This window comes from Burkholderia sp. S171, assembly GCF_009766085.1.
Classification (GTDB): domain Bacteria; phylum Pseudomonadota; class Gammaproteobacteria; order Burkholderiales; family Burkholderiaceae; genus Caballeronia.
Genome location: NZ_LMUF01000030.1, coordinates 541,721 through 598,924 on the forward strand (window position 1 = coordinate 541,721; position 57,204 = coordinate 598,924).

Below are 57,204 nucleotides of genomic sequence, written 5' to 3' on the forward strand. Positions count from 1 at the left end.
CGGTGCCCGCGTACTTCGATGAAGCCCAGCGGCAAGCTACGAAAGACGCCGCGAAACTCGCCGGCTTGAACGTGCTGCGCTTGCTGAACGAACCGACCGCCGCGGCGATTGCGTACGGGCTGGACAATGCATCGGAAGGCTTGTACGCCGTATATGACCTGGGCGGTGGCACCTTCGATCTATCGATTCTCAAGCTCACCAAAGGCGTGTTCGAAGTGCTCGCGGCGGGCGGCGATTCAGCGCTCGGCGGCGACGATTTCGATGCGGTGTTGTATCGGCACGTGCTGGTGAAATCCAAGGTAACGCCTGCAACGCCTGAAGACGTGCGTCTGCTGCTGGACCGCGTGCGAACGGCTAAGGAAGCGCTGTCGGATACATCCGAGGCCACCATTCAGGCCACGTTGTCCGATGGCAAGCAAATCGATTTCACGGTCACCGAAAGCGATTTCGCCACGCTGACTGAAGCGCTGGTCGCCCGCACCTTGACCCCCACGCGCAAAGCCTTGCGCGACGCCAAAGTGGCGCCCGCCGAGATCAAGGGTGTAGTGCTCGTTGGCGGTGCTACCCGCATGCCGGTGATCCGTCGCGCGGTGGAAACCTACTTCGGCCAGCCGCCGTTGACCAATCTCGACCCGGATCAGGTCGTGGCGCTCGGCGCCGCCATCCAGGCGGATTTGCTGGCGGGAAATCGTCGCGGTGAAGGCGATGACTGGCTGCTGCTCGATGTCATTCCGCTGTCGCTCGGTGTTGAGACCATGGGCGGATTGACCGAGAAGATCATCCCGCGCAACTCGACCATTCCGGTCGCGCGCGCGCAGGATTTCACCACCTTCAAAGACGGCCAGACAGCGATGGCAATCCACGTCGTGCAAGGCGAGCGCGAGCTGGTCTCGGACTGCCGTTCGCTCGCACGCTTCGAGTTGCGCGGCATTCCCGCGATGGCCGCCGGCGCTGCGCGCATTCGCGTGACGTATCAGGTGGACGCGGACGGGTTGTTGTCCGTGTTCGCGCGTGAGCAATTGTCGGGCGTAGAGGCGTCGGTAGTGGTGAAGCCATCCTACGGCCTCGCCGATGACGACGTCGCGCGCATGCTGGAAGAAAGCTTCACGACCGCCGAAGTCGACATGCGCGCCCGCGCGTTGCGCGAGGCTCAGGTCGACGCGCAACGTCTGGTGGAAGCATCGCAGGCGGCGCTTGGCGTGGACGGCGAACTGCTGGACGACGCGGAGCGAGTCAACATTGACGCGCTGATCGTCAAGCTCGCGGCGGTCACGGGCGGCGATAGCGTCGATGCCATCGAAACGGCGACGAAGGAACTTGCCGCCGCCACCGATGAATTCGCTGCGCGCCGCATGAACAAGAGCATTCGCCGTGCGCTAGCCGGCCGCAGGCTCGACGAAGTCTGATCGAGTCCGACTAATCGCCGAGCCTCTCACGTACAAAGAAACAAAGAACGGAAAGAAATTCATGCCCCAGATCGTAGTATTACCCCACGTGGAATTGTGTCCTGATGGCGCGGTGATCGACGCGGATACGTCGAAGAGCATTTGCGACAACCTGTTGGACAACGGCATCGAGATTGAACATGCGTGTGAAAAATCGTGCGCGTGCACGACGTGTCACGTGATCATTCGTGAGGGTTTCAACGCGCTTGTGCCGTCGGAGGAAGACGAGGACGATTTGCTCGACAAGGCCTGGGGACTTGAGCCGACGTCGCGGTTATCATGTCAGGCGATGGCGCCGGTTGACGAGGATCTGGTTGTCGAGCTCCCGCGCTACACCATCAATCACGCCAAAGAGAATCACTGAACTTAAATCAGCGACCACGAGACAGGAGCGCTCGCCATGAAGTGGACAGACACGCAGGATATCGCGATGGCACTGACCGACGCGCATCAGAACGTCGATCCGCAATTCGTGCGATTTACGGATTTGCATCGCTGGGTGACGGAGCTGCCGGGGTTCGACGACGACCCTGAGCGCTCCAACGAGAAGATTCTCGAAGCGATCCAGGCGGCGTGGATTGAAGACGCGGACTATTAAATCCGGCTGGTTTTCTTGAGCTAAAACGCTGCGGACAAAGCAAAACGGCGATTCCTTCTGGAATCGCCGTTTTGCTTTCATGGCTTCGTTCGTTAAGCCGAGGCGACGTCGCGTGCCAACGAGTCAGCCTACAGATCAGCCCGCGGCCAGCGTGCCGTTTTCTATCCGCACGCGTTGCCCTTGGCTGAACGGCGGCGGCTGGCGATACGTGAAGTAACGCGTCTTGCCGCTTTCCATCCGCACACGTACCGAATAATCGGTTTCGCTGCGCAGATGTTTTTCGACCGCATTGCCGCCCAGGCCACCGCCGAGCGCGCCGAGGATCGTCATGCCAGTTCGGCCGCCTCCGCGTCCGAACTGATTTCCGATAAGACCGCCTGCGACCGCGCCGCCCACCGCACCAATGCCGGTTCCCTGGCCTTCATGCCGTACGGATGAGATTGCTTCCACCGTGCCGCAAGTCGAGCAGTAGGCCGGTTGAGCGGGCTGCTGCTGTGCGTAGTTGGGTTGTTGTACAGGTTGTTGCTGCGCCACCTGAGGGGCCGGCTGTTGCTGCTGTTGCTGCTGTTGCTGAGCTGCCAGGGCCGCCGCGCGCTGCTGAGCTTGCTGTTGAGCAAGCTGGTCTTGTTGTGCCTGCTGTGCCTGTTGTTGCTGAGCGGCAGTGGGCTCGGCCGGTTGGGTAGCGACCTGTGCGGCTTGGGTTTGATCGGTGGTCGACGAGGTGCTCGACGCTTTCGGGAACAATCCCGTGACCGCTGCCGTGGCAGCAAGGCTTGCAATGATCACCGCGCCAGCGGCAGTTGCCACCAGCGGATGAATCTTCCGCTCGCGCGGCGCGCCAGGGTTCGGTGAATTCGATGTGGTCATGTTGCTGTTATCCATTTTTGGACCTCCGTCTCAAGGCAGAGTGTGGCGTTACCGGGTGTGACACTGCTTGCTCACAGAAGCAGTGTCGAACAATCTGCAGCGTAAGGTTTGTCAATTTGTAACGTTTTCAGGCATCCATCAGAGGCAAGAAACGCACCGGGTTGAACCCGTACTCACTAGCCTTGTTTTACAAGGGTTTTCCAGATTAGAGCCGCGTCGAGCGGTAGCCTTGGGCAGCGGCTTTTACCGAAAGTTACAAAATGAACCGTTCTTCAGAACACAAAAAAGGCGCCGAAGCGCCTTTTTTACAAACTATCCCGATAGTGCGCGAGTCAGTCTTCGCGACGCAGATGCGGGAAGAGAATGACGTCGCGGATGCTCGGGCTATCGGTCAGCAGCATGACCAGCCGGTCGATACCAATCCCGCAACCCCCTGTCGGCGGCATGCCATGTTCCAGTGCGCGAATGTAGTCTGCGTCGTAGAACATGGCTTCTTCGTCGCCGGCATCCTTTTGATCGACTTGTGCCTGGAACCGCGCGGCCTGATCTTCCGGATCGTTCAACTCCGAGAAGCCGTTTGCGATTTCGCGGCCCACGATGAACAACTCGAAGCGTTCCGTGATACCCGGAGCCGTATCGGATGCCCGCGCCAACGGCGAGACTTCGAGCGGATAGTCGACAATAAACGTCGGCTCCCACAATTGCGATTCGGCCGTTTCTTCGAACAACGCGAGCTGCAGCGAGCCCACTCCCGCGTTCAAGAACTGCGGCTGCGATGCATCGACGCCGAACTTCTTCAACTCGGTGCGCAGGAACGCGATATCGGCGAGTTGTTCGTTCGTGTATTGCGGCGCGTATTTCTGGATCGCTTCGCAGATCGTCAACCGATGGAACGGCTTCGACAAATCCAGTTCACGCCCCTGATACACAATGTTCGCGTTACCACGCGCATCGACAGCCGCTTGACGGATTAGCGCTTCGGTGAAGTCCATCATCCAAGTGTAGTCCGTGTATGCGGCGTAAAACTCCATCATCGTGAACTCGGGGTTGTGTCGCGGCGACACCCCTTCGTTCCGGAAATTGCGGTTAATTTCGAACACGCGCTCGAAGCCGCCGACCACCAGCCGCTTCAAATACAGTTCGGGCGCAATGCGCAGGAACATCTGCATGTCGAGCGCGTTGTGATGCGTGACGAACGGCTTCGCGGCGGCGCCACCGGGAATCGGGTGCAGCATCGGCGTTTCCACTTCCATGAAATCCGCCTTCGCCATGAAACTGCGAATCGACGCGAACGCCTTCGTGCGGGCAATAAACGTCTGGCGCGTTTCCGGCGTCACGATCAGGTCGACATAACGCTGGCGATAGCGCATTTCCTGATCGGCGAGGCCGTGGAATTTATCGGGAAGAGGGCGCAGCGCTTTGGTCAGCAGGCGCAGTTCCGTGCATCGCACCGACAATTCGCCCTTGTTCGTGCGGAACAGGACGCCCTTCGTCGCGATGATGTCGCCCAGGTCCCACTTCTTGAACGCGTCGTAGACTTCCTGGCCGACGTCGGCGGGCGTGATGAAGAACTGGATCTGGCCGCTGCCGTCTTGCACCGTCGCAAAACTCGCCTTGCCCATCACGCGTTTCAACATCATCCGGCCCGCGACCGCGACTTGCAGCGGCTCGGCTTCGAGCGCTTCTTTGTCTTTATCGGCGTAGTTGGATTGCAGCGCGGCGGCTTGGTGCGTCGGCCGGAAATCGTTCGGAAACGCGATTCCCTGCTCACGCAGCGCACGCAGTTTGTCGCGACGCTCGGCGAGGATCTGGTTTTCTTCCAGTTCGGGAGCTGCGCCCGGCTGAGTCGGTTCGGTCATGATGTGTTTGGCTTTGAGTGCGATGAATGCGGCTTGGCCGTGGGCCTGATGCTGCGTTTAGCTGTCTGCGTTTCGATGCATCAACGATCACGATTACTTCAACGTTGAAACACAGCACTAAAACACAGGCCACACGGATGGTCGCAAATATTAGCGAGGCAACGCTGCGATGTGTCGCCGCTATATTGCTGCAAATCGTTACTGCAATGGATTGCTGCAGACGAAGGAGAGAGGAGCGGTTGGCGCGGCTTGTTTGACCAATGCCCCGCCAACCCCGCGCCGTTTGCTCGCGGTCTGCTCGCCTGTTACCTATACGCCCTGTTTAAGACTTGCGCCGATGAAGTCGTCAAGGTCGCCGTCCAGCACGGCTTTCGTGTTGCTGATTTCCACGTTCGTGCGCAAATCCTTGATGCGGCTGTTATCCAGCACGTACGAGCGAATCTGGTGACCCCAGCCCACGTCGGTCTTGCTGTTTTCCAGATTGTCTTTCTCAACCTGGCGCTTGCGCATCTCGAACTCGTACAGTTTCGCTTTCAGCATCTGCATGGCTTCGGCGCGGTTACGGTGTTGCGAGCGGTCGTTCTGGCACTGCACGACGATTCCCGTGGGCGCGTGAGTCAGGCGCACGGCCGAATCAGTCTTGTTGATGTGCTGGCCGCCGGCGCCGGATGCGCGATATGTGTCGGTGCGAATGTCAGCCGGATTGATATCGATTTCGATGGAATCGTCGACTTCCGGATACACGAAGATCGATGAAAACGACGTATGGCGTCCGCCTGATGAGTCGAAGGGCGATTTGCGCACGAGGCGGTGAACGCCCGTTTCCGTGCGCAGAAAACCGTAGGCGTATTCGCCTTCGACCTTGATGGTCGCGCTCTTGATACCGGCAACGTCACCATCGGATTCTTCCAGGACTTCGGTCTTGAACCCTTTACGCTCGCAGTACCGCAGGTACTGGCGCATCAGCATTGCCGCCCAGTCGCACGCTTCCGTGCCGCCGGCGCCGGCCTGGATATCGATGAAGCAGTTGTTTGGATCGGCCGGGTTCGAGAACATCCGGCGGAATTCCATGTCTTCAACGCGTTTTTCTAGCGCTGCCGTGTCCGCTTCGCATGCGACGAGCGTGTCTTCGTCGTTTTCTTCGCGGGCCATGTCGAAGAGATCTTGCGTGTCGCGCAGATCGTTATCGAGGTCCGTGATGGTCGTGACGACGTTGTCCAGCAGCTTTTTCTCGCGTCCCAGGGCTTGGGCGTTTTTCGAGTCGTTCCAGACGTTCGGGTCTTCTAGTACCCGATTGACTTCTTCAAGACGCAAGGCCTTGTCGTCGTAGTCAAAGATACCCCCGGAGCTCGCCAGCGCGACGGCGCAGGTCGGCGAGGAGGTTCTCGATTGCGTTTAGACGTTCCGCTTCCATTTGATCGTTTTCAGGTTTTTTGGCTAAGAGGGAAATTATAGCTTAGCGAGAGGCGGGTATTGGCGCGTGGATAAGGGTGAGCGCCCTGACCAGTCCGGCGTCTCTTCACCCAACTGCATGCTCAACAATCATTTGTACCCGCGCGACCCCATTCCAGGTATCGGAAACCAGCCGATACGCCACGACGGTGCGAGTGGGCAGGGTTTCCGTGTGATTAAACCAGATGGCGTTGAACCGTTGCTGCCCGCGCCGCAATTGGAGCTTCAAATGCTTGTCCTTGACCAGCGCCTGGGACGCCACTTCAAACTCCCCGGAAAACACCGGCGCCGGAAAGCCTTGCCCCCACACCGCGCCATCGATCAATTCAACAAACTGCGGCGTGAAATAAGCGTCCTCGAGCTCGCCGTCGGTTTCCACCACCCGTGACAAGGCATCCGACGTCAACCACTCGCGTCCAACGGCTTCGAACGCCGCCGTGAACCGCGGAATATCGGCGGTAACAATCGTCATTCCCGCCGCCATTGCATGGCCGCCGAATTTCACGATCATCCCGGGCTCGCGCTTTGAAATCAGATCGACGGCATCGCGCAGATGGAATCCCGGAATCGAGCGTCCCGATCCCTTCGATAGAACCCCGCTCTCATCGGCATGAGCAAATGTGAACGACGGCCGATGAAACTTCTCCTTCAGCCGCCCCGCGACAATCCCGATCACGCCCTGATGCCACGCCGGATTAAATAGCGTCAACGTGGCGGAATCCGCCGGATCAATACTCGCGAGTTCTTCGAGCGCCTGTTCCTGCATCCCGGCCTCGATTTCCCGCCGTTCGCGATTAATCGAATCCAGTTGTTGCGCCAATTCCCATGCGCGGCCGATGTCATCGGTGATCAGGCATTCAATTCCGAGCGACATATCCGATAACCGTCCCGCCGCATTCAGCCGCGGCCCGAGCGCAAAACCGAGATCGAATCCGGAAGCGACACGAGCGTCGCGCGCCGCCGCGCGAAACAGCGCCGCGATGCCCGGTTGCATCCGTCCCGCGCGAATCCGCTTCAAGCCCTGCGCGACGAGGATCCGGTTGTTCGGATCGAGCTTCACGACGTCCGCGACCGTGCCGAGCGCAACCAGATCGAGCAGGCCGTCCAGACGCGGTTCGGGCGCGTCAGTCGTGAACGCATTCCGGCGACGCAACTCCGCCCGTAAGGCCAGCAGCACGTAGAAAATGACCCCCACTCCCGCGATGCACTTGCTCTCAAACGTACAGCCAGGCTGGTTCGGATTGACGATTGCGCGCGCGGGCGGAAGGTCATCGCCGGGTAGATGGTGATCGGTCACCAGCACGTCGATACCCAACGCATTCGCGGCCTCGACGCCATCCACGCTAGCAATGCCGTTATCGACGGTAATCAGCAGATCCGGCTTCCCGCCCGCGCGGCTCGCGGCCAGCGCGACAATTTCGGGCGTCAGGCCATAGCCGTATTCGAACCGGTTCGGCACCAGGTAATCGATCTGCGCGCCAAACATCCGCAAGCCGCGCACGGCAACGGCGCACGCGGTCGCGCCGTCGCAATCGTAGTCGGCGACGACCAGCATGCGGCGTTTCGCCGCGAGCGCATCGGCGAGAACGGCGGCGGCTTCATCGCAACCTTTGAGTCCGACGGGCGCGTGCAATTTCTTGAGTTCGGTCTCGATCTCTTCCGGTGAACACACGCCACGCGATGCATATAGACGCGCAATAACAGGATGAACGCCATGCCGCACGAGGACGGCGGCGTCGGCGGGAGAGGGCGCGCGGGTGACGATTCGGGTCATGCGGACAGGCCGGTGATGATTCGTTTCATTTATTCGCGTCAGTTATTCGATAAGCAGCGCCGCGATCGGACGCCGCCGCCAGAATTTGCGCAACGCGCCGCGCGTGACGGTCAGCGACACGGAGCCGGTGTCGCTGCACAACGTGAGGCGCAACGTACCGAGCGTGCCATTTTCGAGTGCGGCGAGGGCGGGCGCGAACCAGTCGCGCTCCAGCGTGCCGAGCGCGTCGTTCCAGCGAGGCCAATCCTGCTCGATGAACGGCGCGGAAAACGGATCGAGTTCGACAAGCGCGCGGCCTTCGCTGGTCATTTTTGAAGCCATGAAAGCGGCGAAAGATTCCGGCGGCGCTTGCGGCACGATATTCGCGGCGAGCGCAAGGCCGCGCGTGGCCGGCGCGTTCGACGTTACCTGCGCGAACGGGCTCGTCACGCTGCGAAGCGCGCCTTGCGCGTGCAGCCAGATGGAGTTGATTGCGGGCAGGCCACGCGCTTCGCGTGCTTCGTTGAGCGGGTGTTCGAACCACGCCATCTGAACTTCGTTCTGCAGCTTCATCCACGCACGCGAGCGTTCGCCAGTGCCCGCTTCATGCGGCAACCAGATCTCGATATTGCGCCCGCTCGCTCGCAACGGCGACGCGCCCGCCAGGGTGCCGAGACTCGGCCCGGCGACATACCAGCGTGCCGGTTGCGGCGCCTCAATGGTCAGTCCGAGGTCTTCTATCAGCGGCTTGACGACATCGAATAAGGTGCGGCCTTCTTGATCGTCCATGCCCAGCGTCGCCGGATCGATCAGCACTAGATGATCACGCGCGATCCGCACGTGCACCGGTTCGACGCATGCCCAGATGGTGTCGCCGGGCGTTCCGCCGTCGGCGAGCAACATATAGGGCGCGAGCGGCGCTTCGTCGGCGGCTTGCCCGGGCGCATCGTTCACCACGCCGAACTGCCGTGCGATCCAACGTTCGTGCGGCAGCGTGCGCTGGAAATCCTCGCCGATCACGCGCTCATCGAGCGTCGCGCGGGCGAGCAACCGGTCGAGCGCAGGGCGGTCCAGCTTGTGCAGCGCGGTGGCGGCATCCGCAGCCGATGGCAGCGCGAACGGTAAGAGAAGCTGAAGGTCTGGGAGCTTGGGCGTCGGCATGATGCTGCGCATTGTAGGGCAAAGGCCCCGGCGTTTTCCGGGTGCTTGCCGTTTGCCTCGTGTGCGGTACGTTACCTATGGGTGACAACTATTAAGTCATGCGTGGATAGTTGCCGGGCACGAAAAGTGGGCCTTGGACCGCATCAAAGCTGAGACTGGGCGGTCATGGTGAAGGTGCGCGTGTTGCACGCCGGCGCGGGTTTCAGCGCTTGCGAACCGGTTCGCCGACTCAAGTGCGAACGCCTGTGGGTGAAATCCGGAGTCATGGCGCAGCACGTTTCCCCTCACTGCCCTGGCTTTGACCCATCACGCGCGCGACACCTCACGGGGCTCAACCTTGCGATCTATTTCACTGCGCGTCGGCAATGTTTTCAGGTCATACATGGCCTGGAGATTCAGCCAGAACTCGGGTGTTGAGTCGAAGTAGCGCGCAAGGCGATACGCGGTGTCGGCCGTGATACCGCGCCGTTCCTTCACGATTTCATGTAAACGCGTAGCGGGCACATTCAACGCCAGTGCCAGCGCGTTTACGCTCATTTCGAGCGGGACCAGATAGTCTTCCCGCAACACCTCGCCCGGATGAACCGGACGCATGCCATTCTTGGACATGTGCTTCCCTATTCAGTGATAGTCGATGATTTCGACGTCGACGGGACCCTTCGTCGTCCATTTGAAACAAATGCGCCACTGGCCGTTTATGCGAACGCTGAGCTGACCGCGCCGGTCGCCGGAAAGGGATTCGAGCCGGTTGCCGGGCGGCGACTTCAGGTCACGTATTTCCACCGCGGCGTCCAGTGCCGTGAGCCTTCTGATGGCGACATCGGCGATTGCACCAAACCGTTTCGGCGTTCCGCCCTCGTAAAGCGCTTGCGTGTCCTTACATCGGAACGTCAGTATCATTATGTTCATCGTATTACGTTTAGCGTAATACGTCAATAGTTACGACGATGGTCCGTCGCCGCGGCAGAGGCCGGATTTTTGAAGGCGTATTGCCGTGTGGAAGAGCCAGGCAAGTATGAACTGCGGCGTGGGCGTGCGAAATCGTCCGAATGGCCAGCATGGCGGCTTGAGCCATCGTTTTTCCCTCCGTCGCGCCATCCCGCCTAAAGGAGCGGCTAAGGATTGTGTGGCAAACTTCGCGTTTGATCGCAGACGGATTGGTATGTCCGGCTCGCGCCAGATCAATGCAATAAGGATTGAAAAGGCGTTCTTATTGCCACCCCTGGATAGACAGGATCAGGCTGGAAAATGGCGCAAGGCGCAAGATTTCAGCCGTGCGCCGAATGCGCGATGTAAAGATCGAAGAACATCGAAGAACGTTAGAACGCTGAAAAGGAATCGCTTGAAACTTCCCTACGAATGGCAGATCGGCTGGCGCTATACCCGCGCCGGCAAACGCACCACCGGCAACGGTTTCATCTCGTTTATCGCGCTGGTATCAATGGCGGGTATCGCCCTTGGCGTCGCGGCGCTGATCGTGGTGCTCTCGGTAATGAACGGGTTCCAGAAAGAGGTCCGCGACCGCATGTTGTCCGTGCTCGCACACGTCGAAGTATTCTCGCCGACCGGGTCCATGCCCAACTGGCAACTGACTGCGCAGGAAGCGCGCAAGAATCCGGAAGTGATCGGCGCGGCGCCTTACGTTGACGCCCAGGCGCTACTGACCCGTCAAGGCGCCGTCAGCGGCGTGGCCTTGCGGGGCGTTGAGCCGTCGCTGGAACCCGAAGTGTCGGATATCGGCAAGGAGATGCGGGGCGGCAAGCTCACTGATCTCGTGCCGGGCAGCTTCGGCATTGTGCTGGGCGCGGATCTGGCGACCAATCTTGGCGTGACGACAGGCGACAAGATCACGCTGGTCGCGCCCGAAGGCACGATCACGCCGGCGGGCATGTTGCCGCGGCTCAAGCAGTTCACGGTGGTTGGCGTGTTCGAGTCGGGGCACTACGAATACGACTCCACGCTGGCGCTGATTTCCATCGCCGATGCTCAGGCGCTGTTCCGGCTGCCTGCGCCCACGGGCGTGCGCCTGAAGCTAAAGGACATGCAGCGTGCGCCGGAAGTCGCGCGGCAACTGTCGCGAACGCTCTCCGGCGATCTCTATATTCGCGACTGGACGCAGCAGAACAAGACCTGGTTCTCGGCCGTGCAGATCGAGAAGCGCATGATGTTTATCATCTTGACGCTGATTATTGCGGTGGCGGCGTTCAATCTGGTGTCGTCGCTGGTGATGACCGTGACCGACAAACAAGCTGACATCGCGATCCTGCGGACGCTTGGCGCACAACCCGGATCGATCATGAAGATCTTCGTGATCCAGGGGGTGACGATTGGTTTTATCGGCACGGCGCTTGGCGTGACGCTGGGGTGCCTGATCGCGTGGAGCATTCCGTGGCTCGTGCCCATGATCGAGCATCTGCTGGGCGTGCAGTTCCTGCCGCCATCGGTGTATTTCATCAGCGAATTGCCGTCCGAACTCGTCCCCGCCGACGTCGCGCGGATCGGCCTTATCGCATTCGTATTGTCATCGCTCGCGACGCTCTATCCGAGCTGGCGCGGCGCGAAGGTTCGCCCGGCGGAGGCACTGCGCTATGAGTGATAACAACAGCAACATCGTGCTCGAGGCATCGGCGATTTCGAAGACGTTCGTGCAGGGCGGCTTCAACGTGCAAGTGCTCGACAACGCAGAATTGCAGGTCCGGCGCGGCGAAAAACTGGCGATCGTCGGCGCATCCGGCTCGGGTAAAAGCACGCTGCTGCACGTGCTTGGCGGTCTCGATGAACCCAGCGCAGGCAAGGTCTCACTGCTGGGAAAACCGTTCACCGCGTTGCGTGAACGCGAACGCAACGAACTGCGTAATCGCGCGCTCGGTTTCGTGTATCAGTTCCATCATTTGCTGGCTGAATTTACCGCGCTCGATAACGTTGCGATGCCGCTGCGCATTCGCCGCATGAACGAAGCCGATGCGCGCAAGGAGGCCATGGCCGTGCTCGATCGCGTGGGGATTGGCCATCGGGCTAAACATCGGCCGGGCGAATTGTCGGGCGGCGAGCGTCAGCGCGTGGCGATTGCACGCGCGCTGGTCACGCGCCCGGCATGCGTGCTGGCCGATGAGCCGACCGGCAACCTCGACGGCGCCACAGCGGATACGGTGTTCAACTTGATGCTGGAGTTGTCGCAGACGTTCGAAACGAGCTTCGTGATCGTCACGCATGATCCCGATCTCGCCGCGCGCTGCGACCGTATCATGCGCTTGCGTGACGGCGTGTTGTTCGAGGAGCCGGTCGTTCCTGTTTAATTGCCGCACGATCGCTGGATGATCGCTGAAATGCTGGAGGCGTTGCATGTGGATCGACACGCATTGTCACCTTGATGCATCCGAATTCGATGCCGACCGCGATGCAGTTGCGGCGTCGGCATTGAAAGAGGGCGTCGCGCGGATCGTGATTCCGGGCGTGGAGCGCCAGAATTTCGATCGCGTGCGTGATCTCGCGCATCGCATAGAAGGCGGTGCTTACGCGCTCGGCATTCATCCGTTGTTCACGCCGCGCGCGCAGGACGATGATCTGCGCGTGTTGCGCGAGCAGATTGCCACGAGCATGGGGGACCCGAGATTTGTGGGTATCGGTGAGATCGGGCTGGACTATTTTGTACCCGGTCTCGACGATGCGCGCCAAACCTTCTTCTATTACGAGCAACTCAAGCTCGCACGCGAGTTCGATTTGCCGGTGATCTGCCATGTGCGCAAATCGCAGGACAAAGTGCTCAAGGGCCTGCGCGTGTTCTCCATCAAACTCGGCATTGCGCATGCGTTCAATGGCAGTTTTCAGCAGGCCGAAGCATTTATCTCGCATGGCATGCGCCTGGGTTTTGGCGGCAATCTGACCTTCGAGCGCGCCCGACAAATTCGACGTCTCGCCGCGGAGTTGCCGCTGGACGCGATCGTGCTAGAAACCGATGCGCCCGATATTGCGCCTTCATGGCTCTACAAGCATCGCAATGCGCCGGATCAGGTGGCTGGCATCGCGCGGGTGCTTGCAGAGTTGCGCGGTATTGACGAAGAGACGCTTTCTTTAGGCACAACGGCTAACGCGCACGCCGCGCTGCCGCGGCTCGGCCTTATCTCCGCATAATCAGTTCCTCGTATTCGTTCGATTGCAGGCATTGAAGGGCAGTTCTTTCCTTCGATGCGTCTGCGTTCGCGTCGAGTTTTAGAGGAGCAGGCGTGCGGGGTATCTTGATCGGCTTTGCGCTGGGAATCGCGTGTTTGCAGCAGCAAGCCGTGTTGCCCGGCGCCCTTGTTTTGTGGGCACTTTTGTTCCTGCTCGGGCTTGCTTGCGCGCTCGCGGTTTGTTTCCCGCGATTTCGCACGGCATCGCTGATTGCGGCTGCGCTTGTTATTGGTTTCGGTTATGCCGCCTGGCGCGCAGACATGCGATTGCAGCGCGCTTTGCCCGTTGCGTTCGAGAACCGCAACATCGAGTTGACCGGATTCGTGCGCGGACTGCCAATGCAAGGCGCGGACGGCACACGGTTCCTGTTTGAAGTCGAATCGAACGATGCCGCGTTGACGAATTTTCCGCGTGTCGTACAACTGTCGTGGATGGCGGTGGATGCGTCCAAACGCGGTCCCGCCGCCGCGCCGCCGCCGGCTCTTTGGGCCGGTCAACGGTGGACGCTGGTTGCGCGACTAAAGCGCCCGCATGGCAATGCCAATTTTCGTGGCCGCGATGCTGAAGTGGCGCTGCTCGCTCGAAACATTCGCGCGACCGGCTATGTTTCCGTGCCGGGCGCGGCGCGGCGTTTGCCCACGGACGCGCACGGCTTTGCGCTGACGATCGATCGTTGGCGTGCGCGGTTGCGCGAGCGGGTTTTAGCGGCGCTCGACGGCGCGCCGCATGGAGGAATTGTCGTGGCGCTGGCAACGGGTGCCCAAGACGTGGTCAGCGACGCTGACTGGACCTTGCTGCGGGCGACCGGGACGAGTCATTTAGTGGCGATTTCCGGGCTGCATATTGGCTTTGTCGCGGGGCTCGCGGCGCTATTGAGCGGCGGCTTATGGCGACGCTTGCGCTGGCGCGGATTGCCCGCGCCGCTGATCGTATCGGCGCAAAAAGCGGCAGCAGCTGGTGCGGCGGTATTCGCGGCCTTTTATGCGGCGCTGGCCGGATTCAACGTCCCCGCGCAACGATCGATGTGGATGCTGTGTTTTGTCGCGCTGGCGGTGCTGAGTGGGCGGCGGCCGGCGTCTTCACTCGTTCTCGCGTGGGCACTGGGGCTTGTCCTGCTTACCGATCCATGGGCGGTGACGGCGGCGGGATTCTGGTTGTCGTTCTGTGCGGTGGCGGCCATCCTGTTCGCGATTGCATCGCGCGGACGGCGGGCATCTGTCGGCTTCGCGGAGGAGTTCGCGGTGCCTCAGGCAGATGCTCAGGCAGATGCTCAGGCAGACGCAGATCCCGCCGATGAACCCGGCGTTCGGCCACGTCGCCACATCCGTGACCGGTTCGCGGATGTGATCGGGCGAGTCCAGGTTCGCGCGCTGGCGTGGCTTAGACCTACGGCACGGCGTATTGGCCGCGGGATCGGATCCAGTGCGCGCGTGCAGTACGCCATCACGCTCGGACTCGCGCCGCTTACCGCGTACTGGTTTTTCCAGATTCCACTGCTGGGGCCGCTGGCCAACGCGTTCGCGATTCCCTGGATCAGCTTTCTCGTTACGCCGACCGTGCTGGTGGCGGTCTTGCTCCCCGCACCGCTCGATGGTTTCGCCTACCGCGCGGCGCATAGCATGCTGACCCCCATGTTCGATGCGCTCGCCCACCTGTCGGGATCCGCATGGACGCTCTGGCGTTTGCCGCAGCCGGACGGCTTTGCGCTGACAGCAGCGGCGTTTGGCGTGATATGGGCGCTGGCTCCGCGCGGCTGGCCGCTCCGGTTCGCCGCTCCGCTCACCTGGTTGCCACTGGCGCTTCCTGTCGCTCAAGCCCCTCCGGCCGGCACGTTTCGCGTAACGGCGCTCGACATTGGCCAGGGGTCTTCTATCGTGATCGAAACCACGCATCACGCCATGCTCTTCGATGCAGGTCCGGGCCCCGAATCCACGCACGCGGGTGAACGGCTTGTCGTGCCATATCTTTTTGCCCATGGTCTCTCCACGCTCGATACGCTGATGATCAGCCACTCGGATTCCGATCACTCCGGCGGCGCGCCCGCGGTGCTCGAGAACATTCGAGTCCGGCAATTCGTGGCGTCGCTGCGGCCGCGCGAACCATTGTGGAAGACGGCACAGGATCACGGCAGTGCGTTGTTGCGCTGCGTCGCGGGGCAGCGCTGGCAGTGGGACGGCGTGGTGTTCGACGTGATGTGGCCACAGGCCGGCCCGCTTGCGGCCAAACCGAACGCGACGTCATGCGTGCTGAAAGTGACCAGCGCGGCCGGGCGCTCGGCGCTGCTGGCCGCCGACATTGAAGCCGACGTCGAGCGCCAGTTGTTGCAACTCGGGCGACGTGAGCCCGGCTGGCTTCAGGCTGACGTGCTGATCGTGCCGCATCACGGCAGCAAGACGTCGTCTACCGAGCCTTTCCTCGACGCCGTGAGGCCGCGTGTCGCGGTATTTCAGGTAGGCTACCGCAACCGATTTAACCACCCGCATCCGACAGTTTTCGAGCGGTATCGCTTGCGTCATATCGAGTTATCGCGCAGCGACGAAGACGGAGCGGCGCGTATGGAAGTGTCGGCGGACGTGTCCATCGAACGTTTCAGACAGACGCACGCGCGTTACTGGATGGGACGGTAAAACGAATGTTGAAAAAGCGAACGTTAAAGATAAGACGTTGTAAAAGAGAGGACACCGCGCTTGAAAGACATCCTGCATTTTTCGCACGCGAACGGGTTTCCTGCGTCGACTTACCGGACAATCTTCGCCGAACTCGCCGACGACTACGAGATTCGCGCCGTCGAGCGGTTTGGTCACGATCCGCATTTCCCCGTGACGCGCGACTGGCCGCATCTGGTGGATCAATTGCTCGAAGACATCGACGCCAGACGTCCAGCCGACGTGAAAGTGTGGCTGGTCGGGCATTCGCTGGGCGGTTATCTCTCGCTGATGGCAGCGCTCAAGCGGCCGCAATGGGTGAAAGGCGTCGTGATGCTGGATTCGCCGGTGATCGCGGGGTGGCGCAGCAGTGTGCTGCGTTTATCGCAATGGACGGGGCTCGACACACGGCTTTCGCCGGCCGCCGCCACTAAAAATCGGCGCACGCACTGGCCGACCCGCGAAGATGCATGGCGCCACTTTCACGCGAAAACTGCGTTCGCGCGCTGGGACGAGCGGATGCTGTCGGATTACATCGATTTCGCGATTCCAGCGGAGAGGGCTGGCGAACCGGGTATCGATGAAGCGGCCGGCGTCATCAACCGCCAACGCAAGCTCGCTTTCGATCGCGAGGTGGAATTTCGCATCTACAAGACATTGCCGCGCACATTGGGTGCGCGGGTTGCGCATGGCGCGCCGGTGCCGGTCGGATTCATTGCGGGGACGCATTCGAAGGAAGTTCGCCATGTCGGGCTGGATATGACGCGGCGTATTGTGGGCGGGCATTTCGAATGGATCGAGGGCAGTCATCTGTTCCCGATGGAACACCCGGTGGAAACAGCGCGCGCATTGCAGCGCACGCTTAACGGGCTGCGGGTATAGCGCATATTAGTAACGCATGCCAGTAGCGCGTATCGCGGCGAGACGCCATTAAACCCCCTGCAGGCCGCTGATAAACGCGCAATCGAAACCCGCTGCTCACGCTAAATCGGGTCCCCGCCGCGCTGGGTTCTGGGTCGCCTTTCGGGTATAATCCGTTTTTCCCGCGAGCACCTAGCGATGACCAAATATGTATTCGTCACCGGCGGCGTAGTGTCTTCCCTCGGCAAGGGTATTGCCGCCGCTTCCCTCGCAGCGATCCTCGAATCGCGCGGTCTGAAAGTCACCCTCTTGAAGCTCGATCCCTACATCAACGTCGACCCCGGCACGATGAGCCCGTTTCAGCACGGGGAAGTGTTCGTGACAGAAGACGGTGCGGAAACGGACCTCGACTTAGGCCATTACGAGCGCTTCATCAGCACGAAGATGCGCAAGGCCAATAACTTCACGACCGGTCAGATCTACGAGTCGGTGATCCGCAAGGAACGCCGGGGCGAGTATCTCGGCAAGACGGTTCAGGTCATTCCGCATATCACCAACGAAATCCAGGCGTTCCTGCAACGCGGCGCGGCTGCGGCCACGTGCGGCGAACCGGACGTAGCAATCGTGGAAATTGGCGGGACGGTGGGCGACATCGAATCGCTGCCATTCCTCGAAGCCGCGCGCCAGATGAGCCTGCGGCTTGGCCGCAACAGCGCGTGTTTCGTGCACCTGACGCTTGTGCCGTATATCGCGACGGCGGGTGAGCTCAAGACCAAGCCCACGCAGCATAGCGTGCAGAAACTGCGCGAAATCGGTATCTCGCCGCACGTGCTTCTGTGCCGCGCAGATCGTCCGATTCCCGGCGACGAACGCGCGAAGATTTCGCTGTTCTCCAATGTGCCGGAAGACGCGGTCATTTCTGTGTGGGACGTGGACAGCATCTACAAGATTCCGCAGATGCTGCACGACCAGGGCCTCGACAACATCATTTGCGAAGAGCTCAAGCTCACCGCGAAACCCGCCGACCTCAGCATGTGGGCCGGACTTGTCAAGAAACTAGAGAACCCGCAGAACGAAGTCACCATTGGCATGGTCGGCAAGTATGTGGAACTGACCGAGTCGTACAAGTCGCTGATCGAGGCGCTCAAGCACGCGTCAATTCATACGTCGACGAAGGTCAACATCGAGTACATCGATTCCGAGCAGATCGAAACGGACGGCGTAGCCGGCCTGAAGCATCTCGACGCCGTGCTCGTGCCGGGCGGTTTCGGTGCGCGTGGAACGGAAGGCAAGATCAAGGCGATCAAATACGCACGCGAATCGAAGACGCCGTACCTGGGCATTTGCCTCGGCATGCAACTGGCGGTCATCGAATTCGCTCGCGACGTTGCCGGTCTGTCGGATGCGAACAGCACGGAATTCGACTCGTCGACGACCAACCCGGTTGTTGCGCTCATTACCGAATGGTATGACCGCGCAGGCCGCGTTGAAAAGCGCACGGAAGAGTCGGATCTGGGCGGCACGATGCGCCTGGGTTCGCAGAAATGTCCGATCAAACCGGGCACCATGGCCGCACGCATCTACGGTACGGACGTGAATGAGCGCCATCGGCATCGGTATGAAGTGAACAACCGCTTCGTGCCGCAACTCGAGGCGGGCGGGCTGGTGATCAGCGCGCGCACGCCGAGCGAAGATCTGCCGGAAATGATGGAGTTGCCGGAAGCCATGCACCCGTGGTTCGTCGGCGTGCAGTTCCACCCGGAATTCACGTCGTCACCGCGCGATGGTCATCCGCTGTTCAAGGAATTCGTCGAAGCGGCCCGCGCGCATCATCTGGCGCTGAAGGCGAACGGACAGGCGGGCGCTGCTGCTGAACATGCACCCGCACCGGCTGTGGCGGTTTCTGTCGGAGCGCAAGCATGAAGCTGTGTGATTTCGAAGTAGGTCTCGACCAGCCGTTTTTCCTGATCGCGGGCACGTGCGTGGTTGAGTCGGAGCAAATGACTATCGACGTCGCCGGCCGCCTCAAGGAAATCTGCGCGAAAGTGGGCGTTCCGTTCATCTACAAATCGTCGTACGACAAAGCCAATCGCAGTTCCGGCAAGTCGTTCCGCGGTCTTGGGATGGACGAAGGCCTGCGAATTCTCGGCGAAGTGAAGAAGCAACTCGGCCTGCCGGTTCTCACGGACGTCCATTCTGAGCACGAAATTGAAGCGGTTGCGTCGGTCGTGGACGTGCTGCAAACGCCCGCGTTCCTGTGCCGCCAGACTGACTTCATTCACGCATGCGCGCGTTCGGGAAAGCCGGTCAACATCAAGAAGGGCCAGTTTCTCGCGCCGCACGACATGAAGAACGTGATCGACAAAGCCCGCGACGCTGCCCGCGAAGCCGGCTTGTCCGACGACCGTTTCATGGCGTGCGAACGCGGCGTGTCATTTGGTTATAACAATCTGGTTTCCGACATGCGCTCGCTCGCGATCATGCGGGAAACCAATGCACCCGTCGTCTTCGATGCCACGCATTCCGTCCAGTTGCCGGGCGGGCAGGGCACGAGTTCCGGCGGACAACGCGAATTCGTGCCGGTGCTGGCACGTGCCGCGATAGCAGCAGGCGTGGCGGGCGTGTTCATGGAGACGCATCCGGATCCGGCGAACGCGAAATCCGACGGGCCGAATGCCGTACCGCTGCACAGAATGGAAGCGCTGCTGGAGACACTCGTCGCGCTGGATCGGGCCGTGAAGCGCGGACCTTTTCTCGAGAACGATTTCAGTTAAAGATGCTGCGGGCACCGGCGTATTAAGCTCAGGCGCTCGTTTAAGCATCCACATCTGCAATGCACGGGTGGGAGAGTGTCATGACGATAAGTGACGTCTTCATGAGCGCGAACCCTACTGACCCCGATAAATACTCCGTATATCAACCGTTATCAATGCACGCGATTGACGCATACGGTGGTAAGTTTCTGGTGCGCGGCGGACGGAGCGGCGGTTGAAGTATCCATTCGCCCAGCCTCGGCCGTACTCGAATTCGTTGACGCCATTCGCGGACTTCGAGACGGCCAAACAATGGAATCACTCCGCTCAATACGAAGCGGCGCGCCACGTGCGAACGGGCGCAGCAGAACTGAACATGATGGTCGTAGAAGGCCTCTGAAGCCAAGCGCTCGCGTCTTGGCGAGATGTTAAACACCGACCTGCTGTCTGACCTGATTCACCGTCATTTCTTGAGGAAACCATGAGTGCTATCGTAGATATCATCGGTCGCGAGATTCTGGACTCGCGCGGCAATCCCACCGTCGAATGTGACGTCTTGCTGGAGTCGGGCACGATGGGCCGCGCTGCGGTGCCGTCGGGCGCCTCCACCGGATCGCGCGAAGCGATCGAATTGCGCGACGGCGAAGCCGGCCGCTACGGCGGCAAGGGCGTGCTGAAGGCAGTCGAACACATCAATACCGAAATCTCCGAAGCCATCATGGGCCTCGATGCGTCGGAACAAGCGTTTCTGGACAAGACCCTGCTGGAACTCGACGGCACCGACAACAAGTCGCGCCTGGGCGCGAACGCCATGCTGGCTGTTTCCATGGCTGTCGCGAAGGCTGCAGCAGAAGAAGCCGGCTTGCCGCTGTATCGCTACTTCGGCGGCTCGGGCGCCATGCAATTGCCCGTTCCCATGATGAACATCGTGAACGGCGGCGCGCACGCGAACAACAGCCTGGACATCCAGGAATTCATGATTGTCCCGGTCAGCCAGCCGACGTTCCGCGAAGCATTGCGTTGCGGCGCTGAAGTGTTCCACGCGCTGAAGAAGATCCTGAGCGACCGCGGCATGAGCACGGCGGTGGGTGACGAAGGCGGTTTCGCACCGAACTTCGGCAGCAACGACGAATGCCTGTCGACCATTGTCCAGGCGATCGAGAAAGCCGGTTATCGTGCGGGCGAAGACGTCCTGCTTGCTCTCGACTGCGCAGCCAGCGAGTTCTACCACGACGGCAAATATCAGCTCGCGGGTGAGGGGTTGCAGTTGTCGTCGGCGGAATTCACCGATTACCTCGCCACGCTCGCCGATAAATTCCCGATCGTATCGATCGAAGACGGCATGCACGAAAGTGACTGGGACGGCTGGAAGATTCTCACCGACAAACTCGGCAAGAAGATCCAGCTCGTAGGCGACGATCTCTTCGTGACAAACACGCGCATCCTGAAAGAAGGCATCGACAAGGGCATCGCCAATTCGATCCTGATCAAGATCAACCAGATCGGTACGCTGACGGAAACCTTTGCGGCCATCGAAATGGCGAAGCGCGCGGGTTACACTGCGGTCATCTCGCATCGTTCGGGCGAAACGGAAGATTCAACGATTGCGGATATCGCGGTTGGTTTGAATGCTGGTCAGATCAAGACGGGTTCGTTGTCGCGTAGCGACCGGGTCTCGAAGTACAACCAGTTGCTGCGCATTGAAGAAGATCTCGGCGATATCGCGAGTTATCCGGGTAAATCGGCGTTCTACAATCTGCGCTAAAGCTTCTGCCGGATTGGGACGTTAGAGAGTCCTGACGGTTGCCGGTTTATTCAGTCCGCTGCCTCGTGTTCTTTTGAATCCGGGGCAGCGCCAAATACAGTTGCAGTGTTAGCGTTTTTCTCGCCTCTTAAATGCGGATTGTCACCTCTGTTCTGATCCTGCTGCTGGCGATGATCCAGTATCCGCTGTGGTGGGGCCACGGCGGCTGGTTACGTGTCCACGAACTGCAGCAGCAACTAGTCAACCAGACAAAGAAAAACGCCGACCTGAAACTGCGCAATGAACGCGTGCAGGGCGAAGTGGCGGACTTGCAGAACGGCACATCGGCCGTTGAAGAACGCGCGCGCTACGAGATGGGCATGATGAAGGACAGCGAGGTCTTCGTGCAGTTTGTCTCGCCGAATTCGCCTGCGCCTGCCAACTCGGTGAACGCGCAATCGACCGCTTCCACGCGCGGGCAAGTGTCCGCCGCACCGTTGCGTATCGTGCCTAATCCGGTGTCGCGGTCAAAGGAAGAGCGCAAGGCGTTCGAACGGCAAGCGACGAAGGACAAGATGGACGCGGCCAAGAAGAAGCAGGGCGGTTAGCGCGCGGCTCGTCAAGGCTCGTCAGTTGAAGCAATCGCAATAGTTGACGGGCAACGGACGTAAAAAAAGCTGTTTCAACGTAAGTTGAAACAGCTTTTTTCTTGTGCGCTGCCGCTTTGCGCGCGAACAACGCGCATCTGAGACGCTACCAATAATATCCCGGGTATCCGTAGCCGATGCCCGTTCCCCATCGGTTACCCCAGCCACCACTCGAATAGCCGCCATACACCGTAACCGGCGGCCGATAGTACTGCGAATAGGCCTGGGCGGCGGCCTCTGCGGCCATTGCCTGCTGCTGTTCGGCCAGCACTTGCCGATCGATCTGGTTATAGCGCTGCTGCTCGGCCTGCGAAAGCGGCTGCGGCGCTTGATTCTGCGCGGCCGGCAAGCGGCTATAAATAGGCGAGGGCCCCGGCGGGTCCATCATGCAGCCGCCGAGCGCGAGCAATGCCGCGCCGGACAACGCTACAGTCAGTTTTTTCGTTGTACATCCCAATAGTTTCATTTCGACCTCCAGCGGGCCGGACACCAGCGGAAACGGATCATGACACGCCGCGGCACACCCGAGGGCCATCCTGCGACCTCTTATGACAGAGAGAGCGCAGTTGGAGTTAATGCCGTTGATCGGGCGCCGGGCTTACGCCTTGTGAGAGTTCTCCGGCCACAAAAAGTTGCGCCACGTCCACAGGATCGAACTCGTAGCGCTGATTGCAGAACTCGCAGTGCACTTCCACGCTGCCGCGTTCTTCAACCACGCTGTCCACTTCGCTGCGTCCCAGCATCTTGAGCATCCCGCCCACTTTCTCGCGCGAACACGTGCATTCGAAACGCGCTTGCGCCGGTTCGAAATGCTGCACGTTTTCCTGCCAGAAAAGCCGCTTGAACACCACTTCCGGTTCTTCCTTCAGCAACTCTTCGTTCGACAACGTGCCGCCGAGATGGCACACGCGCTGCCATGTATCGGCGTCGTGTTCGCCCGGGTGCGGCACGATACCGCCATCGCCGGGAAGCTTTTGCAGCAGCATGCCCACGGCGCGCTCGGTGTTCGCGGCGAGCCACATGCGCGTGTCGAGTTGCTCGGAGTGGTGCATGTAGTGTTCAAGCACTTCTGCCATGGATGCCAGCGGCCCATGCTCGCCGCTCAGCGGCACGATGCCCTGATAAGCCTGCTGCCCGGGCTTCTTGTCGCGCGGATCGAGCGTGATCACGCAGCGGCCCTCGCCGTTGCGGTTGAGCAGGTCGGGGAGCGTCATGTCATCCGTGATTGGCACGGGCGCTTCGCTCGCGCCTTCAATGGATTCAGCCAGCTTCGCGGTTGCCCGCAGCGACAAGTCCGAATTGCATTGCACGACAAGCATGGTCACCGGCCCGTCGCCATAGATTTGCATGATGAGCGTGCCGTCGAACTTGAGATTCGCCGACAGCAAGGCGCACGCGGCCATCATTTCGCCGAGCACGTTGCGCACGGGCGTGGGGTACGAGCGGCGCGTGAGCACTTCCTGCCAGGTGTCACGCAGCGAGACAATCTCGCCGCGCACAGGCGCCGCGTTGAACATGAATTTTTGCAGCTGGTCGTTAACCACGCTTGGGTCCTTTGATCGACGGCGTAACGCGTGCCGACCGGCGTTCAGCCGATCCGCACGAGTTGCGCCTTGTAAAATTCGCGGCGGTCCGCGTAACCACGCGTCCCCGCCTGCATCTGGGCAATATCTGCTTCCGTGAGCTCGCGCACGGCTTTCGCGGGTGCACCGAGGATCAGGGTATTGTCTGGGAAGGTTTTACCTTCGGTCACCACAGCGCCCGCGCCAACCAGGCAGTTGCGGCCGATTACCGCTCCATTCAAGACCACCGCCTGAATTCCGATCAATGCGCCTTCCTTGATCGTGCAGCCGTGCAGCATGGCCTGATGGCCGATCGTCACGTTGGCTTCAATGGTCAGCGGATAGCCGGGGTCGGTATGCAGCACCGCGCCTTCCTGGATATTGCTGCCTCGGCCGAGCACGATGGGCTCGTTGTCGCCGCGCAGGGCGGCGCCGAACCAGACGCTTGAGTTTTCTTCCAGCGTCACACGGCCGATGATGGTCGCCGTATCGGCGACAAATACGCTTTCGTGGATGGTCGGGGCGGCATCGCCGAGCTTATAGATTGCCACTGTGTCTCCTGTGAGGGCATGACGTGAGCCATGATGCGCGGATTGGCCGACCGGTTTCGAGGCGCGGGCGAGAGCGGTCGGTTGGATGAAATTGGTTGAAATTTCATTCTCAAGCGCTTCCAGGCCGGTAATGCCAATGCTATAGACTGCGGCCGGGGCGCGCCTCAAGCCAAAAATCTTCCGCGGAAAGTGCTATTTTAGCCGGTTGCGCCAAGACGACGTGCGGCCCGGGCTTCATGGGCCTGATCGGCGGGTGCTTAACAGGGCGTTTCAAACTGGCTTTTCCGTACCGGCCGGCACGGGCGGTGGCGTAGCCGGCGGTCTTGCCCACCACCCGTTACCGTTGATCAACAGCGCATAAATAAGTACCCAAAGCACCCCGGAATCATGTCCGAACAGCTCGATTATCCTGCGTCCACCAGCGTCCGTCCGACCGCGCTAGCGTTGCTCCGGGAGCGCGATCCCGCCACCAAGGCGAGCGCTGCCCAGCGGTTCTACGAGCGCTCGCTGGCGGGGGATACCACGCTCGACACCACAGCCCGCATCCCCGAGCCGCTCGATCTGCCCGGCCGTCCTGCGACGCCGGAACTGGTTGCGCCGTCATCGCTGAAACGCCGCAGCATGCAGTCGGACGCAGGGCGTGCGGTGTTGCTGCACGCACTGGCGCATATCGAATTCAACGCGATCAACCTGGCGCTCGATGCCGTGTGGCGTTTCCCATCGATGCCCGACGCGTTTTATCGCGACTGGTTCAAGGTTGCCGCCGAGGAGGCGCGCCACTTTTCATTGCTGAGCGCGCGTTTGGCGGAGTTCGGCCATCAGTACGGCGATTTTCCCGCGCACGACGGCCTGTGGGAGATGGCGGAGCGCACGCGTGGCGACGTGCTTGCGCGCATGGCGCTAGTGCCGCGCACGCTGGAAGCACGCGGGCTGGACGCCGCTCCGCCGATTCGCCGCCGTCTCGCTCAAGCGGGCGACCACGCATCGGCGGCCATTCTCGACGTAATTCTCCACGACGAAATCGGCCACGTGCTGATTGGCAATCACTGGTTCCGGCACCTGTGCAGCGAGTCCGGCGCCGACCCGCACGCCGCCTACGCCCAACTCGCCGAGCAATATCACGCCCCCAAACTACGCGGTCCGTTCAATTTCGAAGCGCGTCGCGACGCCGGTTTCGACGAAGCCGAATTGCGTGCGCTGGCGGGTCTGGACGACATCGATTCCATTCAAGCTGCCTCAAATCCCCGATGACCCCTCTCAAATCGCCCGTTTCTGAATTCGTCACCACGCGTGGCACGCGGCTGCACGTGCGCCGGTGGGGATCGCCCGGCGCGCCCATGCTGTTCATGCTGCATGGCTGGATGGATATTTCGGCTTCATTTCAATTTGTCGTCGATGCCCTCGCCGGCGACTGGCAGGTGATCGCACCCGATGCACGTGGTTTCGGGCTCTCGGACTGGCCGGTCGCGCGGGGTTTGAGCGGCCACTACTGGTTCCAGGACTATCTGGCGGATCTGGATGCGCTGCTCGACCACTACGACAACATTGCGCCCGCGTCGCTTCGTGGGGAGCCGGTGAACCTGATCGGCCACAGCATGGGCGCGAACGTTGTGTGCTTGTACGCGGGCGTGCGGCCGGAGCGGGTGCGGCGCGTGGTCGATCTTGAGGGGTTCGGCATGGCGGCCACGAAGGCGGAGCGTTCACCGGCGCGGCTCGGGCAGTGGCTGGACGATGTGCGTTCGCCGCCAACGCTTAACACCTACGCCACGCTCGATGACGTCGCCCAGCGGCTGATCCGCACGAATTCGCGCCTGCCGTTGGCGAAAGCGCGCTTTTTGGCCCAGCACTGGGCTGAGTCCGACGATACCGGCCGTTTCCATCTGCTCGCCGATCCCGCGCACAAAATGCGCGGGCCGTTGCTGTATCGGCTGGACGAGGTGATGGCCGTCTGGTCGAAGGTTCGGGCGAAAGTTTTGCACGTTGAAGCGCTGGCTTCGCCCACCCTGGCGATGATCGCGGGCGACGTTCCAATCGACGAATTCAAGCAGCGTTTCAAGGCGTTCACCGACTGGCGTGAAGAGATTATCGATCACGCCGGCCATATGCTTCATCACGATCAACCCGAACGGGTCGCGAGGCTGATTGAAACGTTCTGCACTTGAGCCAGACTGCGCTGAATCGTGTAATCGAACGATCGGTCAGCGGTAGAACCGGTTTGACGCGTTGCAGTAGAATGATCGGTAATTCCCAGAGTTTCCATGATGAACGCCGACCTGCATTGCCACTCCACCGTTTCTGACGGCCAACTCGCTCCAGCCGAGGTTGCCGCGCGCGCTCACGCGGGCGGTGTGACGCTGTGGGCGCTTACCGACCACGATCAGCTTGGCGGCCAGCGCGAGGCGCGAGAAGCGGCGCAAGCGCTCGGCATGAAGTATCTGGGCGGGGTGGAGATTTCGGTGACGTGGGCGGGGCGGACGGTGCATATCGTCGGGCTGAACGTGGATGCTGAAAACAAGGCGCTGATCGATGGCCTGGCAGCCACGCGCAGCGGCCGCCAGGCGCGCGGTGAGGCCATAGGCGAGGCGCTCGCCGACATCGGCATCCCGGGCGCGTATGAAGGTGCGCTGCTCTATGTAAATGATCCCGCCATGATCTCGCGTACGCATTTCGCACGCTATCTGGTCGAAAAGGGCTACGCGGCGTCGACGTCGGACGTGTTCTCGAAATATCTCGGGGACGGCAAGCCGGGTTATGTCGGCCATCGCTGGTCCAAACTGGCCGACGCTATGAAGTGGATCAAGGCAGCGGGCGGCGAAGCGGTCATTGCGCATCCGGGGCGCTATGATTTCTCGCAGATCGAATTCGCCGCTTTTTTCGATGAATTCATCCAGCTCGGCGGCCGCGCAATTGAAGTCGTGACCGGCAGCCATACGCCGGACCAGTATCGCGAATATGCGGAAGTCGCCCGGCGGTACGGCTTTCTCGCATCGCGCGGCTCGGATTTCCATGCGGCAGGCGAGGGGCGTATCGACCTCGGCCAGTTGCCTCCACTCCCCGCCGATCTCAAGCCCGTGTGGGAGTGCCTGGTTTAGATGGTGGATTGCGCCGGCTCATAGCCGGGCCGCGCGTTTAACCACTTTATTGAACCGGTTTAACGATCCCGTTTAATGGCTGCGCACGATCCTTGCGTCCATCCACTTCTGTTTGTCGCGCAACGGCGTGCATTTGCGGGTATTCTCGCGTGTTCGCATGGGGCCGCCCGGCGCTTTTCATCTGAAATCCGGCTGAGATGCAGCTTGAATTCGGTTTGAAGCTGCGAGTGTCATGCCCGGTGCGCAAAACATAAAATGCAACGCGTACGCCAAGCGCGTCGGCGCCGGTTTGCAGGCACTCCGGACAACCCACCTACGTCATCTGGTCATGTCTCAATTCTTTCGAATTCATCCTGACAATCCGCAGCCGCGCCTGATCAACCAGGCGGTGCAGATCATCAATGATGGCGGCATTGTCGCGTTGCCGACCGATTCCAGCTACGCGCTCGCGTGCCATCTCGACGATAAAAACGCCGTTGAGCGGATCCGCCGGATTCGCGGACTCGACGAGAAACAACTGCTCTCGCTGCTGGTGCGCGATCTATCGGAATTATCGAATTTTGCGATCGTCGATAACCGTAACTATCGTCTGATTAAATCGGTGACGCCGGGTCCTTACGTGTTCGTGCTGCAGGCGACGAAGGAAGTGCCCCGGCGCCTGTCGCACCCGTCGCGAAAGACGATAGGCCTGCGCGTCCCGAATCACGCGATCACGCTTGCGTTGCTCGAAGCGCTGGGTCAGCCGCTACTCGGCTCGACGCTGATCCTGCCGCCCGACACCCATCCGCTCAACGACGCCGAAGAGATTCGCCAGCGGTTGGAAAAACAGATCGACCTGGTCATCGACGCCGGTGCGTGCGCGATGGAACCCTCCACCGTGATTGACCTGACCGGCGACGAACCTGTGCTGGTGCGCCCCGGCCGTGGCAGTCTGGAACCCTTCGGTCTTACCGCTGAAAACGCCTGAAAACCCCGCACGATGACACAATAGACAGCGAGATTGCGTTCAGGCGAATAACGCTGGCGCAAACTCACTGTCTCGACGCTCGCGCCCCATTGCCCCTGGGCGAACGCCAAACCGTCCGCCAACGAGTGGCGCCACAACTGCTTGATACAATAGCGAGCTATGGATTCCTCCCTGATACAAACCATCGCGGTCTACGCGCTCCCCGTGATCTTCGCGATCACGCTGCATGAAGCCGCTCACGGTTACGCGGCCCGTCTGCTGGGCGACAACACGGCTTACGTGCTCGGCCGCGTGTCGCTCAATCCAATGCGTCACATCGACCCCGTCGGTACGCTTGCCATTCCGCTGATCCTGTATTTCGCCACCAGCGGCGCGTTTATGTTCGGTTATGCGAAGCCGGTGCCCGTGGCGTTCGGCAACCTGCGCAATCCGCGCTGGGGCAGCTTGTGGGTCGCGGCGGCCGGTCCTGCGAGCAATTTCGTCCAGGCGCTCATCTGGGGCGTGATCGCGGTGCTGCTGGCATCGTTTAACGTCAGCGAACCGTTTTTTACGCGCATGGCCGCGGCCGGCGTTGGCGTGAACCTCGTGCTCGGCGTGCTCAACCTTTTCCCCTTGCCGCCACTCGACGGTGGACGTGTACTGATGGCGCTGCTGCCCGTGCGCGCGTCGATCATGCTGTCGCGGCTCGAACCTTACGGCTTTTTCATCGTGATGGCACTTGTCATGACCGGCACTTTGACGCGTTTCTGGCTCGGGCCGCTGGTGAGCGCCGGGTATGTCGCGGTGTCGGCCGTCCTGAATCCCCTTGCCTCGCTCTTACAATAAATCCATGTTCCCTGACCGTATCTTCTCCGGCATGCGGCCGACCGGCTCGCTGCATCTAGGCCACTATCACGGCGTGCTCAAGAACTGGGTGCGGCTGCAGTCCGAGTACCCGTGCTTTTTCGCGGTCGTCGACTGGCATGCGCTGACGACCCACTACGAAACGCCTGAAGTTATCGAGAAGAACGTCTGGGAAGTGCTGATCGACTGGCTCGCGTCGGGCATCGATCCGGCGCAGGCCACGCTCTTCATCCAGAGCCGCGTGCCCGAACACGCCGAGCTTGCGCTGCTGCTCGGCATGAGCACGCCGCTCGGGTGGCTCGAACGCGTGCCGACCTACAAAGAGCAGATCGAGAAGCTGAAGGAAAAGGATCTGACCACGTACGGCTTTCTGGGTTATCCGGTGCTGATGGCTGCGGACATCTTGCTGTATCGCGGGTCACTCGTGCCGGTCGGCGAGGACCAGGTGCCGCACGTGGAGATGACGCGCGAGATCGCACGGCGCTTTAATTATCTGTACGGGCGTGAGGCGGATTTCGAAGAGAAAGCACTCGACGCCGCAAAGAAACTCGGCGGCAAACGCGCGAAGCTTTATCACGAACTGCGTGTCGCCTATCAGCAGGAAGGCGACGACGAAGCGCTCGAACAGGCGCGGGCGATGCTGCAGGAATCGCAGAGCTTGTCCATGAACGATCGCGAACGGCTGTTCGGATACCTGGAAGGCGCGCGCAAGATCATCCTGGTTGAGCCGCAGGCGCTGCTGACGGAAGCGTCACGCATGCCGGGACTCGATGGCGCGAAGATGTCGAAGTCGTATGGCAACACCATCGGCTTGCGTGAAGATGCCGAGACCATCACGAAGAAAGTGCGCACCATGCCGACCGATCCGGCGCGGGTTCGCCGCACTGATCCGGGCGATCCGGACAAATGCCCGGTGTGGCAACTGCATCAGGTCTATACCGACGAAACCACGCACAAGTGGGTGCAGACGAACTGCCGCAGCGCGGGCATTGGTTGCCTGGAATGCAAGCAACCGGTGATCGAAGGCATCTTGCGCGAGCAGCAACCCATGCTGGAACGCGCGCAGAAATACATGGACGATCCGTCGCTGTTACGCGCGATCGTGGCTGACGGTTGCGACAAGGCGCGCAAGTTCGCGGTGGAGACCATGCGCGACGTCCGCGACGCGATGGGCCTCTCGTATAACTGATGAATGACTGGTGATCGCGATGTCAACGCCTGAACCGTCAGCGACGCCACCCACGCCTCCTACACCACCGACCATCGCCAGTGCATGGATTGAGCAATGGTCGCATTTGGTGGAGCAGGGCGGCGCGGTACTCGACGTCGCGTCGGGCAATGGCCGCCATGCGCGTCATTTCGCGTTGCGCGGGCATTCGGTTTTGGCGCTGGATCGCGATGAAACCGCATTGGCAAGCCTCGCTACCGTGCAGCATGTCACCACGCGTTGTGCCGATCTGGAAAACGCAAGCTGGCCGCTGCAGGACGACGAGAAATTCGCCGCGGTCGTGGTGACGAATTACCTTCACCGCCCCTTGTTCCCCTATTTATTCGATGCCCTCGCACCGGGCGGCGTGTTGCTCTACGAGACCTTCGCGGTGGGCAACGAACGGGTTGGGTTCGGCAAGCCGTCGAATCCGGACTTCCTGCTCAATCCCGGCGAACTGCTGGACGCCGTATGCGGCCGGTTGCGGGTCATCGCTTATCAGGATGGTTTTATCAACGTGCCGCGCGCATCCTGCGTACAGCGCATCGTCGCTGCCGCCCCGTTGCGGCCCACGCCAACAGGCCTTACTGAACGTAACAATGCATCAGATCCCGTTCGTTACGTACTGCAGGGCTAATCCGCTACAATCGCGGTTTACCGACCAATTTCATAGCGTTTCATGACAAACGGAACACACGGCGGCATCCAGATCCGCGGCAGCATTCCTGCCATCGTCACCCCGATGCACGAGGACGGTAGTCTCGATCTGCCGGCGTTTCGAAAACTGATCGACTGGCATGTTGAAGAGGGCACGAATGGCCTCGTCGTAGTCGGCACCAGCGGCGAATCGGCCACGCTCTCAGTTGATGAACACATCCTGATGGTGAAAACCGCCGTCGAACACACGGCCAAGCGTTTTCCGATCATCGCCGGCGCGGGCGGCAACTCCACGTCCGAAGCGGTCGAGCTGGCAAAAGCGGCCAAGGAAGTCGGGGCCGACGCCACGCTGCAAGTAGTCCCTTATTACAACAAGCCGACGCAAGAAGGCATGTACCTGCACTTCCGCAAAATCGCGGAATCAGTCGACCTGCCCGTCATCCTGTATAACGTTCCGGGCCGGACCGTTGCCGACATGAACCACGACACCGTGCTGCGTCTTGCCGACGTGCCGGGCATCGTGGGCGTGAAAGAAGCAACGGGCAATATCGACCGTGCAGCCAACCTGATCAAGTACGCGCCCGCGCATTTTGCGATCTACAGCGGTGACGATCCGACCGCGATTGCATTGATGCTGCTCGGTGGCCACGGCAACATTTCGGTGACGGCGAACGTCGCGCCGCGAGCGATGAGCGAACTCTGCCGAGCGGCGCTTGCCGGCGACGCGATCACCGCCCGCAAGATTCACCTGAGCTTGCTGTCGTTGCACAAGCAGATGTTTTGCGAGTCGAATCCGATCCCCGCGAAGTGGGCGCTTGCTGCGCTTGGGCGCATGGAAAGCGGGATTCGCCTGCCGCTGACGCCGCTCGACGCGCGCTACCACGACGTCGTGCGCGACGCGTTGCGCGAAACAGGACTTCTGGCCTGACGGCCGGCAGCGGGGCGCATTTAAAACATGCTCCCGCTGCAATGCAGTGGTTTCGGCCTTATTACCGTTTGGCCAGCCAGCGAGTGTCATCAACCCGTCGTTCATCGACCCGTTCCCGGCTTAGCTTCCAGGCAACGCGCATTCAGCATCACGAAGGACCTCATGAAACGTTCCGCCTTATTCAATCACGCTCGCACCCTGAGCGTGCTGTCGCTTGGAATCGGCACGCTGATCTCGCTTGCCGGTTGTGACACCCTGAACGACTGGCTCGCGCCGGATCGGGTCAATTACAAGGGTGCTGAAACGGCGCCTACGCTGACCGTGCCATCGGACCTGAGCACAGGGGACATCAGCCAGCGTTATGCCGCACCGCCCAAGCTCAATACGCTTGGCGGCGCTGCTCCGCGCGCGCTTACACCCGCAGGCAATGCAACGGTCGGCGTGCCGACCCCGCAAGACCCGTTCGGCATGCACGTGGAGCGTGACGGCGATCGCCGCTGGCTCGTCGTCGATGGCCGTTCCCCCGACCAGCTCTGGCCGCAGTTGCAGGAGTTCTGGGAGGAGAACGGTTTCACGCTCAAGACCGACGCAGCAGCTACCGGCATCATGACGACCGACTGGGCCGAAAATCGCGCGAACATTCCTGACGACTGGTTCAGGAAGAGCATTGGCAAGCTGGTTGACTTCGCTTATTCATCGGGTACGCGCGATCAGTTCCGTACGCTGGTCGAGCGCGGTTCGAGCGGTTCCACCGACATTTCCATCAGCCACAGCGCAATGGAAGAAGTGTTGACGGGTCAGGACAAGACCTCGTCGAAATGGGTCGAGCGGCCGCGCAATCCCGCACTTGAAGCCGCGTTCCTCGCGAAGCTGATGGAGAAGTTCGGCCTCACCGACGCACAGGCCAAGCAACTGTTGACCGATGCACGCCCGGCGACCGCGACGGCCACGGTTGATACGGCGGGTGGTTCGTCCACGCTCGATCTCTCCGAGCCGTTCGACAGCGCCTGGTTGCGTGTTGGACTCGCGCTTGACCGGACCAACTTCACCGTCGACAACCGGGATCGCGCGAAGGGCCTGTATTACGTGCGCTTCTCGGACTCCATGCAGGAGTTGAAGAAGGACGGATTGCTCGGCAAGTTCTTTGGCGGCGGCACACCGAAGCCTTCACGCGAGTTCATGGTCAACGTGCGTCCGAAGGCCGACACGATTACGCAGATCGCCGTGGTCGATGCCAACGGGCAGGTGGATACATCGACTGACGCGCAGCGAATTGTCGCGTTGTTGCATGCGCAGTTGAACTAGGTTTTCACTCATGCGTTTTGCCAGTCTCGGCAGCGGCAGCGAAGGCAACGCGTTGCTGGTCGAGTCGGTCAGCGGCACGACTACCACGCGCGTGCTGCTCGATTGTGGTTTCTCCGCGAAGGAAGTCGAGCGGCGCCTCGCGCGGCTCGACGTGCGGGCAGACCAGATCGACGCCATTCTTATCACGCACGAGCACGTCGATCACATTGGCGGCGCGCTGACGCTGGCGCGCAAATGGTCTATTCCGTTGCACATGAGCTGGGGCACCGCACGCGCAGTCGGTGCCGATGACGCGCCGGTGGATCTCCGGGTCCTCTGGGGCGACGAGAGCGTGGTGGTAGGGGACCTGGAAGTGCTCCCCTACACTGTGCCCCACGACGCACGCGAACCCCTCCAGTACGTGTTCTCGGACGGCACAAGCCGTTTGGGCGTCCTGACGGATGTCGGGGGCGCTACTGCCCACATCACGAATGTACTGAGCGGTTGCGATGCGTTGGTGCTCGAATCGAATCACGATGCCGGGATGCTCGCGACAAGCCGCTATCCAGCGTCGCTCAAGGCGCGTATTGGCGGTATGCATGGACACCTGAACAACGACGCTGCAGCAGGGATTCTCGCCGCGCTCGATCGATCGAAGCTACGCCATCTTGTGGCCGCTCACCTGAGTCGGGAGAACAACTTGCCGGAGCTGGCCCAGGCGGCGCTCGCCGCCGTGCTGGGTGGGGCTGCGGCCGATGTCGTGGTGGCTACGCAAGCCGATGGGTTCGACTGGCTGTCGTTATAAATCTCTCTGCGTTTCCCTTTAGGCGCTGCGCGACGCGCTGCATAACCCGCGTGTAGATATTCAGCGTATTCACATCAAAACCAGCAGACGTAAAAAAACCGGCCCGAGGGCCGGTTTTTTCATAAGCCTCCCAGAGTGACATCCTGCGAGGCTTATTGCGGAGGCTTCGTTTTCAGCTAGATGAAACAGCTAAAAGAGCGAAAAACTAAGCCCCTGACTAGGTGCTTACTGGCTTGCGCCCGAAGCAGGAGCAGCTGCAGAAGCTGCGTCGGTTGCCGATGCAGCAGCCGCAGTTGCGTCGCTTGCAGCAGACGTAGCGCTCGAAGCTGCGTCGCTAGCCGAAGCTGCAGAATCCGAAGCAGCAGCAGCAGGTGCCGAAGCAGCCGAGGTATCGCTAGCAGCGCCCGGAGCAGCCGTATCGCTAGACTTGTTGCATGCAGCAAGAGCAACAGCAGCCAACAGGGATGCTACGAGGAGAGATTTCTTCATGATCACGTCCTTTTATGGTTAAAGGTAAGCAACAGCGCAAAGTACCGGTAATGTGTGCTCCAACACCGACCCGGGCCGTTGTGGACTCACATTATGTATGTCTGTGAGACTTCCTACGGCTTGGGCGGAAATTATATGCACTTTCGTATCGACCGTCGATAAATCAGGGGACAATACGTTGTCTTTCTCATACATTTCAACCCACGGAACAGCAAGACAGGCCAAACACTAGGCGTTTGCGTCGACTTGTATCCAGCCCGCACAATACCACTCGTGTAGTAGCACTGTCATTGACGAATCGCCTGAGAGTGTTACAAAGCGTTTCCCCTCCAAATACCGTTTGTCGGCGAGTTCAGGGAGCCATTTCTTGAGCTTTCCCGACATTAAATCCTGCTCGCCATTCATAAAATAAGCGTGCTTGTCATAAAGCAGCACAGTCTTTTTATCGAGCTTCAAACCAGACTGTTTCGCGCGTTCGATAAACCGATCCTCATTCAAAGGGCGTCGCGGCGGATCGAATACAACATTCGGCTTCGGTTCGCTCAGGTACGTGCCGAGAAATGAAGCGACATCTTTTTCATTCCATTCGATGTTCGCAAGGATCGCGCCAACCCGTTCGATCATGAGCGGTGGCAGCAACGCCGGATGGCTGACCGCCGGCTGGGCCGGGTCGCGGTAGCGTTGCGCGCCATCTTTGGCACGCTTCGCACTGCCGCTGAGGGCGTCGTCCAGCCGCTCCGCAAGGTGATACAGGAACTGGCCTGACAGTTCGCTTGCAGAAGGCGCCCGGAATCCGATAGAGGCGGTCATGCACTCGCCTTCTGCCACGCCGTCATGGGCAATATGGGGCGGCAAGTAAAGCATATCGCCCGGTTCCAGCACCCACTCCTCGTCCGCTTCGAAGTGCTGTAAAACTTTCAACGGCAACCCCTCTTTTAGCGAGAGATCGCGCTGCGCGCCAAAGCGCCAGCGTCGTTTGCCGTGGATCTGCAACAGGAAGACGTCGTAGGAATCGAAGTGCGCGCCCACGCCGCCGCCGTCGGTGGCGTACGAAATCATGAGGTCGTCGACGCGGGCGTCGGGGATAAAACGGAAGCGGTCCAGCAGCGCGCGGGCACGGTCGTCGTGCAGGTTCACGCCTTGCACGAGTAATGTCCAGTCACGCTTTTTCACAGATGGCAACTCATCGGGAGAAAAAGGCCCGTGCTCCATTGCCCAGGACTTGCGAAAATACGTGATGAGGCGCGATTCTGCGTCTTCGCTATCGGCGAGTTCGAAAAGTTCGTCGCGCGATAGCGGCGCCTGGATGTCAGGAATCGCCTGACGGATCAGCAGCGGCTTTTTCTGCCAGTACCGGCGCATGAATTGCGCAGGCGTGAGGTTACCGAGCAGGGTTGCAGGTTCGTCGGGAAGCGGCACCGCGAAAGGACTTGAGGGAACGTTAGGGGACCGCGCTGGCATCGTATAATTGAGGCTTGTATCTTGGAGAATCCAATGAAAATCGCAAAAGACACCGTCGTATCAGTAGCCTATAAGCTCTCGGACGCTCATGGCAATCTGATCGAGGAAAGCGACGAGCCGATGGTCTATCTGCACGGCGGCTATGATGGCACGTTCCCCAAGATCGAGGAAGCACTCGACGGTCAGGAAGCAGGCTATCAAACCCAGTTGCAGCTCGAACCGCAGGATGCGTTCGGTGAGTACGATCCCGATCTCGTAAAAGTCGAGGCGCGCGGCCGGTTTCCGGAACCGCTCGAAGTCGGCATGCAGTTTGAAGGCACACCGGAAGACGGCGAGGACGAGCTCGATTCGCTGATCTACACGGTCACCGACGTGGCGGAAGATAAAGTCGTGCTCGACGGCAATCATCCGCTGGCGGGCATGGCGCTGCGTTTCGCGCTCGATGTCCAGGAAGTCCGCGAAGCGACCGAGGACGAGAAGGAACATCAGCACGCGCATGGCCTCGACGGTATCGAAGTCCTCGACGAGGACGACGAAGAGCCGGGCAAGGACGCTGGCCCGACCTTGCATTGAGGCGTGTGTAGAGGTTGAGTCAAGGGATGTGAAACGAGGCGCAGGCAGGTTGCTGCGCCTCGTTTCATTTCGTGCGGTTGATCCGTAAGCGGTGCTATTTATTGCCCCGTGCCTGCGGCCGATACGCTGCTCGCCGGACTCGCCGGACTCGCCGGACCCGAAGGCACGGGCAGAATCGGCGGCAGGTTGGCGGGCGAGTTCAAGTTCAGGTTCGGCGGCACTGAAGATGCGGACGTGCCAGTGTCCGGTTGCAGCGCCGGCGCGGAGCGTTGCACGGGTTGCGCTGGTTGAGCCGGCTGCACTGGCTGCATCTGCTGGAAGAACGATGAAGGCCCGGAGGACTCGTTTTCAATGCCGGGTATCGAAGCAGGCGAGGAGGAAGGCGACGAGGGCGAAGGTGCCGACGAAGGTATTGGCGAGGACCCGGGCGCGGTCGGCGCGGACGCCTGGCCGGGTGCCACTTGTCGCACGATCACGTCGCGCACGCGCACCCGAAAGGGCGGCCGCCATGCAAAGTCGGACTCCACTTCAAGCCATTGCGATTGCGGTTTCTTCAAGCCGATCGTGATGCGCGTCAGATTGCCCACCACCGCGCCTTTGTCGTTGCGCAGCGGCTGGTCGATGCGAAAACCCTTGGCTATCGGCGTATCCGACGTGTGGATCACGATCACAGGTCCGCGAAACAATTCGGCCGCCTTGACCAAGCTGCGCTTGAGTTCGAGAAAACCATCGCGTGATGTATCGCCGCGAGAAAAGTGCAGCCATGCGAAACGATCACGGCGCTCGTAACGCGCGAAGTCGGGGTCACCCTGCAGGATCACGACGACCGCGCGCATCTCCGAACGTCGCGCGGTTTCAACTGCATGTTCGAGCCAGAACGCATTGGCGACGGAGCGATCCTCGAATTCTCCATTGCGCCCCCCCGCGCTCAGATAGTGATTGTTCGGCGCGGGTGCGTTCAAGCCGATGAATGCGACACCGTCGGTTTGCCATCGGACATTTTCGCGGAACGGCCGAAAGCGCGCGACATCGCTTTCGCGAATCACGTTCATAGGCGTCTGACCGAGCGAACTCGAGTCGCCGAACAACAACTGTCGGATGAAATCCAGCCGCTCGACCGGATCGTAACTGCCCGCTTGCGCGCTTCCACAAGATGCCCAGTCGTTGCCGCCGGGGAGTAGGACGACGGGTTTGCGAGAGCTATCGAAGATTTGCTGACGCGTGTCGTAAAGCGAATCGCGGCACGGCTCCGTTTCGCCTTTGAGGTCGCCGTCGTAGACGATGAACGACGTGTTCCGTTCTTGTCCGATAGCGTTGAGCAGATGCTGGAGCGCAGTTTCGCCGGCGGGTTTGTCGAGGACGTTTGACGCGATCGCGAATGTCAGTGGCGTAGGCGGTGCGAGTGGCGGTGCTTCAGCTTGGGCGCGTTGCGGTCTTCCGCTCAGCAGGAAGAGGGCACTTAATCCAGTAACGATGACGCGGGTGCGCACCCTGCGTCGCGCGCTCGGCCAGCCGGTGGCAAAGTCCGTCTTAACGCGACGCATCCGGAGCGTTCGACGCCAGCTCATGTAGTTCGTAGAGCAAATCGAGTGCGTCGCGTGGGCGTAATTCGTTCGGATCGATTGCGCGCAGCCGGTCAAGCGCGGGGTGCGGCTGCGCCTCGACCGGTTCGTCATGTTCGTGGGCGTCAGGGATTTCAACAACAGGGGCTGCGAACAGGTCGAATTGCGGTGACGGCTGGCCGATCGACTGCTGCTCCAGATGCGCCAGGTGTTTCCTTGCGGCCTTGATGACAGCCGGTGGAACGCCTGCCAGTTGCGCGACTTGCAAGCCGTAGCTCTGGTTCGCCGGACCTTCGTTCACGGCGTGCAGGAACACGATGCCGTGGTCATGTTCGACCGCCGACAAATGCACGTTTGCAGCGTGAGCGAACTCGGCCGGCAACTGCGTCAGTTCGAAATAATGTGTCGCGAACAACGTATGGCAGCCGTTATGCGAGAGCAGATGGCGCGCGATGGCCCATGCGAGTGCGAGACCGTCGAACGTGGACGTGCCGCGGCCGATTTCGTCCATCAGCACAAGACTCGACGGCGTGGCGTCGTTGAGAATGGCCGCCGCTTCCGTCATCTCGACCATGAACGTGGAACGGCCGCCAGCGAGGTCGTCGGCGGCGCCGATGCGTGTGAAGATCCTGTCGATGGGTCCAAAGCACGCGCGTTTCGCGGGCACATAGCAGCCCACATAAGCGAGCAACGCGATCAACGCGGTCTGACGCATGAACGTCGACTTACCGCCCATGTTTGGCCCGGTGATCAGCAGCAGCTTGCGCTCGGTATTCAAGGAACAGTCATTGGCGATGAACTGCTCGACCTGCGCTTCCACTACGGGATGCCGTCCTTGCTCGATATCGACACCTGCATCGCCCGCGAATGACGGTGCGATCCAGTCGAGCGCGAGCGCCCGCTCCGCGAACGCGCCGAGCAAGTCGAGCTCCGCGAGCGCCGCCGCTACGCGCTGGCAATCGCCAATGTGCGGCAGCAGCGTTTGCAGCAGTGCGTCGTAGAGCATGCGCTCACGGGCTAACGCCCGGTCCTGTGCGGACAACGCCTTGTCTTCGAAGGTCTTCAACTCCGGCGTGATGTAACGCTCGGCGTTTTTCAGCGTCTGGCGACGGCGATAATCATCTGGAACCTTGTCCGTCTGACCGCGCGTGACTTCGATATAAAAGCCATGCACCTTGTTGTATTCGACCCGCAGGTTCGCGATGCCTGTTCGTGTGCGCTCACGCGTTTCCAGGTCGATCAGGAACCGGTCGCAGTTCTCGGAGATATCGCGAAGCTCGTCGAGGTCGGCATCGTAACCGCGCGCGATCACGCCACCGTCGCGGATCAGCGCCGCGGGTTCGGGCGCGATTGCGCGGCTCAGCAAGGCGTGGCATTCAGGCGGCGGCTCAAGCGATATATCGATACGTTCAAGCGATGCCGCATTCATCTTCACGGCGGCAAGCCGTTCGCGCAGTTGGGGCAGTGCCGCAAAGGTATCGCGCAGGCTGGAGAGATCGCGCGGCCGGGCCGACAGCAGCGCCAACCGTCCCGTAATCCGTTCGATATCCGAAATCTGCCGCAACGCTGCGCGCAAACCGTCCAGGCTCGCGGTGGCGGGCGCGTCGAGCAATGCGCCAATTGCACGCTGCCGGCTTTGCGCGATGGTGAAGTCGCGGGGCGGATGATGCAGCCAGTGCCGCAGCAGCCGGCTGCCCATAGTCGTGCAGCATGTGTCCAGCAGCGAGCACAAGGTGGGGGATTCCGTGCCGCGCAGGGTCTCGGTCAGTTCAAGATTGCGACGTGTGGCCGGATCGAGTCCGATGTACTCCGACTCGTACTCCACCTTCAGGCTGCGCACGTGCCGCAGTTGCTGGCCTTGGGTGGCGGCTGCGTACAACAGCAGCGCCCCCGCGGCGCCGCACGCGCAGGTCAGCGAGTGCGCGCCGAAGCCGTCGAGGCTGGCGACATCGAGTTGCTCACGCAGACGTTGCGTGCCCGAGTCGATATCGAAATGCCACGCGGGCGCCCGTGTTGTCGCTCCCACGTTCGGCACTTCGAACGGCGCGTTGGCCGTGGAAAACGAGTCGGCGATCAGCGTTTCCGCCGGGCGAATGCGCTCGAGCGCCGCGCTCAACTGATCGGGCGCGACTTCGGCGAGGCGCAATGCGCCGCTCGCCAGGTTCAGCCACGCCAAGCCGACGCTCGTGAGCACGCCGCGGCGGTTATGCGCCGGGCAAAGCGCGAGCAGGAAGACGTCGTTTTTGTCCGAGAGAAGCGCGGCATCAGTCAGCGTTCCGGGCGTGACTACACGCATGACCTTGCGTTCGACCGGTCCCTTCGAGGTCGCCGGATCGCCGATCTGCTCGCAAATAGCGACGGATTCGCCAAGTTTCACGAGCTTCGCCAGATATTGCTCGCACGAATGATGGGGGATGCCGGCCATCTTGATCGGATTTCCGCCTGACGCGCCGCGTTGCGTGAGCGTGAGGTCGAGCAGGCGCGAAGCTTTGACGGCGTCGTCGAAGAATAGCTCGTAGAAGTCGCCCATCCGGTAAAACACGAGCGTGCCGGGATGCTCCCCTTTGATGCGGAGGTACTGCTGCATCATGGGAGTATGGTGCGACAGATCGACGGCGACGCCGAGTTCCTGCGCGGCGGGGCTCAAGCCTTGAGCGGTAGACGAAACGGAGATATGCGTACCCATCTTGCGTGCGTGAATGTGCGAAAGTCCTAAGGGCACGAGTGTACCGCGTCGGCTGGTCGTGGGAATGTCGGCGGAATGGCTAACGCGGGAGCGGGCGCAATTTCTGATGCGCGTGCAGACGTTGAAGTGGACGTTGAAGTGGGCGTTGAGAAGCGCGCGTCCAAAAGCAAAAACGCCGGCATGCCGGCGTTTTTGCTTGACCTCGAATCTACCCTTGAATTCTAACCTTCGAATCTAACGCAAGACCGATCAGGAGCGTCCCGCCAGGAATCCGACCAGCAGTGCGAGTCCTGCCACCGCGCCAAGCGTATGCCACGGCTTGTCGTGAACGAATTCATCGGCGTAACCGGCGGCGTCGTTCAGCCGTCCTGCAATGGCGGAAGACGAGCCGTCGAACTGGGCGCGCGCCGTCTTCAGCTTGGCTTGCAAGTCTTTGCGCAGCTTGTCCACGTCGATGTCTTTCGCATCGCGGATGGAACTGTCGAGTTCGTCGAGCAGGCCGCGCAACTGCGTGCTGGCGGTATCGACCGCGTCGCTTGCGCCCTGAACCGCGCGATGGCCCACTTTGGCCGCGCCATTGATGTTGCTATCGAGTGTGGAACGTGTGAACAGACCCATTTGCAGCTCCTTTGACGTGTCGTTTGTTTATTTCAACCCACGCACTCCGCGAAGAGCGCGACTCTTTGCCGGCCGAACAAAGCATGCAGCAGATTCTGTTCCTGCACTCTAATCCCGTTCATTCTGTCACTCTTCAACCAGCGCGCCCAGATCCACCGTCCGCTCATTGCGTGCATGGCGCCGCATGGCAAGCCCCATCATCAGGCAGATAAACACGCCAAACACCACGATAATCCATTCCACGGGCAGACTGGTCGTCAGCAGAAGCGCATATGCGCCGAGCATCGATAAAACGGCAAGGTTCTGGTTGAAATTCTGAACCGCGATGGATGCCCCGGCGGACAACAGCGTCGCACCGCGATGCTGCAGGATCGCATTCATCGGCACGATGAAAAAGCCCGACAGCGCGCCCAGCAGAATCATCAGCGGATACGCGCCCAAAATATAAAGTGGCGCGAACAGCGGGCCGATATGCACGCCGGAACCCGCCGGAAACAGGTCCTTGTTGTAGAACGCCATGCCGACAGCTACAGCGCCCGTCACCACGCCGATCGGCAGGACCTTGAGCGAACTGCGCAACGGCACCCACGCGGCGGCCGCGCTTGCGCCAATCGCAATACCCAGGCCCGTCACGCCCTGCAACACAGCCGCTTTCGATAACGACAATCCCAGATTCGCCGCTGCCCATTTAAGCACCAGCAGTTGCAGCGTGACCGCCGCGCCCCACAGCAAGGTGGTGACCCACAACGCGATCTGCGCCAGCTTGTCGCTCCATAACACCTTGAATGCATGGATGAAATCGCCGACGAGCTTCGAGGGTTCCTTCAGCCGGTTAGGGTATCGCGCGCCGGTATCCGGAATGCCGATATTGATCACCGCTGCCGCGGCATAGACGACCATGACGGCGAACATGGCGGCATCGGCGGCCGAGCGAATCAGGATCAGGTGCGCGCCGCTGACAAAATGTTGAACATATTGGCTGACCAGCGCACCGCCGACTACAGTACCGAGAATCGTCGATCCGACTGTTGCCGACTCAAGCCACGCGTTGGCCGGGATGAGCTTTTCGGGCGGCAAAAGCTCGGTGAGGATGCCGTATTTCGCCGGGGAATACGCTGCTGCGCCGAGACCGACCACGCCGTAAGCGATCATGGGGTGCACGCCGAGGATCATCAGCGCGCAGCCGCCGGCCTTCAGCGCGTTGGAGACGAACATGACGTAGCGCTTCTGGATGGAATCGGCGAATGCACCCACGAACGGCGCGAGCAGCACGTACGAGATCGTGAAGAAAATCTGCAACAGCGGCGTGACCCACGACGCGGAATGCATCACCGAAAGCATCGCGATGGCGGCGATCAGCAGCGCGTTGTCGGCGAGCGACGAAACGAACTGCGCGGCAATGATCGTATAGAAGCCTTTTTTCATTGGACGGAGAGGACGGCGGCAGAAAAGGGTGAGGAATATCGCGAACGGCGAGCAGGACACTTTAGCGGAGCCGGCGAGGACGCGCAGAATTGCACGGGAACGCGAGGCTTTCGGACGCTTGCAGCGTGTTTTGGAAGCGGTCCCACGGCGGCCGCGACGGTGCGTGTGGAGCGTGAACTGGTGTACGGCGTGCTCAAACAAAAAAGGCGGCCGAAGCCGCCTGTTTCAACCCATCTACTCAACCGTCACGCGCTTTGGCGCGTCGTGGTGAACGGATCGAGGATCTTGATCATCTGTGCGTAGACCTTCGGATTGCCCGCTACGATCTCGCTCTTGTGCAGGAAGTCCGATTCGCCGGTGTAGTTACCCACCAGGCCGCCCGCTTCGGTGATCAGCAAGCTGCCCGCCGCCACGTCCCATGCATTGATGCCTTGCTCAAAGAACGCATCGAGCCGACCGGCTGCCACATTCGCCAGATCCAGTGCGGCGGCGCCCGGGCGACGCAAGCCGGCACAGGCTTCAGTCATCTGCGAGAAAAGTTTCGCATACGCGTCGAGGCCCGAGCCGTCGCGGAACGGGAAACCCGTGCCGACGAGTGCGTCGCCGAGGCGATCCAGTTTTGCCACGCGAATGCGCCGCTCGTTCAGGTAAGCGCCGCTGCCGCGCGACGCGGTGAACAGGTCGTTGCGAGTGGGGTCGTACACCACCGCTTGCGTGATGATGCCCTTGTGGGCGAGCGCGATGGAGACGCAGTAATACTGGAAGCCGTGGATGAAGTTGGTCGTGCCGTCGAGCGGATCGATGATCCACTGGAACTCCGAGTCCTTGTCCTGCGCACCGGATTCCTCAGCGAGGATGGAGTGCTTCGGATAAGCGGTGGTCAGCGTTTCGATAATCGCTGCCTCGGAGGCCTTGTCGACTTCCGTCACGAAGTCGTTGTGCTGTTTTTTGCTGACCTGAATGCGGTCCAGGTCCAGCGACGCACGATTGATGATCTGTCCGGCGCGGCGAGCGGCCTTGACAGCAATATTGAGCATCGGATGCATGAAAATAGTCCTTTGGCCGGCGGCTGTGCCCCACGCATACGCGAGAAGTCTCAACCCCGAACGGAAAACGGCCCAAACCAGCGGGCAAACACGACGTAGGTCGACGGCAACGAATTGAAGAAGAGCGGGGCGCGTGCCTTCTTTGAACCTGCAATAGCGCCGGATTACAGCGACTTGCAACAGCGGACACACGCGAATGGGCTATTTTACCCGAGTCGGCCGCCGGCGCGTCATGCTTGGCGGAGCTTATGTCGCTGGTTAGTCGCCGGATAGGCCGTGCGGCGATACCATGACGTCTCTTTCAACCTTCTGGCAAGCGTTTCCCCTTGGACCTGAACCCCTCATCAAACTCCCCTGATCGCCCGGACGACGGTTTTGCGTCAACCCGCTTCGTGCTGGTCGAGCCAAGCCACCCCGGCAATGTCGGTGCAGCCGCGCGCGCGCTCAAGACGATGGGATTCTCCCGGCTGGTCGTCGTCGCGCCGAAAATCGCGTTCGTCACGCGCGAGCCGGAAGCGATCGCGATGGCAAGCGGCGCCGACGACGTGCTTGCATCGGCGCGAGTGGTCGAAACACTCGCCGACGCCCTGACGGGCGTGCACTGGTCGATCGCGCTGACGGCGCGTTCGCGGGAATATGGGCCGCCGCAGATGGCGCCGCGCGCCGCGGCGGAGAAGGCCTGCGAGTTCCAGAGCCGGGGGCCGGGCGAGCATTCGGGCGCCATTGCGCTTGTCTTCGGTAACGAGCGCGTGGGCTTGTCGAATGCCGACGTGGAGCGCTGCAGCGCGCTCGCGCATATTCCGGCGAATCCCGCCTATAGCTCGCTGAATCTGGCGCAGGCGGTTCAGGTTCTGGCCTACGAACTGCGGCTGGCGCTGCTCAGTCGCGCGGACGTCATTCCCGCCATTGCCGCGACGGCGAGCCTGCCAACGGCGGGTCCAAGCGCGTCCAGTGACGAGATAGAAGGCATGTACGCGCATCTGGAACAGGCGCTGGTCGAACTCGATTTCCTCGATCCGGCCAATCCGAAGAAACTGATGTCGCGGCTTCGACGGCTATTTTCGCGCTCGGGGCTGGAGCACGAGGAGGTGAACATCCTGCGAGGTATCGCCAAGCATATTCTTCTAAAGATCAAGCGATAAGAAGGCTTAGGACGCGTCGAAATAGCAAGAAGGCAGTGATTTTCTCCCACCGGGCACCGGCGACGACAAATCGCGCGCTGCCTGCGTTCGACGCTTCCTTAACCCCTGACCGCATTGCCAGCGGGGGCATCGCAGCGAATTTCCACGGCGCGTCCTACAATCTGCGAAAACCAACTATCGATTCCCGAATCCGTGCTGAGCCGCGCGTTCGAAAATCGGCACCCCGGTCACCCACAGAGCCACCGCCATGTTCAATCGACTCCGCGAAGACATCGCCGCCATCCGCGAGCGCGATCCTGCCGCTCGCAGCGCCTGGGAAGTCGTGACGTGTTATCCGGGCTTTCATGCTGTCGTCCTGCACCGGATCGCGCATGCTTGCTGGCGCGCGGGCTGGCGTTGGCTCGGGCGATTTGTCTCGCAGTTCGCGCGTTTCATGACGGGCATCGAGATCCATCCCGGCGCGACGCTTGGACGGCGGGTGTTCATCGATCACGGCATGGGCGTGGTGATCGGCGAAACGGCGGAAATTGGCGATGACTGCACGATCTACCAAGGCGTGACGCTTGGCGGCACGTCGCTCGCGCGCGGCGCGAAGCGGCATCCGACGCTTGAGCGCGGCGTGATTGTCGGGGCGGGCGCGCAAGTGCTCGGCGGGTTCACGGTCGGCGCTGAAGCGAAGATCGGGTCGAACGCGGTAGTGGTGAAGCCGGTTCCGGCGGGCGGAACGGCCGTGGGTAATCCGGCGCGCGTGGTCATGCCGGCGACCATCAAACCCTCGCAAAAAAATTTGGGTGTGCCTGAGCGCGCGGCGTTCTGCGCATACGGCATCACGCCGAACGCCGATGATCCCGTGTCGCTGGCTATCCACGGCTTGATCGATCACGCGTCTACGCAAGCGCATCGTGTGGATGAGATTGTTGCGGCGCTTGAGAAACTGGGCACGCGCATAGATGCGATCAGCGGCCTCGAAGATGCCGCGTTCATCGATCTAAAGCGTCTCTCCGATGCAATGAAAGGCGAAGCAGCGCGGCGTTGAACGAGAGGGCGGGTTTCTATCGGGCATTGGCACGTAAGCACAAAAGCGAGAAACCCCCTCCCGCCTAAGCTCACTCCAGCGGTAACGCCCGAATCCCTTCGGCGTCCACGCGCAGATATCCGCCGCGTGGCTCGCCGTGATCCAGTTCCCAATCAGGCATGACCCAGCGAACGCCATCCCGTTCCCTGTGATGCGCGGGCAAATGCGTGTGGCCGTGGATCATCGTGTGGGTGCCGGTGCTCACAAACAGCTGCGCCACTGCCTGGCGCGTCACGTCATATTTCTCCTGCACCGGACGCATCCTGCCGTCTTCGCTGGTCGATCGCATGCGCTCCGCAATCGATAAACGCAGCTTCAACGGCAAACTCAAGAACAGTTGTTGCGCGACCGGGTTACGCGCAAACCGGCGAAAGCGCTGATAGGCGGGGTCCGCTGTGCAAAGCGCATCGCCATGCGCCACCACAATGCGCGTGCCGAATGCCGTGATGACAAACGGATCGGGCAACGCCAACGCCCCGGCGGCTCGCATGAAACGCTTGCCGAGCAGAAAATCGCGGTTGCCGTGCATCACATACAACGCAATACCGCGTTCGGACAAGGTATGCATCAACGCCGTCATGCGCCTCGCGAATGCTGCGCGCGGCCCGGGCACTGCTGCATTCAGCACGTCGTCGCCCACCCAGAATTCGAACAGGTCGCCGAGGATGAACACCGAGTCGGCATCGTTCGCCGTCACCTCGATGAAATGCTCGAACGCCGCCACCGTGTTTGGAATGGCGTCGCTCAAATGGAGATCGGAAATGAAAAACAGCGGGCGCGCTGTATCTTTCGCGCCCGCTGTTTCGGCTGTTTCGATCACGCTGTGCGTCGAGTCGGTCATTCCCCGGCGACGACAGCCTTTTCGATCACGACGTCATCCACCGGCACGTCCTGATGAAAGCCCTTCGAGCCCGTCTTGACCTTGCGGATCTTGTCGACGATATCGAGGCCATCCACGACCTTGCCGAATACCGCGTAACCCCAGCCTTGTGGCGACGGCGACGAGTGGTTCAGGAACTCGTTGTCACCCACGTTGATGAAGAACTGCGCGGTGGCCGAATGCGGGTCGTTGGTGCGCGCCATGGCGACGGAACCGTGCTCGTTCTTCAGGCCGTTGTTTGCTTCGTTGTCGATCGGTGCGTCCGTCGGCTTTTGCTTCATGCCCGGTTCGAAACCGCCGCCCTGGATCATGAAACCGTCGATCACGCGATGGAACACCGTGTTGTCGTAGTGGCCTTTCTTGACGTAGTTCAAAAAGTTTTCGACTGACTTGGGAGCCTTCTCAGTGTTCAGCTCGATCTTGATGATGCCGTGATTCGTATGCAGTTCGACCATGATGTGTTCCTTTCCTTTTCAAGAGTAGATGGAGCAATACGCGATGCGCACGGCGTATGCCTGCTTCATGCCTGCTTCATGCGTGCCCGCCACGAAGGCGAGCGGCTACGACTTGTTCCCCGGGCCTGGGCTTGACAGGCTCATTGCCCTGCTGATTCCCACGCTTGATTTCCGCACGATTACTTCCGGACGATCACTTCCCGACGACAGTAGCCGACTGGATCACGACGTTCGTTTGCGGCACATCGCCCATCGGGCCGCGCGTGGTAGTCGGCGTGCCTTCGATCTTCTTCACTACGTCCATGCCCGCGACCACCTTGCCGAACACGGCATAACCGTTGCCGTCGCCGTTGGGGTAATCGAGGCCGGTGTTATCGACCGTGTTGATGAAGAACTGCGAGGTTGCCGAATCCGGATCGCTCGTGCGGGCCATCGCGAGCGTGCCGGTCGCATTCTTCAGGCCGTTCTTGCTTTCGAGCGGGATGGGCGCGCGCGTGGGCTTCTCAGCAAAGCTCGTCGTGTAGCCGCCGCCCTGAATCATGAAGCCCGGAATCACGCGATGAAAAATCGTGCCGTTGTACTGGCCTGACTTTACATAGTCCAGGAAGTTGGCGACGCTTTTCGGCGCCTTCTCAGGATACAACTCAACCTTGATGTCGCCTTGTGAAGTCTTGAGCAGCACGGTCGGGTGAGCAGCAGTCTGCGACGACTGAGCGAAGGCGGGCGCCTGGGCAATGAGTGCAGCGCTGCCGAGCGCCAACAACAAACTTTTCATGAGCAATCGATCCTCTGGTTGGAGCAGCTACGGGTGAAGACTTGTCGAACGTTCACACATTTCGATGCGTGGCTGTCTGAACGTTCGATCCTGCCGGATTATCGGATTATGGATTCGTGGGCGCGAAATAAGGCGTGGTGGAGAGCGGCACGCTGGGTCCGGCGAACGGCGAGTAAAGCGGCGATGACATGTCGTAGGACGTAGTGCCTGACGAGGTGCCCGACGTACTACTCGACGCCGGCGCGGTCCAGTCGTTAGACGTTGCACTCGACGAAGACGCCGCGGACGACGATGACGCCGCCACCGGCGCCGAAGCGCCCGATACGTGCGAGGCACCCGACGCGGCCGCCGCAGCAGCAGCTTCCGGACGACGTCGTGGCGGCGGCGAGACGATCTTCTGAATGTCGCCCACGCGCTGCGCCGTCAACGGACTCTTCGACCCAAGCCCCTGCGCCCGTTTATACGATTCGCTCGCGAGCCGCAGATAAAGATCGCCAAGATTTTCGTATGCCAACGCGTAACTCGGATTCGCCTTCGTCGCGGTTTCGAGCGCGACGCGTGCTTCATCGTAGCGGCCCTTCTTGGCGTAGAGCGCGGCAAGATTGTTATACGGCTCAGGCAGTTCCGGATAGGCTTGCGTAAGCTCGGTGAACGCAGCGATGGCTTCGTCGTCCCGGTTCAAACGCGCGAGTACGGTCGCACGCTTGAACTTGGCCTGCACGTCGCGCGGGTTGGTCTTCAGGCGTGCGTCGAGCTGCGCGAGCGCGCTTGGCCATTGCTTCTGCGAAATAGCCAGGTCGATAGCCGGCGTGTCGTCCGCGGTAGCGGTGGAGACTTGTGCAAGCGCCGGCGTAACCGCCAAAAACGCTGCGCCAAGGCCGAATGTGACGGTTGCAAGGGCGGTCGCCGCTAGCTTGGCAACGCTTGATGCGCGGCCGCTTGAAGGTTTCATAGGCTCTGGTCTGGATGTTATACTCCGACCCATTCTAACAAAACGTCTGCAACGTTCCGCTGAACGTCCAGACAGTCTTTACGCCACTCGCGGCCGCCCCCGTTTTGATCGCAGCGTGACCGTCATGTTTCTCGTGATGGCGCGCACGGTTCCCAGCGCTTCAAGTCCGAAGCCGGGCCGGGTCAAACATGTTGAACGTGCTGGAACTTGCTGGAACGTGTCACATCGCTGATGTTCGCGTCGACATCGTTCTTGTTGCTGGTTCAATTGTCGTTCTCGATGTTGCTCTTGTTTCACGGCTACCTGTAGCATGGGTCGCAGCAGTGCAGAAAGCACCGTTGTCACCGTTCATATTGGCAGCCAGAAACGAATGCGAACGAGCGCGGACATGCAGCACGCCGTCACAACATTGGCCAGCAGTCGAAATACGGATGTCCCGGCCCACGCACCATCGCTTATGAACTCATTGCGCATCTACAACACGCTCGCGCGTGACAAGCAACCTTTTGTGCCGCTCCGTGCCGGAGAAGTGCGCATGTATGTTTGCGGAATCACGGTGTATGACTATTGTCATGTCGGGCACGCACGCATGATGATCGTGTTCGATATTGTCCAGCGCTGGCTTCGCACGCTCGGATACAACGTGACTTATGTGCGCAACATCACAGACATCGACGACAAGATCATTCGCCGCGCGGTGGAAAACGGTGAATCGATCAAGGCGCTGACGGGACGATTCATCCAGGCCATGTATGACGACCTCGATGCGCTCGGCGTGGCCCGTCCTGATCTCGAACCCCGTGCGACCGATTTCGTTCCGCAGATGCTGGGCATGATCCAGACGCTCGTGCAGAACGGTTACGCGTATCAAGGGAAAGACGGCGATGTGAACTATGCGGTGCGCAAGTTCGAGGGCTACGGCAAGCTGTCGGGCAAGTCGATTGAAGACCTGCGCGCGGGCGAACGTGTGGCGGCAAACGACGCCAAACAAGATCCGCTCGACTTCGTATTATGGAAGCGCGCGAAGGAAGGGGAGCCGCCGGACACGGGCTGGGACTCGGCATGGGGACGCGGCCGGCCGGGCTGGCATATCGAATGTTCAGCCATGGGATGCACCTTGCTGGGCGATCGCTTCGACATTCACGGTGGCGGCCAGGACCTGCAGTTTCCGCACCATGAGAATGAAATTGCGCAGAGCGAGGCCGCAACGGGCGTTCAGTTCGTGAACTACTGGATGCATAACGGCTTCGTGCAGATCGACAGCGAAAAGATGTCGAAGTCGCTGGGCAACTTCTTTACCATCCGCGAAGTCCTCGAAAAATTCGATGCGGAAGTCGTGCGCTTTTTTATTGCAAGGGCACACTATCGTTCGCCGCTCAATTACAGCGACGTTCATATAGACGACGCACGTGGGGCGCTCACGCGTTTGTACACAGCGTTGAAAGACGTGACGCCGGATGTCGCGCCGCTTGACTGGAACGAAGCGCATGCGCAACGTTTTCGCGCGGCGATGAACGACGATTTCAACACGCCGGTTGCGATCGCCGTGTTGTTTGAATTGGCGAGTGAAGTGAATCGCTCGCAGGACACCGTGCTAGCACGTCAATTGAAGGAACTGGCCGCTCTGCTCGGATTGTTGCAACGTGAGCCGCGTGCGTTTCTTCAGGACACACCGCGTAGTCGCGATAGTGCTGGCCAAGAGGGTGCAGAAAACCTCACGCCTGCCGATATAGACATGAAGATCGCCGCTCGCGTTGCTGCGAAGCAGGCAAAGAACTATGCCGAAGCAGACCGGATTCGCGCCGAATTGCTCGAAGCCGGGATTGCACTTGAAGACAAACCGGGTGGGTTGACCGAATGGCGTCGCAGCTAAGCGCCTCTCGTTCCCTTTGATCGACTCGCCAGGTAGGAGGCATGATGGCAACGGCCAGAAAGGCGCCGGCTAAACGAGCCGCGTCCGGTAGTATCGCAGCGCCCGCGAGCAAGGTCGCGCGGCGTGCGCAGGTGAAAACGTCGAAGGTGTCGACGCCCGAGGCGAAGCTCGCCAACGGTGCTGGCCACGACGGAGAGCGCAAGACGGTATCGAAGAAACGTGCGGTCAATGGCGTGGTCCATGACGGCGTCGCTAAAACCGTCGCTAAAACCGTCGCTAAAACGAACGGTCTCGTTCGCGCGCGCAAGTCAGTGCGGGCAACCGCGCCTTCAGGGTCCGCGAAAGTGTCGGCCAAGGTGTCATCGAAGAAGGTGATCGGCGACACCAACGGCGTGCTCGACGTAAAAGCCGATGAGACCGACGTCAGCCGCGACGCAACGCAGGCGCTCGTGCGCGCTCCGCAGACCGACGGCGAGATTGTCCGCAAGTCGCGTGCGATCACGGCCGAGAAAACCGTGCCGGTGCAGACGCCCGGTTTGTCGGCGGAAGCGGCTCGCCCCGAGTATTGGGACAAGGCGTGCGCCGACCTCGTCAAGCGCGACCGTATCCTAAAGAAACTGATTCCGAAGTTCGGCCCGGTGCATTTGATCAATCGCGACGATCCGTTCACCACGCTTGCCCGTTCGGTGGTCGGCCAGCAAATTTCCGTGACGGCGGCTCAGGCTATCTGGAAGCGTGTGGAGGGGGCGTGCCCAACGCTCGCGCCGCAGCAGTTCATCAAGGTGGGACCGGTGAAGTTGCAGTCGTGCGGGTTATCGAAGCGGAAGTCCGAATATATCCTCGATGTCGCACAGCATTTCGTTTCGGGTGCGCTGCACGTGGATAGCTGGACATCAATGGAAGATGAAGCTGTGATCGCGGAGTTGACGCAGATTCGCGGCATCGGCCGGTGGACGGCGGAAATGTTCCTGATCTTCAACTTGTCGCGCCCGGACGTCCTGCCGCTCGATGATCTCGGCTTGATCCAGGCCATCAGCGTCAACTATTTCAGCGGCGAACCCGTGACGCGCAGCGAAGCGCGTGAAGTCGCGGCGAACTGGGAGCCGTGGCGCACCGTTGCGACCTGGTACATGTGGCGCAGCCTTTATCCCGTCCCCGCCGATCACTAAAATTCTCCGATCGCAGGGTCGGGTCGCAGTCGGCGGACTATTGATATCTTATAATCAATAGCTGCGACCCGAAATGTAGTGAGGCCGGCGCGGTTAGAATACGCGCTGCCCGATGCTTTAGGATTCGAACATATGAAGACCACGTTTCTGGATTTCGAACAGCCGATCGCTGAACTCGAAGCGAAGATCGAAGAATTGCGCTTCGTTCAGGACGATTCCGCTGTCGATATTTCGGAAGAAATCGAGCGGCTGTCGAAGAAGAGCCAGCAACTCACCAAAGATCTCTATGCCAACCTGACCCCTTGGCAGGTTTCGCAGATCGCGCGCCATCCGCAGCGCCCGTATACGCTCGACTATGTGAACGAGCTTTTCACCGACTTCCACGAACTCCATGGCGACCGCTCTTATGCGGACGATCTGGCTATTGTCGGCGGTCTGGCGCGATTCAACGGCCAGCCCTGCATGGTGATCGGCCAGCAGAAGGGCCGCGACACGAAAGAGCGCGCAGCGCGCAATTTCGGCATGCCGCGCCCGGAGGGGTATCGGAAGGCTGAGCGGCTCATGCGGCTGGCAGAGAAATTCGGCTTGCCGATTTTTACGTTCATCGATACCCCCGGCGCGTATCCCGGTATTGGGGCAGAGGAGCGTGGGCAGTCGGAAGCAATCGGTCGTAATCTGTATGTGATGGCTGAACTGAAAACGCCGATTGTGGCGACCATCATCGGCGAAGGTGGTTCTGGCGGTGCGCTGGCTATTGCCGTTGCTGACAGCGTGCTGATGCTGCAATTCTCAACCTATTCGGTGATTTCGCCCGAGGGCTGTGCGTCCATTTTGTGGAAAAGCGCGGCGAAGGCGCCCGAAGCGGCCGAAGCGCTGGGTTTGACGGCTCATCGGCTGAAGGCGTTGGGATTGATCGACAAGATCGTCAACGAGCCGCTGGGCGGCGCGCATCGCGATCCGAAAGGCATGGCTGCATTGTTGCGCCGTGCATTGGCGGATACATTGCGCCAGTTCCACGGCATGAATGCGCTCGACGTTCGTGCGCGCCGCTTCGACAAGCTGATGGCGTACGGCAAGTTCAAGGAAAACCTGCCGGGTGCGTGAAGCTTGAGCGCGGCGCTCATGGTTCCCTCTGTGCAGGCCACCTTCAAGGTGCCTCGAAGGTGGCCTCGAAGGTGCCATGAAGGCAACTTAACAAGCCGACCCCTGTGACATCCTCCGACATTGACACTCCCGCCAGCCGCCTCGTGATCGATGCGGTGCGCGCGGCGTTCGCCGATGTGCCCGGCTCTCCTCAACCCACCATCGCCATTGCGCTCAGCGGCGGTCTCGACTCGACTGCGCTGCTCGATGCCGCAGTTCGATGCGCGGGGTCATCGCGCGTGATCGCGCTGCATATCCATCACGGCTTGAGTCCGAACGCCGATGCCTGGGCCGCGCATTGTCACGCGTTCGCGCAAACGTTAGGCGTCAGGTTCGCGTCGCGTCAGGTCGACGTGGTACGCGAAGGCGGCGAGAGCCTGGAAGCGGCGGCGCGTGACGCGCGTTATCGCGCACTCGACGCGCTCTGCGACGAGCAGGGCGCAAGCGCCCTTTGGCTCGCGCATCACGCCGACGACCAGGCGGAAACCGTGCTGCTGCAATTGCTGCGCGGCGCGGGCGTGGCCGGGCTCGCCGCCATGGCGCCGCAACGCGCCGACGGTGCCTCCACGCCGCGCGTGCGGCCGTTATTGCATCTGTTGCGTGCACAACTCGAGCACTACGCGCATGAGCGCGATCTGCGCTGGATCGATGACGAATCCAACGCCGATACCCGCTATGCCCGCAATGCGCTGCGTCATGACGTGCTACCGGCGCTCGCTGTGCATTTCCCGGGTTTCCGCGATGCGCTTGCGCGGACCGCGTCGCATGCGGCATCGGCGCAAAGGTTGCTCGATGAACTCGCGCGCATCGATATGACCTCGGCTCAAAGTGACGAAGAAGGCGCGCTGGCCTTGTCAGCGGTACTCGCTTTCGACGATGAACGCGCGATCAACCTGCTGCGTTACTGGATGCGCTCGCTCGGGCTGCTGGCAGCATCGGCGGCGCGTATTGGCGAGGTGTTGCGGCAATTGCGCGACGCTGCGGTTTCCCGGGACGGTCACGCGTTGCGCATCGATCACGCCGGGTTTTGCTTGCGGGCATATCGCGATTCGATCTTCTGGGAAAAGGGCGATAGCGCGGATCCCGCTGATCTCGACGATGGCGCAAATCCCGCGCGTATGGCGAGCGTGCTGAACTGGAACGGCGAAAGTATCTGGCGCTTGCCGCATTGGCGGGGGACGTTCGTGTTCAAATCGGCGGCACGGGGCGATGAAGACGCGGTGTCCGAAGCCACGCTGCGCGCCGCGCCGCTTTGCGCACGGTCGCGTGCGGGCGGTGAGCGCTTGTATTTGAGTGCGGATGGCCCCGGCAGGACCCTGAAAAACCTGTTTCAGGAGCGCGGTGTGCCGGGCTGGAAACGCGATGTCCCGCTGGTGTTTCTCGGTGAAACCTTGCTGTTCGTGCCGTCCATTGGCGTCAATCGTGCCTGCGCCGAAGTAAGCGGCGATGGCCACGCGCTTGGCTATAGGCGGATCGAGTGGCAACCGGACCTGGTTATCGCGTGAACGGCTAGCTGGTGCGCTTACGCGCGGCATTTGCAGAGTTCCAGCCTTGCAGAAACTCAATCTGCCCCGTTTTTTAGTGGTTCATAGGCCGCAACAAATCCGGTCAATTTTTCTTGAGAACGGCCTGTAAACGGCCCGCAAACGCGTCGAATCGCCCGCGCAGGCTTGTGTTTTAGCCCTTGATCGGGTACGTTTACCGGTTTCCCGCAACGCTTTTCAAGCAGCTTTTCCGTCCAGAAGACGCGTTTTTAGCAGCCAGAATTGCATTTTGCGCGCGAGCCAACCTTGCGCGTGCGGCTACCGCGCTTCGTCGTCACGCTTAAGTCGTCGATCGCACCGATCCAGGGCGTTGCTTGTGTTTCCTCAAGCCGGCTTCTGATGCAATACGTGAAACACGTGCAGTCATGCAGTACGCGGCGCATCAAACGGTGCGCCAGCGCGGCTTTTCCTCCTGTTCAAAACGACAATGGCACTCATCGTACATAAATACGGCGGCACTTCGATGGGCTCCGTCGAGCGCATCAAGAACGTCGCCAAGCGCGTCGCGAAATGGCACAGAGCCGGCCACAAGATGGTCGTCGTCCCGTCGGCCATGTCCGGCGAAACGAACCGCCTGCTCGGCCTCGCGCGCGAAATCACCGCAAATCCTGACCCGCGCGAACTCGACATGATCGCGTCCACCGGCGAGCAAGTCAGCGTCGGCCTGCTCGCGATTGCGTTGCAGGCGGAAGGGCTGGAAGCGGTCAGCTATGCCGGCTGGCAAGTGCCGATCAAGACCGACAGTGCGTTCACGAAAGCACGCATCAGCGACATCGACGGCACGCGTGTGCTCGCCGATCTCGACGCAGGCAAGGTCGTGGTGGTCACGGGCTTCCAGGGCGTCGATCCGGACGGGCATATTGCCACGCTGGGACGCGGTGGTTCGGACACGTCGGCGGTCGCGATTGCGGCGGCGTTGAAAGCCGATGAATGCCTGATCTATACGGACGTTGACGGTGTCTACACCACGGACCCGCGCGTGGTCGAAGAAGCGCGCAGACTGGATCGCGTGACGTTCGAAGAGATGCTGGAAATGGCGAGCCTCGGGTCGAAGGTGCTGCAGATCCGTTCGGTGGAATTCGCCGGTAAATATCAGGTCAAGACGCGCGTGTTGTCGAGCCTGACGGACCCGTTGATTCCGCTCGAAACCGAAATGCGCTCGGGCACCCTGATTACTTTTGAAGAAGACGAGACCATGGAAAAAGCTGTTATCTCGGGCATCGCATTTCAGCGCGACGAAGCGCGCATTGCCGTGATGGGCGTGCCCGACAAGCCGGGCATTGCGTATCAGATCCTCGGACCGGTGGCCGATGCGAATATCGACATCGACATGATCATCCAGAACACGAGCGTGGACGGTAAGACCGACTTCACGTTCACGGTGGGCCGCGGCGATTACACGCATGCCATGGAGATCCTCTCGAATCAAGTGAAGGACCACGTGAAGGCCGAACAGGTGCGTGGCGATCCGAAGGTGTCGAAGGTGTCCGTGGTTGGCGTGGGCATGCGCTCGCATGTGGGTATTGCGAGCACGATGTTCCGTACGCTGGCGGAGGAGGGCATCAATATCCAGATGATCTCGACATCGGAGATCAAGATCTCGGTGCTTATCGACGAAAAATATACCGAGCTTGCGGTGCGCGCGCTGCATAAGGTGTTCGAACTCGATCGAGGCTGAAGGACAGCCGGGGAAGGTGTGGGTGTGACAGCGTGCCGCGCGTTTCTTGGCGGTAGTTGAAACAAGCCACTTGATAACGTGCAAAGCGCTGTTCGATGCAATTCACGAGATGAAAAATTTTGTCTCATGAAATTGACCCGCAGCGGCTAACCCGCTATCATTCTGGCTTCGTCGCGCTGACTCCCGCGTGACAGAAAGTGCAGGAGACGTGGCCGAGAGGTTGAAGGTACTCCCCTGCTAAGGGAGCATCTGGGCTAAAACCTGGATCGAGGGTTCGAATCCCTCCGTCTCCGCCAGAAGAATGCAAAGCCCCGTAGGTCTAACGACTTACGGGGTTTTTGTTATTTTGGGTGAATTAAATGATGGCGGCGAGCGATGATTCAACGTAATCCCCCTCATCCTGGTTCGCTGCTGCGCGAGGATGTTTTGCCGGCCCTGGGCTTGTTGACGGTAAGCGAGGCAGCCGAGTAAGTCGGCGTGTCCCGCGCAACCCTCTGGCGGGTTATCAATTAGCGCGCTGCTATCAGTCCCGAGATGGCTGCCCGACTCGAGCAGTGGACAACTGGACCGTCCGCGCTCGGCTGGTTGCAAATGCAAGTTAAATACGACATGTGGCAACTTCGCGCGAAGGGCATTCCGAAGGTCGCCCGGGCTCGCCCCGGCGCGCATGCACAGGCCGCTTAGGCGCCGATCGTTACGGCCGGAACGCAGGCGTATGGGTTGCTGACTTGCACAGTTGAGGTTAGTCCGCCGGTCCGGAATATTTCATTAGGGTAACTAACGAAACAGAATTGCGTGATCGCACCT

At 60.7% G+C, this 57,204-nt stretch carries 54 protein-coding genes, 1 tRNA gene and 1 pseudogene (2 of these 56 only partly in view); 34 read left to right on the plus strand and 22 right to left on the minus strand.

Annotated elements, in window-relative coordinates; all coding sequences use genetic code 11:
* The 3 genes from hscA to iscX all read left to right on the plus strand — a co-directional run.
* Nucleotides 1–1,406 carry the 3' portion of a Fe-S protein assembly chaperone HscA gene (gene hscA / locus GSQ93_RS16255; RefSeq protein WP_158936668.1) on the plus strand. The gene continues 460 nt to the left of window position 1, outside the view, so 1,406 of the gene's 1,866 nt are visible here — the last part of the coding sequence; the start codon falls outside the window, past its left edge; the stop codon is at nt 1,404–1,406.
* Between the two features lie 61 nt (nt 1,407–1,467).
* Nucleotides 1,468–1,809 carry an ISC system 2Fe-2S type ferredoxin gene (fdx, locus tag GSQ93_RS16260; RefSeq protein WP_158936669.1) on the plus strand — a complete coding sequence of 114 codons (342 nt, stop codon included), beginning with the start codon at nt 1,468–1,470 and terminating at the stop codon, nt 1,807–1,809.
* Nucleotides 1,810–1,845: 36 nt separating this feature from the next.
* Complete coding sequence (gene iscX, locus GSQ93_RS16265) at nt 1,846–2,043, plus strand: Fe-S cluster assembly protein IscX (RefSeq protein ID WP_031363898.1); 198 nt, start codon at nt 1,846–1,848, stop codon at nt 2,041–2,043.
* 135 nt (nt 2,044–2,178) lie between these two features.
* On the opposite strand, the gene GSQ93_RS16270 is transcribed toward iscX, so the two are convergent.
* From GSQ93_RS16270 to GSQ93_RS16300, 7 genes are all read right to left on the minus strand, one after another.
* A complete protein-coding gene (locus tag GSQ93_RS16270; protein ID WP_158936670.1) occupies nt 2,179–2,925 on the minus strand; it encodes a glycine zipper 2TM domain-containing protein in 747 nt (248 codons plus the stop codon).
* A 317-nt stretch (nt 2,926–3,242) separates the two neighbouring features.
* On the minus strand, nt 3,243–4,769 hold the full coding sequence (lysS, locus tag GSQ93_RS16275; RefSeq protein ID WP_158936671.1) for a lysine--tRNA ligase: 1,527 nt from the start codon (nt 4,767–4,769) through the stop codon (nt 3,243–3,245).
* A 309-nt stretch (nt 4,770–5,078) separates the two neighbouring features.
* A protein-coding gene (gene prfB / locus GSQ93_RS16280) for a peptide chain release factor 2 (RefSeq protein ID WP_158936672.1) occupies nt 5,079–6,183 on the minus strand; the annotation gives its coding sequence in 2 pieces (ribosomal slippage) (nt 5,079–6,101 and nt 6,103–6,183; 1,104 coding nt in all).
* Between the two features lie 105 nt (nt 6,184–6,288).
* Entirely contained in the window at nt 6,289–7,995 is a 1,707-nt protein-coding gene (gene recJ / locus GSQ93_RS16285; protein ID WP_158936673.1) for a single-stranded-DNA-specific exonuclease RecJ, read from the minus strand.
* Between the two features lie 42 nt (nt 7,996–8,037).
* A complete protein-coding gene (locus GSQ93_RS16290) occupies nt 8,038–9,147 on the minus strand; it encodes a regulator (protein WP_158936674.1) in 1,110 nt (369 codons plus the stop codon).
* A 294-nt stretch (nt 9,148–9,441) separates the two neighbouring features.
* The gene (locus tag GSQ93_RS16295; protein ID WP_158936675.1) at nt 9,442–9,744 is read right to left on the minus strand and encodes a HigA family addiction module antitoxin; all 303 of its coding nucleotides are present in this window, start codon (nt 9,742–9,744) and stop codon (nt 9,442–9,444) included.
* Nucleotides 9,745–9,756: 12 nt separating this feature from the next.
* Nucleotides 9,757–10,044, minus strand: coding sequence for a type II toxin-antitoxin system RelE/ParE family toxin (locus GSQ93_RS16300; RefSeq protein ID WP_158936676.1), 288 nt, complete (start codon nt 10,042–10,044; stop codon nt 9,757–9,759).
* A gap of 433 nt (nt 10,045–10,477) precedes the next feature.
* Here GSQ93_RS16300 and GSQ93_RS16305 point away from each other — a divergent pair, with 433 nt between their 5' ends.
* The 11 genes from GSQ93_RS16305 (at nt 10,478) to ftsB (ending at nt 21,916) form a co-directional block, all read left to right on the plus strand.
* A complete protein-coding gene (locus GSQ93_RS16305; RefSeq protein WP_158936677.1) occupies nt 10,478–11,731 on the plus strand; it encodes a lipoprotein-releasing ABC transporter permease subunit in 1,254 nt (417 codons plus the stop codon).
* Nucleotides 11,724–12,431: a lipoprotein-releasing ABC transporter ATP-binding protein LolD gene (gene lolD / locus GSQ93_RS16310; protein ID WP_158936678.1), complete on the plus strand. Its 708-nt coding sequence runs from the start codon at nt 11,724–11,726 to the stop codon at nt 12,429–12,431. The genes GSQ93_RS16305 and lolD overlap by 8 nt, the downstream gene beginning before the upstream one ends.
* Nucleotides 12,432–12,477: 46 nt before the next feature.
* Nucleotides 12,478–13,266 carry a TatD family hydrolase gene (locus GSQ93_RS16315; protein WP_158936679.1) on the plus strand — a complete coding sequence of 263 codons (789 nt, stop codon included), beginning with the start codon at nt 12,478–12,480 and terminating at the stop codon, nt 13,264–13,266.
* 92 nt (nt 13,267–13,358) lie between these two features.
* The gene (locus tag GSQ93_RS16320; protein WP_158936680.1) at nt 13,359–15,932 is read left to right on the plus strand and encodes a DNA internalization-related competence protein ComEC/Rec2; all 2,574 of its coding nucleotides are present in this window, start codon (nt 13,359–13,361) and stop codon (nt 15,930–15,932) included.
* Nucleotides 15,933–15,992: 60 nt separating this feature from the next.
* A complete protein-coding gene (locus tag GSQ93_RS16325) occupies nt 15,993–16,832 on the plus strand; it encodes an alpha/beta fold hydrolase (RefSeq protein ID WP_158936681.1) in 840 nt (279 codons plus the stop codon).
* A gap of 177 nt (nt 16,833–17,009) precedes the next feature.
* Nucleotides 17,010–18,734, plus strand: coding sequence for a CTP synthase (locus tag GSQ93_RS16330; RefSeq protein WP_158936682.1), 1,725 nt, complete (start codon nt 17,010–17,012; stop codon nt 18,732–18,734).
* Nucleotides 18,731–19,585, plus strand: coding sequence for a 3-deoxy-8-phosphooctulonate synthase (gene kdsA, locus GSQ93_RS16335; protein WP_158936683.1), 855 nt, complete (start codon nt 18,731–18,733; stop codon nt 19,583–19,585). The genes GSQ93_RS16330 and kdsA overlap by 4 nt, the downstream gene beginning before the upstream one ends.
* Before the next feature lie 101 nt (nt 19,586–19,686).
* Nucleotides 19,687–19,803, plus strand: coding sequence for a DUF1330 domain-containing protein (locus GSQ93_RS38680; protein ID WP_367889760.1), 117 nt, complete (start codon nt 19,687–19,689; stop codon nt 19,801–19,803).
* A complete protein-coding gene (locus GSQ93_RS16345; protein WP_158936685.1) occupies nt 19,800–19,964 on the plus strand; it encodes a DUF1330 domain-containing protein in 165 nt (54 codons plus the stop codon). The genes GSQ93_RS38680 and GSQ93_RS16345 overlap by 4 nt, the downstream gene beginning before the upstream one ends.
* An 81-nt stretch (nt 19,965–20,045) precedes the next feature.
* The gene (gene eno / locus GSQ93_RS16350) at nt 20,046–21,329 is read left to right on the plus strand and encodes a phosphopyruvate hydratase (protein ID WP_031363913.1); all 1,284 of its coding nucleotides are present in this window, start codon (nt 20,046–20,048) and stop codon (nt 21,327–21,329) included.
* Nucleotides 21,330–21,460: 131 nt separating this feature from the next.
* A complete protein-coding gene (gene ftsB / locus GSQ93_RS16355; protein ID WP_158936686.1) occupies nt 21,461–21,916 on the plus strand; it encodes a cell division protein FtsB in 456 nt (151 codons plus the stop codon).
* A 145-nt stretch (nt 21,917–22,061) separates the two neighbouring features.
* Here the strand turns inward: ftsB and GSQ93_RS16360 are convergent, their stop codons facing one another.
* The 3 genes from GSQ93_RS16360 to GSQ93_RS16370 form a co-directional block, all read right to left on the minus strand.
* The gene (locus GSQ93_RS16360; RefSeq protein WP_158936687.1) at nt 22,062–22,421 is read right to left on the minus strand and encodes a hypothetical protein; all 360 of its coding nucleotides are present in this window, start codon (nt 22,419–22,421) and stop codon (nt 22,062–22,064) included.
* 106 nt (nt 22,422–22,527) lie between these two features.
* The gene (gene hslO, locus GSQ93_RS16365) at nt 22,528–23,499 is read right to left on the minus strand and encodes an Hsp33 family molecular chaperone HslO (protein WP_301952065.1); all 972 of its coding nucleotides are present in this window, start codon (nt 23,497–23,499) and stop codon (nt 22,528–22,530) included.
* Nucleotides 23,500–23,543: 44 nt separating this feature from the next.
* Nucleotides 23,544–24,068, minus strand: coding sequence for a gamma carbonic anhydrase family protein (locus GSQ93_RS16370; RefSeq protein WP_158936688.1), 525 nt, complete (start codon nt 24,066–24,068; stop codon nt 23,544–23,546).
* Between the two features lie 387 nt (nt 24,069–24,455).
* Here GSQ93_RS16370 and GSQ93_RS16375 point away from each other — a divergent pair, with 387 nt between their 5' ends.
* The 10 genes from GSQ93_RS16375 to GSQ93_RS16420 all read left to right on the plus strand — a co-directional run bounded on the left by GSQ93_RS16375 (nt 24,456) and on the right by GSQ93_RS16420 (nt 33,851).
* Nucleotides 24,456–25,319, plus strand: a complete 864-nt coding sequence (locus GSQ93_RS16375) for a ferritin-like domain-containing protein (RefSeq protein ID WP_158936689.1) — start codon at nt 24,456–24,458, stop codon at nt 25,317–25,319.
* A complete protein-coding gene (locus GSQ93_RS16380) occupies nt 25,316–26,230 on the plus strand; it encodes an alpha/beta fold hydrolase (RefSeq protein ID WP_158936690.1) in 915 nt (304 codons plus the stop codon). The genes GSQ93_RS16375 and GSQ93_RS16380 overlap by 4 nt, the downstream gene beginning before the upstream one ends.
* Nucleotides 26,231–26,329: 99 nt before the next feature.
* Nucleotides 26,330–27,160 (plus strand): 3',5'-nucleoside bisphosphate phosphatase, encoded by an 831-nt coding sequence (locus tag GSQ93_RS16385; protein WP_158936859.1) that lies wholly within the window; start codon nt 26,330–26,332, stop codon nt 27,158–27,160.
* Between the two features lie 328 nt (nt 27,161–27,488).
* The gene (locus tag GSQ93_RS16390) at nt 27,489–28,127 is read left to right on the plus strand and encodes an L-threonylcarbamoyladenylate synthase (protein ID WP_158936691.1); all 639 of its coding nucleotides are present in this window, start codon (nt 27,489–27,491) and stop codon (nt 28,125–28,127) included.
* Nucleotides 28,128–28,286: 159 nt separating this feature from the next.
* Nucleotides 28,287–28,952 (plus strand): site-2 protease family protein, encoded by a 666-nt coding sequence (locus tag GSQ93_RS16395; protein ID WP_158936692.1) that lies wholly within the window; start codon nt 28,287–28,289, stop codon nt 28,950–28,952.
* A gap of 4 nt (nt 28,953–28,956) precedes the next feature.
* Nucleotides 28,957–30,159 carry a tryptophan--tRNA ligase gene (locus GSQ93_RS16400; RefSeq protein WP_158936693.1) on the plus strand — a complete coding sequence of 401 codons (1,203 nt, stop codon included), beginning with the start codon at nt 28,957–28,959 and terminating at the stop codon, nt 30,157–30,159.
* Between the two features lie 19 nt (nt 30,160–30,178).
* Nucleotides 30,179–30,814 carry a bifunctional 2-polyprenyl-6-hydroxyphenol methylase/3-demethylubiquinol 3-O-methyltransferase UbiG gene (locus GSQ93_RS16405; RefSeq protein WP_158936694.1) on the plus strand — a complete coding sequence of 212 codons (636 nt, stop codon included), beginning with the start codon at nt 30,179–30,181 and terminating at the stop codon, nt 30,812–30,814.
* Nucleotides 30,815–30,856: 42 nt separating this feature from the next.
* Nucleotides 30,857–31,762, plus strand: coding sequence for a 4-hydroxy-tetrahydrodipicolinate synthase (gene dapA / locus GSQ93_RS16410; RefSeq protein WP_158936695.1), 906 nt, complete (start codon nt 30,857–30,859; stop codon nt 31,760–31,762).
* Between the two features lie 162 nt (nt 31,763–31,924).
* Entirely contained in the window at nt 31,925–33,067 is a 1,143-nt protein-coding gene (gene bamC / locus GSQ93_RS16415) for an outer membrane protein assembly factor BamC (protein ID WP_158936696.1), read from the plus strand.
* Nucleotides 33,068–33,077: 10 nt separating this feature from the next.
* Nucleotides 33,078–33,851 (plus strand): MBL fold metallo-hydrolase, encoded by a 774-nt coding sequence (locus tag GSQ93_RS16420; protein ID WP_158936697.1) that lies wholly within the window; start codon nt 33,078–33,080, stop codon nt 33,849–33,851.
* Between the two features lie 225 nt (nt 33,852–34,076).
* Here the strand turns inward: GSQ93_RS16420 and GSQ93_RS38100 are convergent, their stop codons facing one another.
* The gene (locus GSQ93_RS38100; RefSeq protein ID WP_158936698.1) at nt 34,077–34,340 is read right to left on the minus strand and encodes a hypothetical protein; all 264 of its coding nucleotides are present in this window, start codon (nt 34,338–34,340) and stop codon (nt 34,077–34,079) included.
* 228 nt (nt 34,341–34,568) lie between these two features.
* On the minus strand, nt 34,569–35,702 hold the full coding sequence (locus GSQ93_RS16430) for a cupin domain-containing protein (RefSeq protein ID WP_158936860.1): 1,134 nt from the start codon (nt 35,700–35,702) through the stop codon (nt 34,569–34,571).
* A 132-nt stretch (nt 35,703–35,834) separates the two neighbouring features.
* Between GSQ93_RS16430 and GSQ93_RS16435 the strand changes: the two genes are divergently transcribed.
* Nucleotides 35,835–36,374: a peptidylprolyl isomerase gene (locus GSQ93_RS16435; protein WP_158936699.1), complete on the plus strand. Its 540-nt coding sequence runs from the start codon at nt 35,835–35,837 to the stop codon at nt 36,372–36,374.
* A gap of 98 nt (nt 36,375–36,472) precedes the next feature.
* Here the strand turns inward: GSQ93_RS16435 and GSQ93_RS16440 are convergent, their stop codons facing one another.
* The 5 genes from GSQ93_RS16440 to GSQ93_RS16460 all read right to left on the minus strand — a co-directional run bounded on the left by GSQ93_RS16440 (nt 36,473) and on the right by GSQ93_RS16460 (nt 43,711).
* Nucleotides 36,473–37,918, minus strand: coding sequence for a hypothetical protein (locus GSQ93_RS16440; RefSeq protein WP_254073894.1), 1,446 nt, complete (start codon nt 37,916–37,918; stop codon nt 36,473–36,475).
* Nucleotides 37,905–40,526 carry a DNA mismatch repair protein MutS gene (gene mutS / locus GSQ93_RS16445; RefSeq protein ID WP_158936862.1) on the minus strand — a complete coding sequence of 874 codons (2,622 nt, stop codon included), beginning with the start codon at nt 40,524–40,526 and terminating at the stop codon, nt 37,905–37,907. Before mutS ends, GSQ93_RS16440 begins: the two co-directional genes overlap by 14 nt.
* A gap of 345 nt (nt 40,527–40,871) precedes the next feature.
* Nucleotides 40,872–41,240: a YqjD family protein gene (locus GSQ93_RS16450; protein ID WP_158936700.1), complete on the minus strand. Its 369-nt coding sequence runs from the start codon at nt 41,238–41,240 to the stop codon at nt 40,872–40,874.
* Nucleotides 41,241–41,366: 126 nt separating this feature from the next.
* Nucleotides 41,367–42,665: a lysophospholipid transporter LplT gene (gene lplT / locus GSQ93_RS16455; RefSeq protein WP_158936701.1), complete on the minus strand. Its 1,299-nt coding sequence runs from the start codon at nt 42,663–42,665 to the stop codon at nt 41,367–41,369.
* Nucleotides 42,666–42,910: 245 nt separating this feature from the next.
* On the minus strand, nt 42,911–43,711 hold the full coding sequence (locus GSQ93_RS16460) for an inositol monophosphatase family protein (protein WP_158936702.1): 801 nt from the start codon (nt 43,709–43,711) through the stop codon (nt 42,911–42,913).
* A gap of 326 nt (nt 43,712–44,037) precedes the next feature.
* Here GSQ93_RS16460 and GSQ93_RS16465 point away from each other — a divergent pair, with 326 nt between their 5' ends.
* Together GSQ93_RS16465 and cysE are read left to right on the plus strand one after the other, a co-directional pair.
* A complete protein-coding gene (locus GSQ93_RS16465; protein WP_158936703.1) occupies nt 44,038–44,853 on the plus strand; it encodes an RNA methyltransferase in 816 nt (271 codons plus the stop codon).
* A 247-nt stretch (nt 44,854–45,100) separates the two neighbouring features.
* Nucleotides 45,101–45,889, plus strand: a complete 789-nt coding sequence (gene cysE / locus GSQ93_RS16470; protein ID WP_158936704.1) for a serine O-acetyltransferase — start codon at nt 45,101–45,103, stop codon at nt 45,887–45,889.
* Nucleotides 45,890–45,959: 70 nt separating this feature from the next.
* Here cysE and GSQ93_RS16475 read toward each other — a convergent pair whose 3' ends face one another.
* The 4 genes from GSQ93_RS16475 to GSQ93_RS16490 all read right to left on the minus strand — a co-directional run bounded on the left by GSQ93_RS16475 (nt 45,960) and on the right by GSQ93_RS16490 (nt 49,023).
* Complete coding sequence (locus tag GSQ93_RS16475) at nt 45,960–46,769, minus strand: UDP-2,3-diacylglucosamine diphosphatase (RefSeq protein WP_158936705.1); 810 nt, start codon at nt 46,767–46,769, stop codon at nt 45,960–45,962.
* Nucleotides 46,766–47,263, minus strand: a complete 498-nt coding sequence (locus GSQ93_RS16480) for a peptidylprolyl isomerase (RefSeq protein WP_158936706.1) — start codon at nt 47,261–47,263, stop codon at nt 46,766–46,768. The genes GSQ93_RS16475 and GSQ93_RS16480 overlap by 4 nt, the downstream gene beginning before the upstream one ends.
* 193 nt (nt 47,264–47,456) lie before the next feature.
* Nucleotides 47,457–48,038 carry a peptidylprolyl isomerase gene (locus tag GSQ93_RS16485; protein WP_158936707.1) on the minus strand — a complete coding sequence of 194 codons (582 nt, stop codon included), beginning with the start codon at nt 48,036–48,038 and terminating at the stop codon, nt 47,457–47,459.
* 106 nt (nt 48,039–48,144) lie between these two features.
* Nucleotides 48,145–49,023 carry a M48 family metallopeptidase gene (locus GSQ93_RS16490; RefSeq protein ID WP_158936708.1) on the minus strand — a complete coding sequence of 293 codons (879 nt, stop codon included), beginning with the start codon at nt 49,021–49,023 and terminating at the stop codon, nt 48,145–48,147.
* 424 nt (nt 49,024–49,447) lie between these two features.
* Here GSQ93_RS16490 and cysS point away from each other — a divergent pair, with 424 nt between their 5' ends.
* From cysS to GSQ93_RS16525, 7 genes and pseudogenes are all read left to right on the plus strand, one after another.
* Nucleotides 49,448–50,863, plus strand: coding sequence for a cysteine--tRNA ligase (cysS, locus tag GSQ93_RS16495; protein ID WP_158936709.1), 1,416 nt, complete (start codon nt 49,448–49,450; stop codon nt 50,861–50,863).
* A gap of 44 nt (nt 50,864–50,907) precedes the next feature.
* Nucleotides 50,908–52,032 (plus strand): DNA-3-methyladenine glycosylase, encoded by a 1,125-nt coding sequence (locus GSQ93_RS16500; RefSeq protein WP_158936710.1) that lies wholly within the window; start codon nt 50,908–50,910, stop codon nt 52,030–52,032.
* Between the two features lie 132 nt (nt 52,033–52,164).
* Nucleotides 52,165–53,136, plus strand: a complete 972-nt coding sequence (locus tag GSQ93_RS16505) for an acetyl-CoA carboxylase carboxyltransferase subunit alpha (RefSeq protein WP_031363946.1) — start codon at nt 52,165–52,167, stop codon at nt 53,134–53,136.
* Between the two features lie 104 nt (nt 53,137–53,240).
* Nucleotides 53,241–54,680: a tRNA lysidine(34) synthetase TilS gene (tilS, locus tag GSQ93_RS16510; protein ID WP_158936711.1), complete on the plus strand. Its 1,440-nt coding sequence runs from the start codon at nt 53,241–53,243 to the stop codon at nt 54,678–54,680.
* 466 nt (nt 54,681–55,146) lie between these two features.
* Nucleotides 55,147–56,397, plus strand: coding sequence for an aspartate kinase (locus tag GSQ93_RS16515; RefSeq protein WP_158936712.1), 1,251 nt, complete (start codon nt 55,147–55,149; stop codon nt 56,395–56,397).
* Nucleotides 56,398–56,599: 202 nt separating this feature from the next.
* Nucleotides 56,600–56,693, plus strand: a tRNA-Ser gene (locus GSQ93_RS16520).
* A 79-nt stretch (nt 56,694–56,772) separates the two neighbouring features.
* A pseudogene (locus GSQ93_RS16525) lies at nt 56,773–57,081 on the plus strand (HigA family addiction module antitoxin).
* Between the two features lie 122 nt (nt 57,082–57,203).
* Here GSQ93_RS16525 and GSQ93_RS16530 read toward each other — a convergent pair.
* Nucleotide 57,204 carries a 1-nt sliver of a helix-turn-helix domain-containing protein gene (locus GSQ93_RS16530; RefSeq protein WP_158936713.1) on the minus strand. The gene runs 782 nt beyond the window's last position, so only 1 of the gene's 783 nt is visible here; its start codon lies off the right edge, out of view — the gene reads right to left on this strand; its stop codon straddles the right edge of the window (only 1 of its three bases is visible, at nt 57,204).

Coding starts and splice junctions, on each gene's coding strand:
- fdx (WP_158936669.1), top strand. CDS start 1,468: ATGCCCCAGATCGTAGTATTACCCCACGTGGAATTGTGTCCTGATGGC.
- iscX (WP_031363898.1), top strand. CDS start 1,846: ATGAAGTGGACAGACACGCAGGATATCGCGATGGCACTGACCGACGCG.
- GSQ93_RS16270 (WP_158936670.1), bottom strand. CDS start 2,925: ATGGATAACAGCAACATGACCACATCGAATTCACCGAACCCTGGCGCG.
- lysS (WP_158936671.1), bottom strand. CDS start 4,769: ATGACCGAACCGACTCAGCCGGGCGCAGCTCCCGAACTGGAAGAAAAC.
- recJ (WP_158936673.1), bottom strand. CDS start 7,995: ATGACCCGAATCGTCACCCGCGCGCCCTCTCCCGCCGACGCCGCCGTC.
- GSQ93_RS16290 (WP_158936674.1), bottom strand. CDS start 9,147: ATGCGCAGCATCATGCCGACGCCCAAGCTCCCAGACCTTCAGCTTCTC.
- GSQ93_RS16295 (WP_158936675.1), bottom strand. CDS start 9,744: ATGTCCAAGAATGGCATGCGTCCGGTTCATCCGGGCGAGGTGTTGCGG.
- GSQ93_RS16300 (WP_158936676.1), bottom strand. CDS start 10,044: ATGAACATAATGATACTGACGTTCCGATGTAAGGACACGCAAGCGCTT.
- lolD (WP_158936678.1), top strand. CDS start 11,724: ATGAGTGATAACAACAGCAACATCGTGCTCGAGGCATCGGCGATTTCG.
- GSQ93_RS16315 (WP_158936679.1), top strand. CDS start 12,478: ATGTGGATCGACACGCATTGTCACCTTGATGCATCCGAATTCGATGCC.
- GSQ93_RS16330 (WP_158936682.1), top strand. CDS start 17,010: ATGACCAAATATGTATTCGTCACCGGCGGCGTAGTGTCTTCCCTCGGC.
- kdsA (WP_158936683.1), top strand. CDS start 18,731: ATGAAGCTGTGTGATTTCGAAGTAGGTCTCGACCAGCCGTTTTTCCTG.
- GSQ93_RS38680 (WP_367889760.1), top strand. CDS start 19,687: ATGAGCGCGAACCCTACTGACCCCGATAAATACTCCGTATATCAACCG.
- eno (WP_031363913.1), top strand. CDS start 20,046: ATGAGTGCTATCGTAGATATCATCGGTCGCGAGATTCTGGACTCGCGC.
- ftsB (WP_158936686.1), top strand. CDS start 21,461: ATGCGGATTGTCACCTCTGTTCTGATCCTGCTGCTGGCGATGATCCAG.
- GSQ93_RS16360 (WP_158936687.1), bottom strand. CDS start 22,421: ATGAAACTATTGGGATGTACAACGAAAAAACTGACTGTAGCGTTGTCC.
- GSQ93_RS16375 (WP_158936689.1), top strand. CDS start 24,456: ATGTCCGAACAGCTCGATTATCCTGCGTCCACCAGCGTCCGTCCGACC.
- GSQ93_RS16380 (WP_158936690.1), top strand. CDS start 25,316: ATGACCCCTCTCAAATCGCCCGTTTCTGAATTCGTCACCACGCGTGGC.
- GSQ93_RS16385 (WP_158936859.1), top strand. CDS start 26,330: ATGAACGCCGACCTGCATTGCCACTCCACCGTTTCTGACGGCCAACTC.
- GSQ93_RS16390 (WP_158936691.1), top strand. CDS start 27,489: ATGTCTCAATTCTTTCGAATTCATCCTGACAATCCGCAGCCGCGCCTG.
- GSQ93_RS16395 (WP_158936692.1), top strand. CDS start 28,287: ATGGATTCCTCCCTGATACAAACCATCGCGGTCTACGCGCTCCCCGTG.
- GSQ93_RS16400 (WP_158936693.1), top strand. CDS start 28,957: ATGTTCCCTGACCGTATCTTCTCCGGCATGCGGCCGACCGGCTCGCTG.
- GSQ93_RS16405 (WP_158936694.1), top strand. CDS start 30,179: ATGTCAACGCCTGAACCGTCAGCGACGCCACCCACGCCTCCTACACCA.
- dapA (WP_158936695.1), top strand. CDS start 30,857: ATGACAAACGGAACACACGGCGGCATCCAGATCCGCGGCAGCATTCCT.
- bamC (WP_158936696.1), top strand. CDS start 31,925: ATGAAACGTTCCGCCTTATTCAATCACGCTCGCACCCTGAGCGTGCTG.
- GSQ93_RS16420 (WP_158936697.1), top strand. CDS start 33,078: ATGCGTTTTGCCAGTCTCGGCAGCGGCAGCGAAGGCAACGCGTTGCTG.
- GSQ93_RS38100 (WP_158936698.1), bottom strand. CDS start 34,340: ATGAAGAAATCTCTCCTCGTAGCATCCCTGTTGGCTGCTGTTGCTCTT.
- GSQ93_RS16430 (WP_158936860.1), bottom strand. CDS start 35,702: ATGCGCCGGTACTGGCAGAAAAAGCCGCTGCTGATCCGTCAGGCGATT.
- GSQ93_RS16435 (WP_158936699.1), top strand. CDS start 35,835: ATGAAAATCGCAAAAGACACCGTCGTATCAGTAGCCTATAAGCTCTCG.
- GSQ93_RS16440 (WP_254073894.1), bottom strand. CDS start 37,918: ATGCGTCGCGTTAAGACGGACTTTGCCACCGGCTGGCCGAGCGCGCGA.
- mutS (WP_158936862.1), bottom strand. CDS start 40,526: ATGATGCAGCAGTACCTCCGCATCAAAGGGGAGCATCCCGGCACGCTC.
- GSQ93_RS16450 (WP_158936700.1), bottom strand. CDS start 41,240: ATGGGTCTGTTCACACGTTCCACACTCGATAGCAACATCAATGGCGCG.
- lplT (WP_158936701.1), bottom strand. CDS start 42,665: ATGAAAAAAGGCTTCTATACGATCATTGCCGCGCAGTTCGTTTCGTCG.
- GSQ93_RS16460 (WP_158936702.1), bottom strand. CDS start 43,711: ATGCATCCGATGCTCAATATTGCTGTCAAGGCCGCTCGCCGCGCCGGA.
- cysE (WP_158936704.1), top strand. CDS start 45,101: ATGTTCAATCGACTCCGCGAAGACATCGCCGCCATCCGCGAGCGCGAT.
- GSQ93_RS16475 (WP_158936705.1), bottom strand. CDS start 46,769: ATGACCGACTCGACGCACAGCGTGATCGAAACAGCCGAAACAGCGGGC.
- GSQ93_RS16480 (WP_158936706.1), bottom strand. CDS start 47,263: ATGGTCGAACTGCATACGAATCACGGCATCATCAAGATCGAGCTGAAC.
- GSQ93_RS16485 (WP_158936707.1), bottom strand. CDS start 48,038: ATGAAAAGTTTGTTGTTGGCGCTCGGCAGCGCTGCACTCATTGCCCAG.
- GSQ93_RS16490 (WP_158936708.1), bottom strand. CDS start 49,023: ATGGGTCGGAGTATAACATCCAGACCAGAGCCTATGAAACCTTCAAGC.
- cysS (WP_158936709.1), top strand. CDS start 49,448: ATGAACTCATTGCGCATCTACAACACGCTCGCGCGTGACAAGCAACCT.
- GSQ93_RS16500 (WP_158936710.1), top strand. CDS start 50,908: ATGGCAACGGCCAGAAAGGCGCCGGCTAAACGAGCCGCGTCCGGTAGT.
- GSQ93_RS16505 (WP_031363946.1), top strand. CDS start 52,165: ATGAAGACCACGTTTCTGGATTTCGAACAGCCGATCGCTGAACTCGAA.
- GSQ93_RS16515 (WP_158936712.1), top strand. CDS start 55,147: ATGGCACTCATCGTACATAAATACGGCGGCACTTCGATGGGCTCCGTC.